We start from the raw sequence: 57,671 nt of genomic DNA on the forward strand, positions 1-57,671 counted from the left end.
TGGCCAGGTCGGCGGTGCTGTAGGTGGTGGCGGTCAGATTGGCGGTGGCATTGGTGGTGCCGTTGGTGGTCAGGTCGGTGGTGGCTTGGGTGTTGGTGGTCAGGCCGGCGGCGGTGTTGGCGGTGGCATTGGTGGTGCTGTTGGTGGTCAGGTTGGCGGTGCCGTGGGTGTTGGTGGCCAGGTCGGCGGTGCTGTAGGTGGTGGCGGTCAGATTGGCGGTGGCATTGGTGGTGCCGTTGGTGGTCAGGTCGGCGGCGGTATCGGTGGCCAGGTGGGTGGTGCCGTTGGTGCTGGTGGCCAGGTGGGTGGTGCCGTTGGTGCTGGTGGTCAGGTCGGTGGCGCCGTTGGTGGTGGCTTGGGTGTTGGTGGTCAGGTCGGCGCTGGTATTGGCGGTGGCATTGGTGGTGCCGTTGGTGGCCAGGTCGGTGGTGGCTTGGGTGTCGGTGGTCAGGTCGGCGGCGGTATCGGTGGCCAGGTGGGTGGTGCCGTTGGTGCTGGTGGTCAGGTCGGTGGTGGCTTGGGTGTTGGTGGTCAGGTCGGCGGCGGCATCGGTGGCCAGGTGGGTGGTGCCGTTGGTGCTGGTGGCCAGGTCGGTGGCGCTGTCGGTGTTGGTGGGCAGGCTGGTGGTGCCATCGGTGGGGGTCTTGGCGGTGGCATAGGTGCTGGTGCTCAGGCTGGTGGCGCGATTGGTGGGGGTCTTGGTGGTGCCGTTGGTGCTGGTGGCCAGATGGGTGGCGCTGTCGGTGTTGGTGGGCAGGCTGGTGGTGCCATCGGTGGGGGTCTTGGCGGTGGCATAGGTGCTGGTGCTCAGGCTGGTGGCGCTGTCGGTGGTGTTGTTGGTGGTCAGGCCGCTGCCGGTATCGGCGGCCAAGCTGCTGCCAGCGCCGCAGGGCACGCCGGTCTCGCCGGGCAAGCCGGCCTTGCCGGTCAAGCTGGTCTCGCCGGGCAAGCCGGCCTTGCCGGTCAAGCTGGTCTTGCCGGTCAAGCCGGCATCGCCAGCCAAGCCGGCATCGCCAGCCAAGCTGGTCTTGCCGGGCAAGCCGGCCTCGCCAGCCAAGCTGGTCTTGCCGGGCAAGCCGGCCTCGCCAGCCAGGCGGGCGTCGCTGGTCAAGCCGGTGTAGCCAGCCAGGCGGGCATCGCCGGCCAGGCCGGACTCGCCGGGCAGGCGGGCGTTACCAGCCAGGCGGCTCTCGCCGGTCAGGCCGCGGCAAGCCAACCCGCGTTGATCGCCAGCGAAGGCGCAGCGCTGAATGGTGCTGGTACTGCCCACGTCGGGGGACCGTTGGGCGGTGTCGGCGTCGGGGGTCAGGCCGGTGCTGCCGGTAGCGCCGGACTCGGTATCGGTGGTGGCGGAAATGCCCCCCTCAGTGGCCACTCGAACCCGCAACCGGCCGCTGCAACCGGTGCGGCCGGCGCAGGTGCCGGCGTCCAGGCGGGGCCTGGCGGTGCCGCAGCGACCGGAGCGGGCGGCGGCACAGTGGCCGGCGGTGCCACCGGACCCGGCGGCGTCGCGACGAACCCAGGCACCCACGGCGGGCCCGCGGCAGGCGGACACGGCGACATCCTCGGTCAGGAAGGAACCGTGCTCGGCGGCGGCGCCGGAGCCGCCGGTGGCGCAGGGTCAGGAGCTGGAGCTGGAGCTGGAGCTGGTGCCGGCGCTGGAGCTGGAGCGGGTGCCGGCGCTGCCGGTGGAGCCGGCGCAGGTGCGGGTGGCGTCGGCCCGAGTGAACACGGATCGACGGTCCCCGCAGGTCAGGGCCCGGTCATCCAAACCGGCGGTGCCGGCACCGGCGGTGCGGGCAGCACGACACCGGGCGGCCACGGCCCCGTCATCCAGACGCCAGGTGGGTCGACGGGTCACGAGACCACGCCGGGCGGTGCTCATCCGCCGGTGATCAACGCGCCGGCCCCGCACACCCCGACGCCGCAGACCGAGACGCCGACCCCGGCGCACCCGGCACCGGCCGAGCACGCTCCGACGCCCGCGCCGCAGCAGCACGAGCCGGTCCAGCAGCCGACCCACCACGAGCCGCAGAGCCCGTCGGTGTTCGGCCACGAGCCGGCCGGGCACACGCCGCCGGCGCACACCGAGCCGCAATCGCACGGTCCGGCTGAACACCACGGGTTCTGATTCGGCGACCTGACAGACAACCGGCGGGGACCTTCATGGTCCCCGCCGGTTTGTCCGCATAACGTGATCGGAAAGCACGCGATCAAGAAAGTGGGGCGGCGCGGTGACGCAAGCTGATGACCCGCGTCGGGTCAGCGTGATCGTCGAACTGATCGACCACACCGTCGCGATCGCCGAGCTGCACGGGCGCAGTGACATGGTGCAGCGCCTGCGACGGGCGCGCGAGCGGATCAGCGACCCGCGAATCCGTGTGGTGATCGCCGGTCAGCTCAAACAGGGCAAAAGCCAACTCCTCAATTCGTTGCTGAATCTGCCGGTGGCACGGGTCGGTGACGACGAGGCCACCGTCGTGATCACAAGCGTGAGTTTTGCGGCTCAACCATCAGCGCGACTCGTCGTCAAGGCCGGTCCCAACGGTGAAACCGCCGCCGTCGACATTCCGGTTGACGATGTCAACACCGATGTGCGCCAAGCGCCCCAGGTCGGCGGACGGGAAGTGATGCGGCTCGAGATCGGGGCACCCAGCCCGTTGCTGCAGGGCGGGTTGTCGTTCATCGACAGTCCCGGCGTCGGGGGCCACGGACAACCACACCTGTCGGCCACGCTCGGCTTGTTGCCCGATGCCGACGCGATCCTGATGGTCAGCGATACCAGCCAGGAGTTCACCGCACCCGAAATGTGGTTCCTGCGCAAAGCGTCGCAGATCTGTCCGGTCGGCGTGGTTGTGGCCACCAAGACCGACCTGTATCCGTACTGGCGGCAGGTCGTCAACACCAATGCCAACCACCTGCAGCGCGCGCGGGTCCCGATGCCGATCATCCCGGTGTCGTCGCTGCTGCGCAGTCACGCCGTGAGCCTCAACGACAAGGAACTCAACGACGAATCCAACTTCCCGGCGATCATCAAATTTCTGAGCGAGAAGGTGCTCACCCGCGAGACCGACCGGGTGCGCGACGAGGTGCTAGGTGAAATCCGCTCGGCGGCAGAGCAATTGACGATCACAGCCGGATCGGAACTGTCCTCGGTGAACGACCCGGCGCTGCGCGAACGCCTTGCCGACGACCTGGCCAGGCGAAAGAAGGAAGCCCAGGACGCACTCGAGCAGACCGCACTGTGGCAGCAGGTACTCAACGACGGGTTCACCGATCTGAGCAACGACGTGGATCACGACCTGCGCTCCAGGTTTCGCGCCGTCACCGACGACATCGAGCGTCAGATCGATGCGACGGACCCGACACTGCACTGGGCCGAGATCGGTGCCGACGCCGAGGATGCAATCGCCACCGCGGTCGGGGACAACTTCGTCTGGGCCTACCAGCGCGCCGAGGTGTTGGCGCTCGACGTCGCCCGATCGTTCTCCGACGCTGGCCTCAACTCGGTCATGTCGCCCGAGCTCACCTCGCGGTTGATGGGCGGACACTTCGGTGAACTCAAGGCGCTGGCGGAGCTGGAAGCCAAGCCGCAGGGCAAGGGTCAGAAGGCGCTGTCCGGACTGCGGGGCTCCTACGGTGGCGTGGTGATGATCGGCATGTTGTCCTCGGTGGCGGGTCTGGGGCTGTTCAATCCGGTGTCGGTGGGCGCAGGGCTGCTGCTGGGTCGAATGGCCTACAAAGAGGAGAAACAGAGTCGGTTGTTACGGGCCCGGGCCGAAGCCAAAGCCAATGTGCGCCGGTTCGTCGACGAGGTTTCTTTCGTGGTGGGCAAGGAGTCGCGTGACCGGCTCAAGACGATCCACCGCACGCTGCGCGATCACTACCGTGGCATCGCGATCGAGCTCACCCGCTCGCTCAACGAATCGCTGCAGGCCACGGTGACCGCGGCGCACCTTGAGGATGTCGAACGCGATACCCGGGTCCGCGAGCTGGAACGCCAGCTGAACATCCTCGACCAGATCACCGACAACTTGAACAAGTTACAAGCACCGGTGAGTCTCGGGAAACCGTGAGCACCAGCGACCGGGTCCGCGCGATTCTGGGCGGAACTATTCAGGCCTACCGGGGCGAACCGGCCTACCGCCAGCGTCCCGATGTCTTCTACGAACTGGAACGCATCGGGGCCCGCCTCAACGAGCCCATCCGAATTGCGCTGGCCGGCACGCTCAAAGCCGGCAAATCGACGTTGGTCAACGCCCTGGTGGGCGACGACATCGCGCCGACGGACGCGACGGAGGCCACCAGGATCGTGACGTGGTTCCGGCACGGCCCCACTCCGAAAGTCACCGCCAACCACCGCGGCGGACGGCGCAGCAACGTGCCGATCACGCACCGCGACGGGCTGAGCTTCGACCTGCGCCGGCTGGACCCCGTCGATGTGGTGGACCTGCACGTCGAGTGGCCCGCCGAGGAACTGACGCAGGCCACCATCATCGATACGCCGGGAACATCGTCGTTGACCCGGGAGGCCTCCGAGCGCACGCTGCGGCTGTTGGTCCCCGACGACGGTGTGCCCCGGGTGGATGCGGTGGTCTTCTTGCTGCGCACCCTCAACGCGGCCGACATCGCGCTGCTCAAGCAGATCGGCGGGCTGGTCGGGGGGTCGGCGGGCGCATTGGGCATCATCGGGGTGGCGTCGCGGGCCGACGAGATCGGTGCTGGTCGCATCGACGCGATGCTGTCGGCAAACGACGTGGCCAAACGATTCACCAGCGAGATGACTCAGACCGGCATCTGCCAGGCGGTGGTCCCGGTGTCCGGGTTGCTGGCGATGACGGCGCGCACCTTGCGGCAGGGCGAGTTCGTCGCGTTGTCGAAACTGGCCGGGTCCGATGCCACCGAACTCAACAGGGCGCTGCTCAGCGTCGACCGATTCGTGCGACCGGACAGTCCGTTGCCGATCGACGCCGCCATCCGTGCGCAACTGCTGGAACGGTTCGGGATGTTCGGCATCCGGATCTCGATCGCGGTGCTGGCCGCCGGAGTCACCAGCGCGGCCGCACTGGCCGCTGAACTGCTGGAGCGCAGCGGGCTGGTGGCGCTGCGCAGGGTGATCGATCAGCAGTTCGCGCAGCGTTCGGACATGCTCAAGGCGCATACCGCTCTGGTGTCGCTGCGCAGGTTCGTCGAGACGCATCCGGTCATGGCCACGCCGTACGTCATCGCCGACATCGATCCGCTGCTGGCCGACACCCACGCGTTCGAAGAACTTCGGTTGTTGAGTCTATTGCCCTCGCGCACAACGACTTTGAAAGAAGATGACATCGCTGCGCTGCGCCGGATGATCGGCGGCTCTGGCACCGACCCGGCGAGCCGACTGGGGGTGGACCCGCAGGAGTACGCGGCCAACCCGCACGTGGCTCAGCGGGAGGCGTTCGCCGCGGCGCAATACTGGCGCCGGCGCGCCGAGCATCCGCTCAACGATCCGTTCACCACCAGGGCGTGCCGTGCGGCGGTGCGCAGCGCCGAGGCGATGCTCGCGGAATTCTCCGCACGCCGCTGACCGCTCAGCCGCCGGGCGCCGCGCTGGTCGGCGGGACCGGTGCCGCGGTGGTCGGAGGGACCGGTGCCGCGCTGCTGGTGGGGGCCTGCGTGGTGGGCTGGGGTGCCGAGGTGGTCGGCGGGTTGCTGGTGGTGGGCCGCGTCGTGGTCGGCGCGGTGGTCGTGCTGGTGGACGGCGATGTCGTCGTGGTGGTCGTCGATGTCGTGGTCGTCGTCGACGTGCTGGACGAGGTGGTGGTGGGCGCCGTGGTGGTCGTGGTCTCCGTAGCCGTGGTCACCACGGTCGGGGGCGGCGTCACCACCGTCTCAGTGGGCAGGCCGTCCGAACCGGTGGTGCTGGTGGTGAACGGCGGCGGCTGCGAGGTGATGGTGACGACCGGCTTGGTGCCCGTGTCGCCGACGGTGAGCGCCAGCACGACGGCGAGCAGTATCGCCGCGGCCGCACCGAACAGGCTCAACAAGATTGCCGGACGCCGGTACCAGGGCGGGAGCTCGGCTTCGTCGACGTCGGGCTCCTGCGGGGGACCGGTGTACCCGGGTGCAAGCACCGGCTCACCAGGACTGGTGTAGTCGGTGGGACCGGAGTAGGGGACCGGTTCCATCCCGGTGCCACTGTCTTCCGACCACGCCAGGGCGCGGTCGGTCTCGTTGCGGGCGTCCTCGGGAAACGCCTCGGTGGGCACCGCTCCGGTGGGTTCGGTCGTGGGCGCGGTAGGCGACGCCATGGTGGCGGCACCGGCGGCGCCAGCGGCCGCAGCGGCACCGACGATGCCGGTCGGCATGTCCACGGCGGGACCGATGCCCGTGGCCGCTCCCGCTGAGGTGCCCAGAGTGGCTGCCCCGACCGCCGCACTGAACAGCGGCTGCGGCGGGGTGAGGACAGGTACTCGCAGTCCTTGGGACAGACGTGTCGCGATCAGCGGGATGTTGGCGCCGCCGCCGACCGCCGCCACCGCAGAGAGCTGACCAATTCCGTTGCGTTGCAGTACTTCTCGAACCGTGCCGACGAAGCGGTCCAGCGGTGCGGTGAGGAGTTGTTCCAGATCGCTGCGGGAAAGGTGCTGAGCCCCTCCGGGGTTGCCGGTCGCGATGCTGGCCACTGTTGTCGCGGAGAGTTGTTCCTTGGCGGTCCGGCAGCTGCCGAGCATCCGCGTCACCGACCCCATCGAGGTCGCCGTGACGGAGAGGTTGGTGGTGTCGGCTCCGGGTGCGACGGTCAGCAGGTGGTTCAGGATGAGCTGGTCGATCTCGTCACCGGAAAGTTCGCTGTACCGGACCGTACTGCCGATCTGGTCGAAGTTTCCCCCGGCGTTGGCCAACGTGATGCTGGTGCCGCCGGCGCCGAAATCGCACACGGCTATGACGCCGCCGGTGGGGAACCCGGGCTGAGTGGCCAGCGCCGCCAGCGCCGCGGTGGCATCAGAGACCAGCGTCGGCGTCCCGCCTTTGGCGGCGAGGTCCGGTTGGGCGAACAGTTCCTGACGCAGCGCGGCGACCTGGTTTTGCGACCAGTACGCAGGGACGGCGACGGTGATCGGGGTCCCGTAGCCGACGGTGCGGGCCATCGCCTCGAGCGCCTCGATGGTCAGTGCCTGGCCGAGGTATTTGGTGCCGTCGGCAGCGACCAGCGGCGACGGGTCACCGACCCGCTCGACAAAACCCCGCAGTACCAGGCCGGACTCGGTGAGGTTCGGGTTCTCGTCGGGCAGGCCGACTTCGGATTGCCGGTTGTCGAACAGCGTCAGTACCGGTGTGCGGGCGACCGGGGCGCTACCCGAGCGTGCCGCGACCAGGTTGGCCACCCCGATCGACAAGCCGAGCGGCTCGCTCATGTCCCCACCCCTGTGTCCGTTGTTTCGCTGACGGTCGACGGCCGTTCCCCACCATAGCCGCCCCGGATCCGACGGAGACGGGTCACAGGCCCGGCGGCAAATTGATGACGGTGGGTATCGACGGCAGCGTGATCTGCGACGGCAACCGCGGCAGGACACCGGATCTCGGGGATTCGGCCGGCGTCGTGGTAGGCGAGGCGGACGTGGTGGTCGGCGTCGTGGAAGTGGTCGTCTCGGTCGTCGTCGTCGTCGTGGTGGTGGTCGTGGTCGTGGTTGTCGTCGTGGTGGTGGTCGTCGTGGGGGACGTTGACGTAGCCGTCGTGCTCGTCGTCGTCGGAGTGGTGGTTGTGGTGGTGGTGACCGAAGCCGGACTCGGGCGGCCCTGGGCCAGCAACACGATGCCGTAGATGATGAGCCCCAGCAGCACCGCGATCAGCACACCCCAGCCCACCAGGGCGAGAGGCTTACGCCAGCCGGGAGTGGGCTCGGGTTCCGGACCCTGGCCGTACGCCGGGACGCCGGTGGCGCCATAGCCGTAATTGCCGTGAACGGTCGGGTCGTTGGCGCCGTAATCCGGCGGGTCGTACCTGGTCACGGCTGCCGATGCTAGTTGTCAGAGCCTTGCCCAGAGCACAGCCACGCGGGCCCGTTGCCGATCGGTGACCTGACTCAGGGCAGCTTCGGCACCGTGATCGTGGGTCCGCCCGGAATCGTGATTGTCGGCGGCAGCGGCGGCAGTTGCGGCAGATGCGGGCCGCGACGGGTCGGTTGCTGTGTCGGCTGTTGGGGCGGCTGACTGCGAGGCGGGTTGTTCGGGGGTGCGGGTGCCGGGCTGCTCGGCTCGCTCGGCTCTTCGCTGGACGACTCGGTAGTGGTGGTCGTCGTGCTACTGGACTCACTGGTGGTGGTTGTCGTGGTGCTGGTCGTCGAGGAGGTGCTCGGTGCGGGAGCTGGGCTGGTGCCGCTGCCGAACAGTTGGCTGACGCCGTAGGCGATCAGGGCGAGCAGGATCAGCACCAACGCCGCCCACAGGGCGAGCGTCACGGGTTTGCGGTACCAGGGCCGTGCGTCGGCATCGGGGTCGTCGGAGTCCAGCGGTGCGAACTGGTCGGGCGGGGACCCCTCCACCGTCGGCTGGTACATCAGCGACGGGTCGCCGGGTGGATATTGCGACTCGGGGCCCAGTGGCGGTCTGCCCTCCACGGTCGGCTGGTGCATCAGCGACGGATCACCCGGCGGGTACTGGGCGCCGCCGGGCGGCGGGCCCTGGACGGTCGGCTGATACTGCGGACCGGAGGGCGGCGGACCTTGAACCGTGGGCTGATTCTGCGACGGGTTGCCGGGCGGCGGGCCCTGGACGGTGGGCTGGTGCTGTTGCGGCACCCCGGGAGGTGGGCCCTGCTGAGTCGGACCTTGATAGGGCCCGCCCTGCGGCGGCCTGCCGGCGGGCGGGCCCTGCGGCGGATGGCCGCCGAACCCCCCGTACTGGGTCGGCTGTTCGTTGAAGTCGTCAGGTGGGCCGTTGTTTGCCACGAGTCGATGGTATAGGTCGGCGGCCGGTCAGAACGTGCTGACCTTGTCGATGCTGACGAACATTCCGTGCCGGGTGCCGTTGTTCTCGAAACGCGTGCCGTCCTTGGTGGCGACGATCGTCCAGCCCTGCGCGTCGTAGGTCTTGTAGTCGATGGTGACGGTGGGGATGGCGCCGAGATTGCCCAGGATCCACTGCACGTTGCCGGCGGCGGTGATGTGCACCCCGTTCGCGTGCTCACCTTCCTGGATCGGCGAATTGGTGAACGGCGCCTCGCAGCCGACGCTCTCCTTATTGATCTGGCAGCGGGTGATGCCCGATTTTGTCTCGATGAAGACATAGCCGTTGTCGTCGGCCTTGAGCGGGATGGCGCCCGGCGCGGGGCTACTGGTGGTCCCGGGGTTGGTGGGTGGGAGCGCGACGGGGGAGGAGGTCGGCGCCAGCGGCGGGGGAACCGAGGGCCGGGGCGTGGGAAAGGTCGGTTCGGCCGGCCCATGACCGCCCGGGGCGGCGATCGGCCTGCCGTCAATCGTGGTGCTGCATCCGGCGACGAGCACGGCAACGGCCAGCAGGCCTAACCGTGCCTTCGGCAATAACCGCACGCGCTACTCCCTGCAATCTCAGATATCAGGAAGTCAGAGTAAGGGCGTGCGTACGCAAGTTGCTGCGGCGACGCGCGGTTGGAACGACGCCGTAGGCAAAGCGTTACCGCTACATGGTGCTCAGGCCGGGGGTGGCTCGTGCGCCGAGCGGGCATCGGCGGCGGCCCGCACCCGGTTTCGCACCAGGAACCAGCCGCCGACCAGCGCGGGAATGCCGAGCAGCATGGCCGCGATCATCCACTTGCCGTATTCCTTGTCGAACATCATCAGCACCAGCACACCCGCCAGGAACGCCAGGGTGACCCACCCGGTGTACGGCGAGAGCGGCATGCGGAACTTCGGCCGTTCGTGCTCACCGGCCTGCGTCAGCGTGTGAAAGCGCAGCTGGCAGGCCACGATCGTCGCCCACGCCACGATCACGCCGGTGGCGGCGATGTGCAGCACGATCTCGAACGCGTGCTTCGGTGTGACCGCGTTCAGTCCGATTCCGAACAACCCGATTCCGGCGGTCAACAGAATGCCGCCGAACGGCACCCCGTTCTTCGACATCACACCGGTGAACTTGGGACCGCTGCCGTTGATCGCCATCGACCGCAGGATCCGGCCGGTGGAGTAGAGACCGGCATTCAGGCTGGACAGCGCAGCGGTGAGCACCACCAGGTTCATCAGGTCGTCGCCCCAGGAGATACCGAGCTTGTTGAAGAACGTCACGAAGGGGCTTTCGCCGTCCTTGTATTCGGTGTAGGGCAGCAGCAGCGCCAGCAGGACGGTCGATCCGATGTAGAAGACAGCGATCCGGAACACCACCGAGTTGATCGCGCGCGGCATGATCTTCTCCGGATCCTCGGTCTCCCCGGCCGCGATGCCGACCAGTTCGATTGCGGCATAGGCGAATACCACTCCCGAGGTGACCAGTACCAGCGGCAGCAGGCCGGTCGGCAGCAGCCCGCCGTGGTCACTCCACAGCGACCAGCCGGTGTCGTGGCCGTCGACCTTGAACCGGCCGGCAAGGAAGACCGTGCCGACGATGAGAAACGTCACCAGCGCCAGCACCTTGATCAGCGCGGCCCAGAATTCCAGCTCCCCGAAGAGCTTGACCGAGATCAGGTTCATCGACAGCACCGCGATCAGCGCGATCAACGCCAACAGCCATTGCGGGATGACCTGGAACATGTGCCAGTAGCGGCAGTATTGCGCGATCGCGGTGGTGTCCACGATGCCGGTCATCGCCCAGTTCAGGAAGTACATCCAGCCGGCGGCGTACGCCACCTTCTCACCGAAGAACTCGCGCGCGTAGGACACGAACGAACCCGACGACGGCCGGTAGAGCACCAGTTCCCCGAGAGCGCGCAGGATGAGGAAGACGAAAACACCGCAGATTCCGAAGACGATGAACAGGCCCGGGCCTGCAGAGGCGAGTCGGCCGCCGGCGCCGAGGAACAGTCCCGTCCCGATTGCGCCGCCCAGGGCGATCATCTGAATCTGACGCTTCTTGAGCGCCTTGTGATACCCCTCGTCTTCGCGCTCCAGCGCATTAGCGGACGGTGTCATCCGGTTCCTTATCGCCGTAGCTACCGCGAAGTCTTGCGAGAATTGGAAGTCAGGCTATCTCACCAGCACGACGTGAGCGTGCCGTGTCAACCCGGCTGCCGCAATTCACCCGACCGGACTCGGGAGAGATTCAGACGGCGACCGCTTCAGCCGCCGGGACCTCGCGTGGCGCACGGCTCACTGCGACGTTCACGACACCCATGGTCAGGCAGATCACTGCGGGAACCGCCAGTGCGTAGCCGTCGAACTTCGCGCCCGCGAACAGGCCGGCGACCGCGCCGCTGATGAACATCAGCAGCGTGGTGGCAAGAATCGCCGCCTTCCACTTGTCGAATCCGTGCTCGCGGCTGCGGCCCAGCATTAACCCGAGGTCGGTGACGGTGCCGGTGAAGTGGGTGGTGCGGACCGCCATCCCGCGGAAGCTGGACGTCAGCCCGTTTTGCATGCCGAGCGCCGCCGCAGCGAAGAGCCCCTGCACCGCGGTCTCTTCGATGCCGAGCAGCGCGATCTCGTTCTTGTCCGCGGTGACGCCGGCGGCGGCTGCCAGCAGCAGGATGGCCTCGATGGTCAATACCGCCGCGTGCCGACGGGCCAGCGGCTGCCGATTCGATGACAGCAGCGTGCCGGCGACGGCCGCTCCCAGCAGAAAGCCCAGCAGAATCGCGCCGAGCACGTGGCTTTCGTAACGCCACGGGTGGGCGGTGTCCATGCCGATCTGGGTGGTGACACCGGTGAGGTTGCCGACCGGAACGGCCAAGGTCAGGATCGCCACCGCGTTCACCCAGCCGGCGATCAGCGCCAGCACCGCGCTGTAGGCCAGCATCCTGCCCTGCGCCGACAGGCCGCTCCTACGTACTTGCTCACTCGGCGCCATGCTGCTAGACACCCACTCCCCGTTCTGTACTTGCCCCGCCACAAATATAAGAGCCGACACGTAATTTATTTCGCGAATTCTGCGTTTTCATAGCGACTGCATACGGCGTATCCGGCGCCGCCCCGGGAACAAAGTTCGGCAGTCTGCCGTTAGCATGATCGACAAGTTGAGTGAACTAGACTCAAGTCCGAGTTGACAGCAAGGTGTCGGACGGAGCAGTCTTGAGCGGGGTTCACTCAGCATAGTGCAACAACGAAGCTCTACACATTCAGGAGGAAATCACTATGGCTCGTGCGGTCGGCATCGACCTCGGGACCACCAACTCCGTCGTCGCAGTTCTGGAGGGTGGCGACCCCGTCGTCGTCGCAAACTCCGAGGGCTCGCGGACGACGCCGTCCGTCGTCGCGTTCGCGCGCAACGGCGAAGTGTTGGTCGGCCAGCCCGCCAAGAATCAGGCGGTCACTAACGTCGACCGCACCATCCGATCAGTGAAGCGCCACATGGGCACGGACTGGTCGGTCGACATCGATGGCAAGCAGTACACCGCGCCGGAGATCAGCGCCCGGGTGCTGCAGAAGTTGAAGAGGGACGCTGAGGCCTACCTCGGTGAGGACATCGCCGACGCGGTGATCACCGTTCCCGCCTACTTCAACGACGCCCAGCGTCAGGCGACCAAGGACGCCGGCCAGATCGCCGGCCTCAACGTGCTGCGCATCGTCAACGAGCCGACCGCGGCCGCGCTGGCCTACGGCCTGGACAAAGGCGAGAAAGAACAGACCATCCTGGTCTTCGACCTCGGCGGCGGCACCTTCGACGTGTCATTGCTCGAGATCGGCGAGGGCGTTGTCGAGGTGCGTGCCACCAGCGGTGACAACCACCTCGGCGGCGACGACTGGGACCAGCGCGTCGTCGACTGGCTGGTGGAGAAGTTCAAGGGCACCAGCGGCATCGACCTGACCAAGGACAAGATGGCCATGCAACGGCTGCGTGAAGCCGCCGAGAAGGCCAAGATCGAACTCAGCTCGAGCCAGAGCACCTCGATCAACCTGCCCTACATCACCGTCGACGCGGACAAGAACCCGCTGTTCCTCGACGAGCAGCTCACCCGGGCCGAGTTCCAGCGCATCACTCAGGATCTGCTGGACCGCACCCGCAAGCCGTTCCAGTCGGTCATCGCCGACGCCGGCATCTCGGTGGGCGACATCGACCACGTGGTTTTGGTCGGTGGCTCGACCCGTATGCCCGCGGTCACCGACCTGGTCAAGGAGATGACCGGCGGCAAGGAGCCGAACAAGGGCGTCAACCCCGACGAGGTTGTCGCCGTGGGCGCCGCTTTGCAGGCGGGCGTCCTCCGGGGCGAGGTCAAAGACGTTCTGCTGCTTGACGTCACACCGCTGAGCTTGGGTATCGAGACCAAGGGCGGCGTGATGACCAGGCTGATCGAACGCAACACCACGATCCCGACGAAGCGCTCGGAAACCTTCACCACGGCCGACGACAACCAGCCGTCGGTGCAGATCCAGGTCTTCCAGGGGGAGCGGGAGATCGCGTCGCACAACAAGCTGCTCGGCAGCTTCGAGCTGACCGGGATCGCACCCGCCCCGCGTGGTGTCCCGCAGATCGAGGTCACCTTCGACATCGACGCCAACGGCATCGTGCACGTCACGGCCAAGGACAAGGGCACCGGCAAGGAGAACACCATCCGCATCCAGGAGGGGTCCGGCATCTCGAAGGAAGAGATCGACCGGATGATCAAGGACGCTGAGGCGCATGCGGACGAAGACCGCAAGCGTCGCGAGGAAGCCGACGTGCGCAACCAGGCCGAGACGCTGGTCTACCAGACGGAGAAGTTCGTCAAAGAACAACGCGAGGCCGAAGGTGGCTCGAAGGTGCCCCAGGACACGCTGAGCAAGGTGGAAGCCGCGGTCGGCGACGCGAAGTCGGCGCTGGCCGGCGACGACATCTCCGCGATCAAGTCGGCGATGGAGAAACTGGGCCAGGAGTCCCAGGCGCTGGGTCAGGCCATCTACGAGGCCGCCCAGGCGGAGGGCGGCGCGGCCGGCGGCGGGCAACCCGGCGGCGGCTTCGATCAGGCCGGCGGGCCCGACGACGTGGTGGACGCGGAGGTGGTCGACGACGACCGGGAGTCCAAGTGACCGGAACTCACGACAACCAGCCGGAGCCGGTGACCGTCACCGACAAGCGCCGGATCGATCCCGAGACGGGCGAGGTACGCGACGTTCCTCCTGGCGCTTCGGCGCCAGGAGGGTCCGGCCCGGCCGAGTCCTCCACCAAGGTGGCCGAGCTGACCGCTGACCTGCAGCGCGTGCAGGCCGATTTCGCCAACTACCGCAAGCGGGCACTGCGCGACCAGCAGGCCGCGGCCGATCGGGCCAAGGCCAACGTCGTCAGTCAACTGCTGGGCGTGCTCGACGACCTGGACCGGGCGCGCAAGCACGGCGACCTGGAATCGGGGCCGATGAAGTCGGTCGCGGACAAGCTGACGAATGTGCTGACCGGGCTCGGGCTCACCGAATTCGGCGCCGAGGGCGAGGATTTCGACCCTGCCCTGCACGAAGCGGTGCAGCACGAGGGCGACGGTGGGCCGAATTCCAAGCCGGTGATCGGCACCGTGATGCGGCAGGGCTACCAGCTCGGCGATCAGGTGCTGCGGCACGCGATGGTCGGTGTGGTCGACACCGTCGTCGACGAGACCGCCGCGGCGGAGTCGGATCCATTTGCCAGCATTCTGGAATCCGAGCCGGCCGACACGGCGGATAACCCCGGCACTCAGGCGCAGTAGGGCACAGAATCAGGAACATCGGAAATGAAGACAAGGTAAGGAGGTGACGCGAAGTGGCTCAGCGTGAATGGGTCGAGAAGGACTTCTACAAGGAGTTGGGCGTTGCCTCCGATGCCGACGCCAAAGAGATCAAGACCGCATACCGCAAGTTGGCCTCGGACCTGCATCCGGACAAGAACCCGGCCGGAGCCGAACGGTTCAAGGCGGTTTCGGAGGCCTACAGCGTCCTGTCCGACGAGGCCAAGCGCAAGGAATACGACGAGACCCGCCGGCTGTTCGCCGGCGGCGGCGGCTTCGGCGGCCGTCGCTTCGACACGGGCGGGTTCGGCGGGTTCGGCGGCGGTGACGGTGCCGAGTTCAACCTGAACGACCTGTTCGACGCCGCCGGCCGGTCCGGCGGCGCCAACATCGGCGACCTGTTCGGTGGCCTGTTCGGCCGCGGCGGCAGCTCGCCGCGGCCCAGCCGGCCCCGGCGCGGGAACGACCTGGAAACCGAGACGGAACTGGATTTCGTCGAGGCCGCCCAGGGCGTCGCGATGCCGTTGCGGCTGACCAGCCCGGCACCGTGCACCAACTGCCACGGCAGTGGCGCACGGCCCGGCACCAGCCCCAAGGTGTGTCCGAACTGCAACGGCGCCGGCGTGATCAACCGCAATCAGGGCGCGTTCGGCTTCTCCGAACCCTGCACCGAGTGCCGGGGTAGCGGCTCGATCATCGAGCACCCCTGTGAGGAGTGCAAAGGCACCGGCGTCACCACCCGCACCCGCACCATCAATGTGCGGATCCCGCCGGGCGTCGAGGACGGTCAGCGGATCAGGCTGGCCGGCCAGGGCGAGGCCGGGCTGCGCGGCGCGCCGTCCGGGGACCTCTACGTCACCGTGCACGTGCGGCCCGACAAAGTCTTCGGCCGCGACGGTGACGACCTCACCGTGACAGTGCCGGTCAGCTTCACCGAGTTGGCTTTGGGCTCGACGCTTTCGGTGCCGACGCTGGACGGCAAGGTCGGTGTCCGGGTGCCCAAGGGCACCGCCGACGGACGCATCTTGCGGGTGCGCGGACGCGGCGTGCCCAAGCGCAGTGGCGGTAGCGGCGACCTGCTCGTCACCGTCAAGGTGGCGGTGCCGCCGAACCTGGAAGGCGCCGCCCAAGAGGCGCTGGAAGCCTACGCGGCCGCCGAGCGGGCCAGCGGATTCGATCCGAGGGCAGGTTGGGCAGGTAATCGCTGATGGCGGCCAAGAAGGGCGAGGAAGCGCGGACGTTTCTGATCTCGGTGGCCGCCGAGCTGGCCGGTATGCATGCGCAGACGCTGCGCACCTACGACCGGCTCGGGCTGGTCAGCCCGCAGCGCACTCCCGGCGGCGGGCGCCGCTATTCCGAGCACGACGTGGACCTGCTGCGCGAGGTGCAGCGACTGTCCCAGGACGAAGGCGTCAACCTCGCCGGCATCAAACGCATCATCGAGCTGACCAACCAGGTCGATGCCCTGCAGTCCCGGCTGAAGGAATTGGCCGAAGAGGTGGCGGCGTTACGTGCCAACCAGCGCCGCGAGGTCGCGGTGGTGCCCAAGAGCACGGCGCTGGTGGTCTGGCAGCCGCGCTCGCGCCGCTGACGCATCAGGCTCGGGGTCTAGCGCGACAACGGATCGTGCTGAATGCGGTCGGGCGGCGCGCCTTTGGCGATCAGCGCCGCCCGGGTGGCGGCAACCATGCCGGGTCCGCCGCAGATCAGGATCTGCCGGTCACCCCAGCTGCCGTACCTGGCGACGACGTCGGGCAGTCGTCCGGTCTGACGGACGTGCAGTCCGCGTGGCGGCGACGGGTCCGGGTAGTCGGCCGCCCACGGCGGGTCCCGGTTGTATTCCGACACCGGCGATACCGACAACCACGGGTTGTGTGCGGCCACCTGCCACAACGTCCGTAGGTCGTAGAGCTCGCACGGGTAGCGGGCGCCGAAGAACAGGTGCACCCGCGGATTCTCGGCGAACCGGCACAGGTCCATGATCAGTGCGCGCAGCGGGGCCAGCCCGGTGGAGCCGGCGACCATCAGCACGTCGTCGCCGCCGCGGTCGACGTGCAGGCCGCCGTGCGGGCTTGACAACCGCCACCGGTCGCCGGCCCGGGTTTCGGTGACGACGGCGTTGCTGACCAGGCCGCCCGGCACCACGCGGACGTGGAACTCGACCCCACCGTCGGGATCGGCGGGTATGGCGGGGGACAGGTATCGCCAGCGGCGCGGGCACTGCGGTATCTGCACGTTGACGTACTGCCCGGGGTGGTGCTGCAGCGGTCGGTCCAGGCGCAGCCGCACGACCGCGAGATCGCGCGACACCCGGGTGTGTTCGATGACTGTTCCGTCCCACCAGGCAGGAGCGTCCTCGGAGTCCGCGGCCCCACTCATCACTCCGGCAAACAGGTTGAGCGACTGATCGGCGGCCTCGGCGATCGCGTCGGTCCATCCGCCGTCCAGGTGGCTGCGCAAGGTCGCATGCAGCGCGCGTCGCAGCGTCGCGTAGTGGGCCGGCAGCACCCCGTACTTGCGATGGTCGCGGCCCAATTGGGCCAGGAAGGCCACCGGCTCGTCGGCGCGCTGGGCGATCAGTTCGCCGTAGAGCCAGTGCATCGCGTGCGCGAAAGCAGCGCGCTGGCTCGCCATATCGGGGGGAAACAGGTCGCGGACGCCGGGGTCCAGGGCGAACCAGTGGGTGTAGAAGCGGTGGACGACATCGGTGTCGCCGGGCTTGAACGCGTCCCGCAACACCTGTAACGATTCCCGGTCGTCAAGGCCCACGGGACCCGATTCTAGGTACCTAGCGGTCCACTCTGTCGCCGAGCGCGCTCACCAGTCGCGGGAGGTCTGGCGCCGCGTCGACCCGATATCACCGGGTGCTATGCCGGCCCACCTACGCCTCCGGCCCCACCGGTCCCACCGCCAACCCCGGTCGGAATCGTTCCGGACTGGCCCTCGCCACCCTTCCCGCCCTGGCCGGGGCCGCCGTTGCCACCGTCGCCCCCCTCGCCTCCGAAGGTGTTATAGAACGCGCTGCCTTCACCTCCGAATCCACCGGTGCCACCGTTACCGCCGGCTCCGCCGGGGCCGGCACCGGCTCCGCCGTTGCCCCCGTCGCCCCCGTCACCGCCATCGCTGTCGGCGCCGGAGAACCAGCCGAAACCGCCGCGGCCACCGTCGCCACCCCGGCCCTTGACGGCGTTGCCGCCGGTTCCGCCGTTGCCGCCGTTACCGCCGGGGGACTGACCGGGGATCGGCATGCCGCTGAACGGAACACTCGCGACGCCGGCGGAGTTACCCGATCCGCCGGTGCCACCGGCACCTCCGGCGACGATGCCGTCGCCGCCGGCTCCGCCGTTGCCGCCGTTCCCGCCGGCTGCGCGGGTGTGGCTCGACCCGCCGGTCCCACCTTGGCCGCCGTTCCCCCCGGCGCCACCGATGTAACCGTCTCCACCCCGGCCGCCGTTGCCACCGGTACCACCGGACGCATCCGCTTTGCTGATGTTGAGGTTGATGGTGGAATTGCCACCCGTTCCGCCGGCGCCGCCTTTGCCGCCGGTGACGGTCGTGCTGCCCTGGCCACCGGCGCCGCCGGTGCCGCCCGTGCCGCCCGGACCGTAGTTGCTGTCGCCTCCGGTTCCACCGGCGCCGCCGGTTCCGGCAGTGCCGGCAGCACCCCCGCCCACGTCTGGGGTGCCGGCTTTGCCGCCCGTGCCACCGGTGCCACCGGTGCCCGGACCCTGGGTGCTGGTTGCTGCGGCGCCGGTGCCACCATTTCCGCCTGTTCCACCGGTGCCGGCAGTGCCGCCGACGCCGTTGTGGCCCGCTGCGCCGGCACCGGTCCCGGTTTTGCCGCCGGTACCGCCCTGCCCGCCGTCGCCACCCGTACCGCCCTGGCCGGCTGCGATGGGTGTGGTGCCCTGCGCACCGGGACCGCCCTGCCCGCCCGGGCCGCCCTGACCGCCTTGGCCGCCCTGGCCGCCGTCGCCGTTGGTGCCGCCGACACCCGCGGTGCCGCCGTTGCCACCCTTGCCGCCCATGCCGCCGGTGCTGCCCTTGCCGCCAGTGCCGCCGGGCTGGGTGGCATCGATGCCGGCGGCACCGGTGCCACCCTGACCACCCTGGCCCCCGGTACCTCCCGCGCCGGCGTTGCCCCCGGCCGCGGCGGTGCCGGCCGCCCCGCCGTTGCCGCCCGTTCCTCCGGTACCGGGCAGCAGGCCGCTGCTGCCGGATGCACCCTGGCCGCCGATGCCACCGGTGCCGCCAGTGCCCGCAGTGCCGCCGGTACCGTTGCTGCCCGCTGCTCCGGCACCGGTGCCGGCCTGACCGCCGGAATTGCCCTGGCCACCATTGCCGGCCTGGCCACCTTGGCCGCCCTGACCGCTGTCGCCGCCGCCGACCGGAGTGGCGCCTTGCGTCCCTAGGCCGCCTGCGCCGCCGGTGCCGCCGGTGCCGCCCTGGGCGCCCTGGCCACCGTCGCCGTTGGTCCCGCCGATGCCCGCGTTGCCGCCGTTTCCGGCGAGGCCGGCGTTACCGCCGTGGCCACCGGTCCCCCCGGTGCCGGGCCCGTTGGTCCCATCACCGGCCGCGCCTCGGCCGCCCGTGCCGCCGGTGCCGCCCTGTCCGCCGGCGCCTCCGTCACCGCCGTCGCCGACGGTGCCGGCACCGACACCGGCCAGGCCGCCGGTGCCACCCTGGCCCCCGTTGCCGCCTCGGCCGCCCATTCCGCCCTGACCATTGGTGCCGCCGATCGGTGCAGCGCCTTGCACGCCAGCACCACCGGTGCCGCCTTGGCCGCCCTGACCACCGGTGCCGCCCAGGCCGCCGTCGCCGTTGGAACCGCCGATTTCTGCCTTGCCACCGGTACCAGCCAATCCGGCGTTGCCTCCGGTGCCTCCGTCACCGCCGGTGCCGGCGCCCTGGGTGGCCGTGCCGGCGGCACCCGTGCCACCGAGACCGCCTGCGCCGCCGGTGCCCGCCGTGCCACCGGTGCCGCCGCCGCCCACTCCGCCGGCGCCGGCGCCGGCGATGCCGCCTTCGCTGCCCGTGCCACCGGCACCACCCCGGCCGCCGGTGCCGCCCTGAGCAACGGTTCCGCCGGCGGGTGCGGCGCCCTGGGCGCCGTTGCCACCTTGGCCGCCCTGGCCGCCGGTGCCACCCTGGCCGCCGTGGCCACCGTCGCCGTTGGCGCCGCCGATGGTCGCCGCGCCGCCCGCGCCGGCCTGTCCAGCGTTGCCACCGACGCCGCCGGTGCCGCCGGTGCCGGGGCCCTGGGTGGCGGTGCCGTTGGCACCCCGTCCGCCGAGCCCACCGGTGCCGCCGGTGCCCCCGGTGCCGCCGTCGCCGCCATCACCCACGGAACCAGCGCCGGTACCGGCCACGCCACCCTGGCTGCCTTGGCCGCCGGTGCCACCCGCTCCGCCGACTCCGCCTTGGGCGTCGGTACCTCCAACGGGGCTGCTGCCTTGCAAGCCGGTGCCGCCCAGGCCGCCGGTGCCACCTTGCCCGCCCTGGCCGCCGTGGCCGCCGTCGCCGTTGGCGCCGCCGATGGTCGCCGTGCCGCCCGCGCCGGCCTGTCCAGCGTTGCCACCGACGCCGCCGGTGCCGCCGGTGCCGGGTCCCTCGGTCAGCGTGGCGGTGGCGCCGTTGCCGCCGTTGCCGCCCTGGCCGCCGCTGCCGCCGGTGCCGCCGGTGCCGCCGTTGCCAACTGTGCCGGCACCGGTACCCGCCTCGCCGCCCTGGCTGCCCTGGCCGCCGGTACCACCTGCGCCGCCCTGGCCACCCTGACCGTTGAGTCCGCCACCGGTAGGCTTGGTCCCTTGCGTACCGGTGCCGCCGTTCCCGCCTCTGCCGCCGGTACCGCCCTGGCCGCCGTGGCCGCCGTGGCCGTTGGATCCGCCCGCGACTGCCTCTCCGCCGTCGCCGGCCTTGCCCGCGGCACCACCGGTTCCACCAGTTCCGCCGGTACCGGGGCCCTCAGCACCGGTGACGTTGGCGCCTCGGCCACCGAGGCCTCCGGTGCCACCGGTGCCGGCGGTACCGCCGACACCCCCATCGCCCGCTGCGCCGGCGCCGGAACCGGCCTTGCCGCCCACGCCGCCCGCACCGCCGGTGCCACCGTCACCGCCTTGGCCCCCCTGGCCACTGGTGCCGCCGCCGACCGGTTCAATTCCTTGTGCGCCAGCACCGCCAGTGCCACCGTCACCGCCTTGACCACCCTGGCCGCCTTGACCGCCGTCGCCGTTGGCGCCGCCGACACCGGCCGCGCCACCCCGGCCGCCCTGGCCGCCATCGCCGCCACCGGTGCCGGTGCCACCGGTGGCGCCGGGGCCGGTGGCGTTGACGCCTTTGGCGCCATCGCCGCCCTGACCACCCATGCCTCCGGTGCCGCCGGCCCCCGCGCTGTCCGCGCCGGCATTGGTGCCCGCGGCGCCGGCTTTGCCGCCGGTTCCGCCGGTGCCGCCCTTACCGGCACTCGTGGTGCTGGTGGCTGCTGCGCCTTCGCCGCCAGTTCCGCCGGTTCCGCCGGTTCCTGCCGTGCCGCCGTTGCCGGAATTGCCCGCTGTCCCGGCACCAGAACCCGCGTTGCCGCCTTGCCCGCCGGTGCCGCCGGTGCCACCTTCACCACCGAGGCCGCCCTGGCCGCTGTTGCCGCCGCCGGCCGGTATGGTGCCGTGCGCGCCGTCGCCGCCGGTACCGCCGGAACCGCCGGTGCCGCCTTGACCGCCCCGGCCGCCATCGCCGTTCGTCCCGCCGGTGCCGGCCGCGCCTCCGGTACCGCCTTTGCCACCCATTCCACCCTCGTCGCCGGAACCACCTGTGGAACCGGCCGCTATGCCGTTGTTGCCCTTGTGGCCGGTGCCACCTTGGCCGCCCTGACCGCCGGTTCCCCCGGTGCCGGCGTTGCCCGTGCTCGAACCAGCTCCGGCGGTGCCGGCGTTGCCTCCACTACCACCGGTGCCACCGGTGCCAGGGCCATCGATGCTGGTAGCAGCGGCGCCTTGGCCGCCGTGACCGCCGGTGCCGCCGGTGCCGGCGGTGCCACCGACACCGGTGTTGCCTGATGCGCCGGCACCCGCTCCGGCGCTGCCACCCTGTCCGCCGTTGCCGCCCTGACCACCGCTGCCGCCCAGCCCGCCTTGGCCGAGGGAGCCACCACCGGTCGGGCTGATCCCCTGGGCGCCGTCGCCGCCGGTACCGCCGGTGCCGCCGGAGCCGCCTCGGCCTCCGTTGCCCCCGTTGCCGTTGGTGCCACCGATGCCCGCGGCGCCCCCGGTGCCGCCATTACCACCCGCCCCGCCGGTGGACCCGGAGCCACCGGCGCCCCCGGGGTCGGTTGCGTTCGCGCCGGAGTGTCCGGTGCCGCCGGTGCCTCCTGTCCCGCCGTTGCCGCCGGTGCCGGCGTTACCGCTAACGCCTGCGCTGCCGACCCCTTGCCCGGCGAGGCCGCCGCCGCCGGCCGCCCCGCCGGTGCCGCCGCTGCCGCCGTCGCCTGCGGCGGCGCTGCTGGTGCCGGTGATTCCGGTGCCACCCTGACCGCCCTCGCCGCCCTTGCCGCCCTGGCCGCCGTTGCCGTTAGTGCCGCCGGTGCCGGCCGCTCCGCCATCGCCGCCCTGGCCACCCTGGCCACCCTGGAAGCCGGTGGCGTCGCTGCCGTTGGCGAGTGTGGCGTGGTGTCCGACGTCGCCCTTGCCGCCGGTGCCACCCACACCCCCGGCGCCTCCGGTGCCCGCCGCGCCTTGGACGCCGGCCGAACCGGCGCCGGTGCCGGCCAGACCACCGTCACCGGCCTGCCCACCGGTGCCGCCGGTGCCGCCGGTGCCACCGGCGCTGTTGTTGCCGGTGATTCCGATGCCGCCCTGGCCGCCCTGTCCACCGTTGCCACCGCGTCCGCCGTTGCCGTTGGTAGCACCGGCGCCGGCCGCTCCGCCCTGGCCGCCCTGGCCACCCTGGCCGCCCTGGTAGCCGGTGGCGTCGCTGCCGTCAGCCTTCGTCGCGGCCGGACCGGTGCCGCCCTGGGCGCCGTCGCCACCGACGCCGCCGGTGCCGCCGTTGCCGTGATTACCGCCGGCACCGCCGCGGCCGCCGGCTGCGCCGGACGCTCCGGCGACGGTGGCATCGGCACCCTTGCCGCCGGTTCCACCATTGCCGGTGCTGGTGGGAGACTGCCCGCTGAGGCCCTGTGCACCGGTGGCGGACCCGTTGCCGCCCAAGCCGCCGGCTCCGCCGTCCCCGGTGTCGCCGCCCTGTCCACCGGTGCCGCCGACGCCGGCGTTGGTCGTCCAGCTGCCGTCACCGCCCTTGCCGCCGTCGCCGGCGGTACCGCCCTGTCCGCCGACGCCGCCACCGCCGCCTTTGCCCGCCACGGCGACGTTGCCGTGCGCGTCGCTGCCGCCGTCGCCGCCGTCGCCACCTTGACCGCCAAAGCCGCCACTTCCGCCATTGCCACCGGTCTTGCCGGTCTCACCTGCACCGGTGGCGTTCGCGCCAGTCATGCCCGCGCCCCCGGTACCACCGGTGCCGCCGGTGCCGCCGTCACCACCCTTGCCGCCGCTGCCGCCCAGGGCACCGCCATCACCGCCTTGTCCACCGCGGCCACCGAGACCGCCGGTAGCGCCAGTGGTACCGGACTGACCCGGAGCAGACCCGTCGGCGCCCGGACCGCCCTGCGCACCGGCGCCGCCGGTGCCGCCGGTGCCGCCGGTGCCGTAGTTGCCCCCGTTGCCGCCCCGCCCGCCTGCGGCTCCCGTCCCGCCTATCGCGGTGGCATCGGCACCCTTGCCGCCGGTGCCACCGCTGCCGCTGTCGGTGGGAATCTGCCCGTTGAGGCCTTGCGCGCCGGGCTGGGACCCTGCGCCGCCCGCGCCGCCCGTGCCGGCCGTGCCGGTATTGCCACCCTGTCCACCGGCGCCCCCGACGCCGTTGTTATACGCCCATGTGCCCTCGCCGCCCGTGCCACCGCGACCGGCCGTGCCGGCATCACCGCCATTACCGCCCCGGCCGCCGGCTCCCTGGATCCCGTCGCCACCGATCAGCCCGCCGGCACCGCCGGCACCGCCGTCGCCACCTTTCCCGCCGGAGGCACCGTTGCCGCTGTCGCCGCCGGTGCCACCGTCGAGGCCAGGGGTGAGCTGGTTGGCACCGGCCGCACCGTCGCCACCGGCGCCGCCGACGCCGCCGGCGCCTCCTGCCCCGCCGGCCCCGCCGGACCCGACCAACATGCCGCCGGCGCCGCCTGCGCCGCCGTTGCCACCCGTCCCGCCCGCCGTGCCCGAGCCGGCAGTTGACCCGGAGATACCCGGGGTACCGGCCTGGCCCTCGCCGCCGGCCCCGCCGACGCCGCCGGGTCCGATGAACCAGGCGCGACCGCCCGCCCCGCCGGCGCCGGCGGCCACCCCGCCCGCCCCGATGCCGCCGGCTCCACCGGCCCCGCCGCCGCCGTACAGCCAGCCGCCGCTACCGCCCTGCCCACCGGATGCGCCCGCGCCGCCGGCGCCACCGCTACCGCCGTTGCCGATCAGGCCCGCGGCACCGCCGGCGCCCCCGGGCAGACCCGCGGTGGTCTGCGAGTAACCGTTGCCGCCGTTGCCCCACAACAACCCTCCCGGGCCGCCGTCGGGGCTGGTCGCAGTACCCCAGGCGCCGTTGCCGATCAAGGGCCGGTTCAGTAACTGCTGGGCAGGCGCGTTGATCGCATTCAGGGCTGCCTGCAGCGGCGACACATTTGCGGCCTCGGCCCCCATATAAGCGCCGGCCGCGGTGGTCAGCGTGTGGCAGAACTGGCTGTGGAACAACGACGCCTGCGCGCTCAACTCCTGATATTCGCGCCCGAGGGTGCCGAACAGCGCGGCGACCGCAGCCGACACCTCATCCAGTCCGGCCGCCGCCACCGCGGTTGTCGGCGCCGCCGCCAATCCGGTGGCCGCGCGCAGCGAACTTTCGATGCCGGCGAGATCCGTCGCCGCCCAGGACAAAACGCCCGCATTGACCATGATTGACATCGTGAAAAACCCTCCAACACCAGGTACTTCCGCGGACAGGTAGGCAGGAATCGACGGACACGTTACGCAGCGAACCGTTTTTGGGAAGGGCATTTCGCAAACTCATTTTTGGAGCATCGGCTCCCCAAGACGGGTCCCGTGACGGCCCGGCAGACATTAAGTTAGAGTTGAGCGGAACAGACTCAACCTTGACGGCGTTGGACTACGCGACGAGATTTTGAACTACGTATCAGAAACGGAGGTGTCGTGGACTCTTTCAACCCGACCACCAAGACGCAGGCGGCTCTGACGTCGGCACTGCAGGCGGCATCGTCCGCGGGCAACCCCGAAATCAGGCCGGCCCATCTGTTGATGGCGCTGCTTACCCAGAACGACGGGATCGCCGTCCCCCTGTTGGAGGCTGTCGGTGTCGAGCCCGCCGCCATCCGCACTGAGACCCAGCGACTGCTGGACCGGTTGCCGCAGAGCAGCGGAGCCAGCTCGCAACCCCAGCTGTCCCGCGAGTCGCTGGCGGCGATCACCACCGCCCAGCACCTGGCCACCGAGATGGACGACGAGTTCGTCTCCACCGAGCACCTTCTGGTCGGCCTGGCCACCGGTGACTCCGACGTCGCCAAGGTGCTTACCGGCCACGGCGCGTCGCCGCAGGCGTTGAGTGACGCGTTCGTCAAAGTGCGCGGCAGCGCGCGGGTGACCAGCGCCGACCCCGAAGCCACCTATCAGGCGCTGGAGAAGTACTCCACCGACCTCACCGAACGCGCCCGCGACGGCAAACTCGACCCGGTCATCGGGCGCGACAACGAGATTCGTCGGGTGGTGCAGGTGCTGAGCCGCCGTACCAAGAACAACCCGGTGCTCATCGGTGAGCCCGGCGTCGGCAAGACCGCGATCGTGGAGGGTCTCGCCCAGCGCATCGTCGCCGGCGACGTGCCGGAAAGCCTGCGCGACAAGACCGTCGTCTCCCTGGATCTCGGATCGATGGTGGCCGGCGCCAAGTACCGCGGTGAGTTCGAGGAACGACTCAAAGCCGTCCTCGACGACATCAAGAACTCCGCCGGGCAGATCATCACGTTCATCGACGAGCTGCACACCATCGTCGGCGCCGGTGCCACCGGCGAATCGGCGATGGACGCCGGCAACATGATCAAGCCGATGCTGGCCCGCGGCGAACTGCGACTGGTCGGCGCGACCACGCTCGACGAGTACCGCAAGTACATCGAGAAGGACGCCGCGCTGGAGCGCCGTTTCCAGCAGGTGTTCGTCGGCGAGCCGTCGGTGGAGGACACCGTGGGCATCCTGCGCGGCCTCAAGGACCGCTACGAGGTGCACCACGGCGTGCGGATCACCGACTCCGCGCTGGTGGCCGCGGCCACGCTGTCCGACCGCTACATCACTGCGCGTTTCCTGCCGGACAAGGCGATCGACCTGGTCGACGAGTCCGCGTCGCGGCTGCGGATGGAGATCGACTCCCGTCCGGTGGAGATCGACGAGGTAGAGCGGCTGGTCCGTCGGCTCGAGATCGAAGAGATGGCGCTGGCCAAGGAAGAGGATGCCGCCTCACGCGAGCGACTGGAGAAGCTGCGCGCCGAACTGGCCGACTACAAAGAGAAGCTGGCCGAGCTGACCACCAGATGGCAGAACGAGAAGAACGCTATCGACGTCGTCCGCGAACTCAAGGAACAGCTGGAAACGCTGCGTGGCGAAGCCGAGCGTGCCGAGCGGGACGGCAACTACGAAAAGACCGCCGAACTGCGCTACGGCCGCATCCCCGAGCTCGAAAAGAAGCTCGACGCGGCGATCCCGCAGGCCGAGGCCCGCGAGAACGTGATGCTCAAGGAGGAGGTCGGCCCCGACGACATCGCCGACGTGGTGTCGGCGTGGACCGGCATCCCAGCTGGGCGGCTGCTGGAAGGTGAGACCGCCAAGCTGTTGCGCATGGAAGACGAGCTGGGCAAGCGCGTCGTCGGGCAGAAGAAGGCCGTGCAGGCCGTGTCCGACGCGGTGCGCCGCAGCCGGGCCGGGGTGGCCGACCCGAACCGGCCCACCGGCTCGTTCCTGTTCCTCGGACCGACCGGTGTCGGTAAAACCGAGCTGGCAAAAGCGTTGGCGGACTTCCTGTTCGACGACGAACGCGCCATGGTGCGCATCGACATGAGTGAGTACGGCGAGAAGCACTCGGTGGCTCGGCTGGTCGGTGCGCCGCCCGGCTACATCGGTTACGACCAGGGTGGTCAGCTGACCGAGTCGGTGCGCCGCCGGCCTTACACCGTGGTGCTGTTCGACGAGGTGGAGAAGGCGCATCCGGATGTGTTCGACGTGCTACTGCAGGTGCTCGACGAGGGCAGGTTGACCGACGGCCAGGGCCGCACGGTGGACTTCCGCAACACCATCCTGATCCTGACCTCCAACCTCGGCTCCGGTGGCACCGAGGAGATGGTGATGGCGGCGGTGCGTTCGGCGTTCAAGCCGGAATTCATCAACCGCCTGGACGATGTGCTGATCTTCGACGGCCTCAACCCCGAGGAGCTGGTGCAGATCGTCGACATCCAGCTGGTCCAACTGGCCAAACGACTCGCCCAGCGGCGGTTGCAGCTGGAGGTGTCGCTACCGGCCAAGCAGTGGCTGGCGCACCGCGGATTCGACCCGGTGTACGGGGCGCGACCGTTGCGCCGGCTGGTGCAGCAGGCGATCGGCGATCAGCTGGCCAAGATGCTGCTGGCGGGCGACGTGCACGACGGCGACGTGGTGCCGGTCAACGTCAGCGCGGACGGGGACTCGCTGGTCCTCGGTTGATCCGCCCGGTGTCCGTCGCCGCCTGCAGCAGCTGGCGGGCCACCGGGGTGGCGACGGTTTGGCGCAACAGTTGGTCTTCGATGCGCAGGCCGGTCGGCAGGTCCGCGGACGCGGCGTCCACCGCGAGTTTGGCTGCCGCGATCGCGGTCCCCGGGGCGGCCGCGATCCGGCGGGCCAGCCGGTCGACGAACCGGCGCAACTCGTCGGCCGGCAGCGCCCGATTGAGGTAACCCCAGGCCTGGGCGGTCTCGGCATCGACGTCCAGACCGCCCAGGATCACTTCGAGAGCCCGCGACCGGCCCACCAGCCGCGGCAGCCGCTGGGTGCCGCCACCGCCGGGAACGATGCCCACCGACACCTCCGGATGGCCCAAAACCGTTGTGCCGGTTGCCCCGTAACGCATGTCGAAAGCCATGACCAGTTCGCAGCCGCCGCCGCGGCACACCCCTTCGATGACGGCGATGGTCGCTTTCGGCAGGGTTCGCACCCGCTCGGTGAGGGCGTGGAAGAGCGACAACTCCTCATGCAGCCCGACGTCATCGGGTGGCAGGTGCGCGATCAGCGCCACGTCCGCGTGCGCGATGAAGGTCTGCGGGTCCGCCGAGTCCAGTACCAGCACCCGCACCCCGTCATCGGCGGCCACCTCGATGAGCAGCCGGTCGAGTTCGGTGAGCAGTGCGACATCGAGCAGGTTGATCGGCGGATTGTCGATAGACGCCCGGCAGATCCCATCCCCGGCGGCCACACGCAGCAGCCGATAGTCCCGGTAGTGCATGGACACCTCGCCTATGTTTGTCCGCCGCCGCTTCCGCCGGTACCCGCGGTACCGCCGCTGCCGCCGATGGTGCCGTTCGGGGGCTGACCCGGCCCGCCGGGTCCACCCCCGAGTCCGAGCTCGAGCATTCCGGGTCCGCCGGCGCCGCCGCTGCCGCCGTCCCCACCGGGCCCGCCGCTGCCGGAGTCGGAGTCGCCGCCGTCGCCTCCGGTACCGCCGCTACCACCGTCGCCACCCGGTTCGAGCGGCGTCCCGCGGCCACCGTCGCCACCGTTGCCACCCGTGCCGCCGTTTCCGCCGCTGCCGGCACCGATTCCCTGGCCGCCGTCGCCGCCGTCGCCGCCGCCACCCCCGGGCGCGTTGCCCTGGCCTACGGTGCCGCCGTAGCCGCCTTGTCCGCCAGTGCCGCCGGCCCCGCCGGGATCACCGGCACCACCCGTGCCGCCGTCTCCGCCGTCACCACCGGACAGCACGGCGGCGTTACCGCCGATACCGCCGTCCCCGCCCTTACCGCCGGTGCCGTTGGTGGCGTTGCCGCCCTCACCGCCCGTGCCGCCGTCACCGGCGGCCGCGTTTGCGGTCCGGCCCTCTCCGCCGGTTCCGCCGTTCCCGCCCTGACCGGCGGTGCCGTTGGCGGCGTCGCCACCTTTGCCGCCGCTGCCACCGTTACCGGCGCTGGTTCCGGTCGACGTACCGCCGTCGCCACCCGCGCCGCCATGACCACCCGCGCCTGCCGTGCCGCGTCCACCGTCTCCGCCGTCCCCGCCGAGGCCGCCGTTGACTGCTCCACCCCCAAGCACGCTCGAGCCGCCACCTGCGCCGCCCTTTCCGCCGTTTCCGCCGGTTACGCCGTCGCCGCCAGCACCGCCTTCGCCTCCTGCGCCGCCCGACCCGCTGGCTGAGAAGAATATGGCGCGACCGCCGTCACCGCCGTCACCGCCGGTTCCGCCCGCTGCCTGGGTGCCGCCCTGGCCGCCGGCGCCGCCGCTCCCGCCGTCACCCCCGCTGCCGTTGCTGGTCGTCAGCGTGCCACCGTTACCGCCTCTGCCACCGTCGCCCGCGGCGAAGGTAACGCCGTCACTGCCCTGGTCGCCTGCCGAAGAGCCCAGCCCGCCGTGCCCTCCGGTTCCCGCCGTCCCGGAGTTGCCCCCGTCGCCGCCGTCGCCACCGAGGCCGCCGATCGGGGTGGCGAAGGTTGCCGAGGTTCCGATGGCACCGTTTCCGCCCTTGCCGGCAACGCCGGCATCTGCGCCGTCACCGCCGTCACCGCCGGCACCGCTGAGCGCCTGCCCACCCACTCCGGTCCCACCCGTCCCGCCGTCGCCACCGCGGCCGCCGTCACCGCCGGCACCCGCGTCGCCGCCGTCGCCGCCGTCTTGTCCGGCGAGGACGGCGGTGGCTCCTTCAACGCCATTGCCGCCGGTGCCGCCGTGGCCGGCATTTCCGCCGGTCCCGCCCATACCCCCGACGCCGCCTGCGGTGCCACCGTTTCCACCGTCGCCCCCACTGCCGCCATCGCCACCTCTGCCGCCATCGGTGCCGTCTCCGGTCACGGCGGTGTAACCGGCCGACCCGTCGGCCCCCTCGCCGCCGATACCCCCGACCCCACCGTTGCCGTACTTGCCCCCGTCGCCGCCGTCGCCGCCGTCCGCGCCGTTGGCGCCCGGGATGGTGCCGTCGGCGCCGGTGCCGCCGGCTCCGCCGTCACCTCCGGTGGTCGGGGAGGACCCGGCAGCTCCGTCTGCACCCCGGGTGGAACCCGCGCCACCGGCACCGCCGCCACCGCCGAGCCCCGGGTCGCCGCCCTTGCCGCCGGCACCGCCGACGCCGGCATTGACGGTCCAGGTGCCGGTGGCGCCCGCCCCGCCGTCACCGGGTGCGTTGCCGGCCCCGCCGGTGCCACCTGCGCCACCGACCCCCTGGGCGGCGGTCTGGCCCAGGGCGTTGGTGCCGCCCGCGCCACCCGCGCCACCGTTGCCGCCCTGACCGCCGGATCCGCCGTTGCCGCCGTCGGTGCCGTCGGCGCCGCGAACGGGACCGACGGCGCCGTCGTGCCCCAAACCGCCTGCACCACCCGCGCCGCCCGCCGCACCTGCGCCGCCGATACCGCCGCTGCCGAGCAGGCCGCCGCCTCCGCCGGCACCGCCGTTGCCCCCGCTGCCACCCTGGCCGCCAGTGGCGCCGTCCGGAGCGCCGGCTATGCCGTCCGCGCCGCTCGCCCCGGTCGCGCCGGCCCCACCGTTGCCGCCGACGCCGCCCGTACCGATCAGTCGGGCCGCCCCGCCGGCTCCGCCGTCGCCCCCGGCGCCACCGGGTATCGCGGCGGCACCACCCGCCCCGCCGGCCCCGCCGTTGCCCAGCAGCCAGCCACCGCTGCCGCCGGCACCGCCCGCGGCGCCGGCCCCACCGGTGCCACCGTTGCCGCCGTTGCCGATCAAACCGGCGGCACCACCGGCGCCGCCGGCAACGCCCGGTGTGCTGGGCGAGTAGCCGTTGCCGCCGTTGCCCCACAGCAGACCCCCGGCGCCGCCGTTGGGGCTGGCCGCCGTGCCGCCGGCGCCGTTGCCGATCAGTGGGCGTCCCAGCAGGGTTTGCGTAGGTGCGTTGATGAGCTGTTCGACCAGCTGAAGGGGAGCGGTGTTCGCGGCTTCAGCTGCGGCGTATGCCCGTCCCGCCCCGCCAAGCACCGCGGCGAACTGGTCGTGATACGCCGCCGCCCGGGCCACCAGGAGCTGGTAGTCGCGGCCATAGTTGCCGAACAGGGCGGCGATCGCCGCGGAGATCTCGTCCCCGGCGGCGGCAAGCACGCCGGTGGTCGGTATCGCGGCGACCGTGCTGGCCTGCGTGACTGTCGAGCGAATGCCGACCAATTCGTCGGCCGCTTGTTGCAGAGCTTGCGGGGTGACCAATAGTGCCATGGTGAATCCATTCAAGAGCGGGGAATTTGTTCGCTGACGGCAGGTGAGCTGCAACGACGTTACTCAGCCCGCCACTGGTTCGTCGGGCTTTTGCCGAATCGGTAGGCCTGACGCATTTCGGCTGATGGCCAAATGAAATTCATGAAATACAGATCAATGAAAATGGCCGTGCAATTCGCCTGCTGCCTGCCCGCCGCACCGTTCCGCCCCGCCGGTCACCGCACCTGTGACGCGGTTGTGACCTGCTCGGATTCTGTGTTCCACCCGCACAACAGATAAGCTGTGCTGCGATGGTCCCGCTCTGGTTCACACTGTCCGCACTGTGCTTCGTCGGTGCGGCGGTGTTGTTGTACGTCGATATCGATCGACGTCGCGGACGCAGCAGACGCCGCAGGTCGTGGGCCAGATCGCACGGGTTCGACTACGAACGCGAATCGACCGACATCCTGCACCGGTGGAAGCGCGGCGTGATGTCGACGGTCGGCGATGTCCCGGCCCAGAACGTCGTGCTGGGCCAGATCCGCGGCGAAGCGGTGTACATCTTCGACCTCGAAGAGGTCGCCACCGTGATCGCGCTGCACCGCAAGGTCGGCACCAACGTGGTGGTGGACCTGCGGCTCAAGGGACTCAAGGAGCCACGGGAAAGCGACATCTGGCTGCTCGGTGCGATCGGGCCGCGGATGGTTTACTCCACCAACCTCGATGCGGCCCGGCGGGCCTGCGACCGGCGGATGGTCACTTTCGCCCACACTGCCCCCGATTGCGCCGAGATCATGTGGAACGAGCAGCACTGGACGCTGGTCGCGATGCCGATCGCCAGCACCCGTGCCCAGTGGGACGAGGGCCTGCGCACCGTCCGTCAGTTCAACGACCTGCTGCGGGTGTTGCCGCCGCTGCCCGCCGACGCAGCCGAGGAGCCCGGCGAACCCGAGAATCTGCGTGCTCCGGGCCGTCCGTTGGCTTCGGCCGCCCGCGCGGAGTTGCCGTCGCGGCGTACGCAAGCCGACCCGGCCGCCGGGATCATGTCTGATCTGGGACGTCGGGCGGCGGAGCCCGTCCGCCGCGAGGAGAGCCGTCCCGAAGGCGCTCCGCGTCCGCCGCGAGCGGGACGCAACGGCCAGCAGGCCAGCAACTACCAGCACTGAGAGTTCATGCCTCGACCTGTTGCGTTGATCACTGGGCCCACGTCCGGAATCGGTGCGGGCTACGCGCGCCGGTACGCCCACGACGGCTACGACCTGGTCCTGGTTGCCCGCGACGCGGTGCGCCTTGAGCAACTCGCCGACGAATTGGCCGCGCAGCCGGGCGCGGTCGAGATCCTGCAAGCAGACTTGGCCGATGCCGACGACCGTGCCAAGGTCGCCGAACGGCTGGCCGCCGGGGTGCGGGTGCTGGTGAACAACGCCGGTTTCGCCACGTCTGACGAATTCTGCGACGCCGACCCCGCAGTCCTGCAACAGCAGCTCGACGTCAACGTCACCGCGGTGATGCACCTGACCCGTGCCGCGTTGCCGGCCATGCTCGACGCCGGCGCCGGCACCGTGATCAACATCGCCAGCGTGGCCGGGCTGCTGCCCGGCCGGGGATCGATGTACGCCGCGTCCAAAGCCTGGGTGGTTTCGTTCACCGAGGGCCTGGCCGACGCGTTGCGTGGTACCGGCGTCGGGGTGCATGCGGTGTGCCCGGGCTACGTGCACACCGAATTCCACACTCGGGCCGGGGCGGACGTGACAAAGGTCCCCGCGCTGCTATGGCTCGAGGTCGACGACGTGGTACGCGAAAGTCTCGCCGACATCGCTCGCGGCAAGGCGGTCAGTGTTCCCAGCCTCCGATACAAGGCTCTGATCGGTGCCAGCGGCGTGGTGCCACGTGGGGTGTTGCGCGCGGCCACCGGACGGTATTCACCCCGCAACGTGATTGCGGCGGTCAATCGACGGATCGGCGGTGGCCGTGGCCGCACCTGAGCGCGCCGAACTCGCCGACCTGGTGCGCCGGCTGTCGGTGGTGCACGGTCGGGTCACGCTGTCGTCGGGCAAGGAGGCCGACTACTACGTCGATTTGCGCCGCGCCACCCTGCACCACCGCGCGTCCGCGCTGATCGGCCGGCTGATGCGCGAGCTCACCCACGACTGGGACTACGCGGTGGTCGGCGGCCTGACGCTGGGGGCCGATCCGGTGGCCACCGCCGTCATGCACGCGCCGGGCCGCCCGATCGACGCATTCGTGGTCCGCAAGTCGGCGAAAGCCCATGGCCTGCAACGGCTTATCGAAGGTTCCGAGGTGTCCGGTCAACGCGTGCTGGTGGTAGAAGACACCAGCACCACCGGCGGTTCGGCGCTGACGGCGGTGCGCGCCGTCCAGGATGCCGGCGGTGAGGTGGTCGGCGTGGCCACCGTGGTGGACCGGGCAACCGGTGCCGCGGAAGCCATCCGGGCCGAGGGGTTGCCGTACCGCAGTGTGCTGGGCCTAGCTGACCTGGGGCTGGGCTAGGGTCGCTGCGTGCGCGTCCCGGTGGTGTTGGCCTTCGTGCTGACCACTGTGCTGGCCACGGTGCTCGGCTGTTCGGGCTCGGATCATTCCGGTCGCATCTACGGCGCGTTCCGCGCCCACGTCGGAGAATCGCAGGCGGTGCTGGGCTGGAACGTGTCGGTCACCAACCTGCGCTGGTCCGACGACTATGTGCTGTTCGACGTCGACGCGTCGCCGACCGATCCGCACCAGCCGCACGCCAGGGCCGAAGAACTGCGTTTCGGCCTCTACGGCGCGCTGTCGCATCCGATGGAGTCGACCGGGTTGGGCAGCTGCGACGAAGCGGTCACCAAGGTGTCCGACATCGTCTCGCCGTTGAGAGCGCCACCGGACCGGCTCACCGGCACCGCGTGCCTGGGACCCACGAAGGACCGCAGCGCCGTGCGCGGGGTGTACCTGTATTCGCCGCACGACCGCATCGCCGGCACCGCGGCCGCCTACCCGGCGGCGTTCCCGGTGGGCCTGCTGCCGACCAAGGAGAGCGACACCGGCCTGGTGGTGAAGACCACCAGCGTGTCGGCCTGGCGCGCCGACGGCGTACCGGTGAATCAGGCCCAATTGAGCAACCCCGCGGCGTTCAACGGCAACGGCTACATGTTGTTGGGCCTGCAGGCCGACGCCGAAGGGGCGCGGTATCGCGACGACTCCGCAACGCGGGGCGGGCCGCTGATGCTGACGGCCGCGCCGACGCTACCCGGCAAGGGGCTGAACCCGGGGTGCACGGCCTACGGGTCCTCGGTGCTGCTGCTGCCGGACGCCTCACGGGATGCGGTGCAGGTCAACGCATCCCTGTGCACGCAGGGCGAGATCAACCAGGCGTTGCTGTACGCGACGGTCGCGATCGTCGGCACCCACGCCGCGGTGTGGACCACCAAGTGACCGAGCCGGGGCCCACCGAATGGGGTGTGCCGGCCGCCGGAGTCGGACCGTGGTCCGGGGACCTGCCCGACGACCCCAGATACGACCCGGAGCTGCTGCGCGACGGCGACACCCGCAATGTCGTCGATGCCTACCGGTACTGGACCCGGGCGGCGATCGTCGCCGATATCGACCGCCGGCGGCATCCCCTGCACATCGCGATCGAGAACTTCGGCCATGACGCCAACATCGGGTCGGTGGTGCGCACCGCGAACGCGTTCGCCGTCGACACCGTGCACATTGTCGGCCGTCGGCGCTGGAACCGGCGCGGCGCCATGGTGACCGACCGCTACCAGCGGTTGCGCCACCACGACAGCACCGCCGAGTTGATGGAGTTCGCGGCGGGCGCCGGGCTGACCGTCGTCGCGGTGGACAACGTCCCCGGTGCCGCCCGGCTGGAAGGGACCACCCTGCCGCGCCGCTGTCTGCTGGTTTTCGGCCAGGAAGGGCCGGGCATCACCGACGACACCCGCGGCGGCGCGGCGCTCACGGTGTCGATCGCCCAGTTCGGCTCGACCCGCAGCATCAACGCCGGGGTGGCTGCGGGCATCGCGATGCACACCTGGATCCGCCAGCACGGTGATCTCTCCCAGGCTTGGTAGGGCAGGATCGACAGGTATGGACCAGGTATGGGCGAACCGCGCCGCCAGCTCCGAAGCCGCCGTCACGCAACGGAATCTGACCCGGCTGTGGGGTCTGCCCGTCACCCAGCTCGGGGTGGTGGCCTGGCCGTCGAATCGGCACGACCGGCTGTTCGGCACCTGGCACTACTGGTGGCAGGCCCACCTGCTGGACTGCCTGATCGACGCGCAGTTGCGGGACCCGCAGCCGGAGCGGCACACCCGGATCAACCGGCAGGTCCGCTCGCACCGGTTGCGCAACAACTTGCGCTGGACCAACAGCTACTACGACGACATGGCCTGGCTGGCGCTGGCGCTGGAACGTGCGGCCCGCCTGGTCGGGGTGGAGCGCAGCCGCGCGCTGCCCAAGCTGGCCAGGCAGTTCGTCAACGCCTGGATGCCCGAGCATGGCGGCGGCATCCCGTGGCGTAAACAGGACCGGTTCTTCAACGCACCCGCCAACGGTCCGGCGGGCATCTTCCTGGCCCGCTACGAAGGGCACCTGCGGCGGGCGCAGCAGCTGGCCGACTGGATCGACGAGACCCTGATCGACCCTGACAACCACCTGGTGTTCGACGGCATCAAAGAAGGTTCACTGGTCCGCGCGCAATACACCTATTGCCAGGGTGTGGTGCTGGGGCTGGAGACCGAACTGGCCAAACGCACCCACGACGACCGGCACCGGCCGCGGGTGCACCGCCTGGTTGCCGCGGTTGACAGCGAGATGGCGCCCGCCGGTGTGCTGCGGGGGGCCGGGGGCGGCGACGGCGGCCTGTTCGCCGGGATCACCGCGCGCTATCTGGCGCTGGTCGCCACCGACCTGCCGGGGGACGCCGCCGAGGACGTGGCGGCCCGGGACACCGCTGCCAAGATCGTGTTGTCCTCGGCGAAGTCGGCGTGGGAGAACCGCCAGACGGTGGACGGGCTACCGGTGTTCGGCGCGTTCTGGGACCGCGACGCCGAGATACCCGTCGCCGCCGGCAAAGAGGCGCAGTTCGTGGCGGGCGCGGTGAACAGCTCGGAGATCCCGGAGCGAGACCTGTCGGTGCAACTGTCGGGCTGGATGCTGATGGAAGCCGCCCACAGCGTCGCGTCAGTCGGGAAGCACTAGCGGATCGGCCTCGTCTTCGGGCGCCGCCGCAGCGGCCCGGCGTCGGCCGCGAAAGCCTTTCCACGCCGCGATGAACGCCGGGATCATCGACACGAACAGGATGCCCAGGATGATCTTTTCCAGATTCTGGTGCACGAACGGCACGTTGCCCAGGAAATAACCGGCGATGGTGACGCCGCCGCCCCACAGCACGCCGCCGACGATGTCGAAGGCCAGATACACCGGGTAGCGCATGTAGGACACGCCCGCCACCACCGGGGTGAACGTCCGGACGAACGGCATGAACCGGGCCAGGATGATGGCCCACGGTCCGTACTTCTCGAAGAACGCGTGCGACTCGGTCACGTAGTGCTGCTTGAAGAAGCGGGAGTCCTCCCGTTTGAACAGCGCGGGGCCGATGCGCCGACCGATGAAATATCCCGTCTGGTCACCGAGGATCGCGACCACGGCGACGGCCGGTGCCAGCACCCAGATGTCCAGCGTCCCTTTGGCGGCCAGTAATCCGCCGGTGAACAGCAGCGACTCGCCGGGTAGCAGCGGGAACAGCAGACCCGTCTCGACGAAGACGATGACCAGGATGGTCGGCAGTACCGCGGAGGCGAACAGACCCTCCGGGCCGATCCAGAACATCGGGTCCAGGATGCTGCCGGAGGCTACGACGGTAGTGCTCATGATGCTTCAACATACCGGCGTTGTAATACTGAGTAGGCCCAGTCTCTAGGTCTTGAGAAGAGTCTCTGTAGGAGGAGCCGTTCCATGCCCATCGCAACCCCTGAGATTTACGCCGAGATGCTGGGCCGCGCCAAGAAGAACGCCTACGCGTTCCCGGCCATCAACTGCACCTCGTCGGAGACCGTCAACGCCGCCATCAAAGGGTTCGCCGACGCCGGCAGCGACGGCATCATCCAGTTCTCGACGGGCGGTGCGGAGTTCGCGTCCGGCCTCGGGGTCAAGGACATGGTGACCGGCGCGGTGGCGCTCGCCGAGTTCACCCACGTCATCGCGGCGAAGTACCCGATCAACGTGGCCCTGCACACCGACCACTGTCCCAAGGACAAACTCGACACCTACGTGCGGCCGCTGCTGGCGATCTCCGCGGAACGGGTGCGCGCGGGGAACAATCCGTTGTTCCAGTCGCACATGTGGGACGGCTCGGCGGTCCCGATCGACGAAAACCTGGAAATCGCCCGCGAGCTGCTCAAGCACGCGGCCGAGGCCAAGATCATCCTCGAGATCGAGATCGGGGTGGTCGGTGGCGAGGAGGACGGCGTCGCCAACGAGATCAACGACAAGCTGTACACCACGCCGGAGGACTTCGAGAAGACCATCGACGCGCTGGGGCACGGCGAACATGGTCATTACCTGCTGGCGGCGACGTTCGGCAACGTGCACGGCGTCTACAAGCCGGGCAACGTGAAGCTGCGCCCCGACATCCTGGCGCAGGGGCAGAAGGTGGCGGCCGCCAAGCTCGGGTTGTCCGACGACGCCCAACCCTTCGACTTCGTCTTCCATGGCGGGTCCGGCTCGGAGAAGTCCGAGATCGAGGAGGCCCTGCGGTACGGCGTGGTGAAGATGAACGTCGACACCGACACCCAGTACGCGTTCACCCGCCCGCTGGCGGGCCACATGTTCACCAACTACGACGGCGTGCTCAAGGTCGACGGCGACGTGGGCTCGAAGAAGGTCTACGACCCGCGCAGCTATCTGAAGAAGGCCGAAGCCGCAATGGCCGAGCGGGTGGTGGAGGCCTGCAACGACCTGCACTGCGCGGGCAAGTCCCTCGCGGGCTAACTGGACTGGCAGATCTTCCACTGGTCGTCGCGGAACTGCAGGTCCAGGCTGCGCGTCGAGCGGGTCTGCGGGTCATAGGCCATGAACGTGGTGATGTTGGCCTCAGCGTGCTGGCCGTTGACCACCACCTGGTCGATGTTGGCGATCACCGGAAACTGCTTGGCCGCCGAGACCCGCCGGTAGGTTTCTGACCAGGCTTTCTCGTCGTACTCCACGTAACCGTCGCGGGTGGTCCCGCAGGTGATGCTGCGCAGCGCGGTCAGGTCGCCCCGCTGGATCGCGATGTCGAAATTCTGGATGGTCTGCTTGACCTGGTCTTCCTGCGAAGCTTTCGGATGGTCCTTGCGGGTCAGCAGGACGGTGCCGAAGATGGCGATCGCCGCCAGTGCCAGCACGATCACCACGATGGCCAGCACCCAGCCCCAGTTGCGGTTCTTGAACGACGCCTTGCCCCCGGTCCGCCCGGGGATCGACTGGGGCACGGCCGCTTTGGCGGGTGGCGTCGGCTGGGCGGCGGGCGGCTGGGTCTGGAACGCCTCGGTGGCCGCCTCCGGCGCCGTGGCGATCACCTGGGTTTCCTTCTCGTCGAAGCCGGGTGCGGTGAAGCGCCGTTCCGGTTCTTCGGCCTCGGCCGGTTCGCTGGCCGCCACCGGTTGCTGCTTGGCGAGTTTCAGCGTCTCGGTTTCGGCCTCACCGGATGCCGGCGGTGGGTTCTGGGTTTCGCCGGGGTCGCGCTGGCTGCCCGGTTTGCCGCGGAAACCGGTGCGGTCGCGGCCTGGCTCGGGTGCGTTGGGCATAGAAGGAGCTTAGCGACCCAACCGCGGCTGGTGTGCTCACCGCGGCAGCCGAATTGGCAGAATGGGCCGCATGACACCGATGGGTGACCTTCTGGGACCTGATCCGATCCTGCTGCCCGGCGACAGCGAAGCCGAAGCCGAGTTGCTGGCCGGCGAGAAGCCGGGCATCGTCGCCGCGACGCACCCGTCGGCGTCGGTGGCCTGGGCTGCACTCGCCGAAGAGGCGCTGGCCGAGGACAGGGCGATCACCGCCTACGCCTACGCGCGCACCGGCTATCACCGGGGCCTGGACCAGCTGCGCCGCAACGGCTGGAAAGGGTTCGGGCCGGTGCCTTACCAGCACCCGCCGAACCGGGGTTTCCTGCGCTGCGTGGCCGCGTTGGCGCGCGCCGCCGACGCCATCGGGGAGACCGACGAGTTCCGGCGCTGCCTGGATCTGCTCGACGACTGCGACCCCGGCGCGCGGCCCGCCCTGGGGCTGTAGTCAGAACGTCTCTTCGCAGTGGCCGTCCGGGCAGTCGATCTGGACGGTGGCGTGCTCCAACCCGCGCGCCGACAGCACCGCGCGTGCCTCGTGCAGCACCCGGGCCGAGTCGCTTGCGCTGGTCAGGTGTGCGGTGACCATGTCCTTGCCGGGGGAGAGCGTCCACACGTGCAGGTCGTGCACCTCGGTGACCCCGTCCACCGCACCGAGGGCCGACCGCAACTCGTCGACGTCGATGTGCGCGGGAGACGATTCGGACAGGATGCGCAGTGCCGCCCGGGCCAGCGCGATCGCCCGCGGCAGCACCCACAGCGCGACCAGCACCGCGACCACCACGTCGGCGTAGGGCCAGTGCGTCGTGACGGTGACGATCCCGGCGATCAGCACCCCGATGCTGCCGACGGTGTCGGCCACCACCTCCATGTAGGCGCCCTTGACGGCCAGGCTGTCCTCGGAGTGCGAGCGCAGCAGCATGGCCACGGCGAAATTGGCGGCCACTCCGGCCAGCGCCACCACGATCATCGGCAGGCCTGGCACGGTCGGTGCGCCGCCGAGCCGGTCGATCGCCTCGTAGAGGATGAACGCCGCCACCCCGACCAGCAGCGCGGCGTTGGCCACCGCGGTGAACACCTCGGCGCGATGCCAGCCGTAGGTGCGGTTCGGCGACGAGCTGCCTTTGCGAGCGAGGACGACGGCGGCCAGTCCCATGAAGACGGCCACCACATCGGTGAGCATGTGGCCGGCGTCGGCCAGCAGCGCGATGGAGTTGATCAGCAACGACGTGGTCAGCTCGATGACGAAGAACGTCGCCAGGATCGCGGCGGCGCCGATCATCTTGGGGATCATCCGCGAGGCGTCCGCCTCGGCGGGGGTGTGACTGTGTCCGGCGCCCATGGCGAGTAATATATGCGCAATCACGCATATATCGCAACAGTGCCAGCGCCGCGACACTGAATCCACGCACCCGACACGCCGGACGGGGTGGGCGTGCTTACCGGCTCGGTGGCCAGCACGCCGGCACGCCTAGAACAACGAACCCCAGAACCGGGTCAGCCCGGCGCCCATCCCCGACAGCCGCGGCGACACCCCCGACAAGCTGAAGAGTTCGTAGACGAGCCCGAAGAACCACTGACTCGTCACCGGCGACAACAGCACGAACAGCAGAAAGAAGACGCCCCACTGCTTGGCGGGGGCCACCGCGCGCTGGGTCTGCGGGCTCAGGTGCGGCTCCAGCGCGTCGTAGCCGTCCAGGCCCGGGATGGGCAGCAGGTTCAACAGCACCGCGGTGATCTGTAGGAACCCCAGAAACGCAACTCCGGCCCACAGCACCCGGTGCGACGGCTGGTAGCACCACCGGACCGTCGTCAACAGCAACACGGCCAGCAGGAGATTCATCACCGGCCCGGCCAGGCTCACCATGGTGCGCCGCGCCGGAGACATGGACCCGGTCCGCACATAGACCGCGGCCCCCGGCAGCCCGATACCGCCCAGGGCGATGAACACCATCGGCAACACCAGTGACAGGCCGAGATGGCTGTAGCGGCGGGGATCCAGCGTGAGGTAACCGCGCACCGCGACATCGTGGTCACCGAATCGCCAGGCGGTGTAGGCATGCCCGAACTCGTGCAGGCACAGCGACACCAGCCACCCCGCGATGACGAAGACGAACACGCCGGCGTAAGCCAGCGGCCGCACCGTGGATCCGGCCGCCCAGGCCAGTGCGGCGCCGACTGCGGTCAACCCGACCAGGCCGAGAAAGATCGGGCTGGGCCGCACCGATTCGTGCACCCGCCGATCGCTCACCGGTCGAAGCTACCGGACCAGCAACCAGCCCTCGACGTTGCGGTAGAACGTCGATCGACGCACCGGACGCTTGGCCGGCACACCGTCACGCAGCACGCGGGCGCCGGGGGTGCCCAGCTGGGCGGCACGCCCGCTCACCCAGCGCGGCCAGCGGCCCGCCAACCCCGCCCGCAGACCCGGGATCGCCGCCGTGGGCTCGATCCACACCTCGGCGGCGTCCCCGTCGAACAGCACGGTGTCGTCGACGATCGCCTCGCCACGGATCGCCGGCGACCCCTCGGCCGGCACCCAGCTGGCCCGTCCCACCAGCACCGTCCCGGTCTCGTCGCGGATCAGCGGGACCCGGCGCGCGGTGCCACCGACGGCCCGTCGCGCCGCCCGGGATCCCGTCGGCAACCGGTAGGCCCGGCTGGCGCGGGTGCGCCGGCGCGGGACGTACGCCACTTCGACGTCCAGCCGGTCGACGCGCAACAGCCGGGTCAGTACGGCGGCCAGGTCGGCGTCGGCGCCGACGACAACGAGCCGCCGATAGCGGCCCGGGAGGGCAATGATGTCGGTTCCGCCGACATCCAGACCTCGCAACGCGGGCGGCAGCGGTCCCTCGTCGAACGGCAGAACCGCCACGCTGACCGCGGTTTCCGCCCGGTTAATAGGCGCGTTCATGACACTCCTTGCGCACCGCAGGATAGGGTAGGTCACCGGCTGGACCACAATAAGCGGGCATAACCCGCCAGACGAGGTGGGAGCACGTCATGCCGGCAATCGTGCTGATCGGCGCCCAATGGGGCGACGAAGGCAAAGGCAAGGCCACAGATCTGCTCGGCGGACGCGTGCAGTGGGTGGTGCGCTACCAAGGCGGCAACAACGCCGGGCACACCGTCGTGTTGCCGACCGGTGAGAACTTCGCGCTGCACCTGATCCCGTCCGGCGTGCTGACCCCGGGGGTCACCAACGTCATCGGCAACGGCGTGGTGATCGACCCGGGCGTCCTGCTCGACGAGCTCAAAGGCCTGGAAGACCGCGGTGTCGACACCTCCCGGCTGCTGATCTCCGCCGACGCCCACCTGCTGATGCCCTATCACGTGGCCATCGACAAAGTCACCGAGCGCTACATGGGCAGCAAGAAGATCGGCACCACCGGCCGCGGCATCGGACCCTGCTACCAGGACAAGATCGCCCGGATCGGAATCCGGGTCGCCGATGTGCTGGACCCCGACCAGCTGACCCACAAGGTGGAGGCGGCACTGGAGTTCAAGAACCAGGTGCTGGTCAAGATCTACAACCGCAAAGCGCTCGAACCCGGCCAGGTGGTCGAGGCACTGCTGGAGCAGGCCGAAGGTTTCCGGCACCGCATCGCCGACGCCCGGCTGCTGCTCAACAACGCACTGGACGCGGGCGAGACGGTGCTGCTGGAAGGCTCGCAGGGCACCCTGCTCGACGTCGATCACGGCACCTACCCCTACGTCACCTCGTCGAATCCGACGGCCGGTGGCGCGGCGGTGGGTTCGGGCATCGGCCCGACCCGCATCGGCACGGTGCTGGGGATCCTGAAGGCCTACACCACCCGGGTGGGCTCGGGCCCGTTCCCGACCGAACTGTTCGACGAGAACGGCGAATACCTGTCCAAGACGGGCGGCGAGTTCGGTGTCACCACCGGCCGGCGTCGCCGTTGCGGCTGGTTCGATGCCGTCATCGCGCGATACGCGACCCGGGTCAACGGGATCACCGACTACTTCCTGACCAAGCTCGATGTGCTGTCCAGCCTGGAGACGGTGCCGGTGTGTGTCGGCTACGAGGTCGGCGGCAAACGCACCGACGAGATGCCGATGACCCAGAGCGACCTGTGTCACGCCACCCCGGTGTACGAGGAGCTGCCCGGCTGGTGGGAGGACATCTCGACCGCCCGCGAGTTCGACGACCTGCCCGCTAAGGCCCGCGACTATGTGCTGCGGCTGGAAGGGCTTGCCGGAGCGCATGTTTCGTGCATCGGCGTGGGTCCCGGGCGCGACCAGACCATCGTGCGCCGGGACGTCCTGGCGGCGCGTCCGTGACCGACCCGGACCCCAAGGACCTCGACCCCGAATACGAGCACCACGGCGGCTTCCCGGAATTCGGGCCGGCCGATCCCGGTGCGGGTTTCCGGCGCTTCGTCACCGCCATGCGCCGGGTCCAGGATCTTGCGGTGTCCGCTGCGCCCGACGACGACGTGTGGGACAGGGCCGCCGAGCATGCCGCCGCGCTGGTCGAGTTGCTGGGACCGTTTCAGGCCGCCGAAGGTATCTCACCTGCCGGCCGGACGCCGGATCTGCCCGGCATGGGCAGTTTGCTGCTGCCGCCGTGGGACCTGACCCGTTACGGTCCCGACGGCGTGGAAATGACCGGTCATTTCAGCCGTTTCCACGTCGGCGGCAACATGGCGGTGCACGGGGGAGTGCTGCCGTTGCTGTTCGACCACACGTTCGGCATGATCTCGCACGCAGCCGGCCGGCCGATCAGCCGGACCGCCTTCCTGCACGTCGACTACCGCAAGGTCACCCCGATCGATGAGCCGCTGTCCATCCGCGGGCGGGTCACCCGCACCGAGGGGCGCAAAGCGTTCGTGTCCGCGGAGCTGGTGGATGCCGACGAGAACCTGCTCGCGGAGGGCAACGGGCTGATGGTGCGGCTGCTGCCCGGTCAGCCCTGATCGCTACTGCTGCTGGGGATCCGGCGGCACCACGATGATGGTCGCCCCGGGGATGGCGGCCAGCGTCGCCGCCAGATTGGCCACCACGCCGGGCGGCAGCCCGGACGGCAACCCCGGAAACTGCACGCCCGCGGCGGCGGCCGGGATCGCGGGCGTGTTGGCCGCGGGCCGGGTGGCGGCCGCACCGGCGGCCGGGGCCGCCTGGGTCGGCGTCGACGACGCACCGGCCCGCGCTGCCAGCCCGGCCAGACCGGTGCCGGCCAGACCGGCCGCGGCCAAGCCCACATAGCCGCCACCTTCGCCGCCGGTGAACAGCGGTGTGGTGCCGGGGAACATCGCGGCGACTTGACGCACCGCCGGGGGCAGGAACCAGCTCTGCGGCACCGAGAGCCCGTTGAGGCTGGCCGAATTGCCGGAGATCGCGGCGGCCCCCGCTGCGATCGGTCGCGGCGCCAATGCGGCCCGCCCGAGGTACGGCTCCTCGGCAAACCCCGCCTGGCCGGCCTGGAGCTCGTTCTGTTCGAGCTCGTTGCCGGCCTGCAGCTCCTGCTCCTCGACCTCGTCGCTGCGAACCTCTTCGCTGAACTGCCCCAGCGCGACGACCAGGCTGGCAGCCGAGAGGCCCAGCGTGCCGAGCACCAGCAGGTCGAGGTCCTCGAACGGGTTCGGTAGGCCGGCGATCAGGTCGCCGATCACGTCACCCACCGTGGCTGCCGGCGCGGCCGCGGCGGCAGCGGCGTCGGTGGTGGCCGGGGGCGAGGTGAACGGATCCAACTGCGAGGCGGCCTCGGAGTTGCCGGCGTAACCGTCCATCGCGACGATGTCCTGCGCCCACATCTCGCCGTAGTTGGCCTCGGTGGTCGCGATGGCGGGGGTGTTCTGCCCGAAAATATTGGTCCGGGCCAGCGACATCGCCGTGCTGCGATTGGCCGCAACCGCCGCGGGCGGCACCGTGGCCGCATAGGCCGCCTCGTAGGCGTTCGCAGCGGCCAGCGCCTGGGCGCGGGCCTGTTCGGCTTGGACGGCAGTGCCGCGCATCCACGTCAGGTACGGCGTGACCGCGGCCGCCATCGACAGTGACGACGGCCCCAACCACTCCTGGCTGGTAAGGCCGGAGATCACCGCGGCGTACGACTCCGCGGCCGCGTTGAGTTCGCCGGCCAGCCGCTCCCAGGCAGCCGCGGCCTGCATCAATGGCCCCGATCCGGGTCCGGCGTAGATACGGGCCGAATTGATCTCGGGGGGCAGCTCGCCGAAGTCCAGGCCCTGCATCGCGTTACACCCCGGCCGAACCGGTCGCGGCGGCGTTGCCGGTCTCGGTGGCCGCATACGAGCCACCGCCGGATGCCAGCGCAGCGACGAACTGCTCGTGCACGGCCGCGGCCTGCGCACTGACCAGCTGATACATGTTCGCGTGGTAGGCGAACCGCAGTGCCGTCGTTGCCGACACCGCGTCTGCGGCCGCGGGCGGCAGCGCGGTGGTGAGGGCGGCCGATGCATCGTTGAGAGCACGCATGGCCGCCCCGATACACGCCAGGTCGTGCGCGGCTGCGCCCAGCGCGTCCGGCTGGGTCGTCACGAACGACATGCACCCTCCCTCGGCCCTAGGCCAGAACTCACAGCGACTCAGCAGAGTTTCACAAGAGTTTCACGAAAATTCAAAATATGAGGCGAGAAGCGTGGTTGCGGCGGCCGCCCCTATCCTTGACCCGTGACCACAGAGCAGGCCGAGGAGGCTGGGCCGCCGCGAGTTCTGCTGCTGGGTGCCGACGAAGCGGCTCAGGAGCTGACCGTCGCGTTGCAGCGGCTGGGTGCCGAAGTGTTCACCGCCGATGCCGAGACGTGGACCGACGCCGAGGAGCTCACCGCGACCACGCAGGCCTTGGCGCCGGATTTCGTGGTGACGCTCACCGGGGCGGCCGTGACCGGTCTGGCAGATCCGGACATCGAGTTGGTGCCCGGGGCGCAGGCCGTGCAGCTGACCTCCGACCGGGAGGGTCTGCGCCGGCTGGCCGCGGACGAACTCGGCCTGCCCACCGCGCCGTTCTGGTTCGTCGAAACGCCCGCCGAACTCGAAGCGGTCGGCGCCCACGCCGGGTTCCCGATCCTGGTCAAGTCCGCCGCCGGCACCGGGCGGTCCCTGGTTCGTGCCGGCGACGAGATCGCAGCTGCGTGGGCACGCGCCACCGAGGGTGGTGTCGGCCGGGTCTGGGCCGAGACGGTGGTCGACGTCGAATTCCTGGTCACCCTGATCGTGGTCCGGACCGAAGGCCCGAACGGCCCGGTCATCGAGTTCTGCTCACCGATCGGGCACCGCAAGCAGGCCGGGGAACTGGAATCCTGGCAACCCCAGCAGCTGACCACCGCCGCCCTGGACGCGGCCAAGTCGATCGCCGCGCGGATCGTCAAGGCGCTGGGCGGGCGCGGCGTGTTCAGCGTCGAACTGATGATCAACGGGGACGAGGTGTACTTCGCCGAGGTCACGACCGGTCCGCCGGACAGCGCCTGGGTCACCCTGCGCAGTCAGCGACTCTCGGTGTTCGAGTTGCAGGCCCGCGCGATTCTGGGGGTGGCGGTCGACACCATGATGGTCTCGCCGGGAGCTGCCGTTCTGCTCGACCGGGGGCCCGCGGCCCCCGGTGCCGACGTGCTCGCCGCCGCGCTCAGTGTCCCGGAAAGCGACCTGCGGATATTCGATCCGGCCGCCGCCGACGCACCCGGCATTGCCACGCCGAATCGGGTGTTGGCGCTGGCCACCGCGCCCGAGGTGGCCGCCGCCCGCGACCGCGCCCGGCAGGTCGCGACCCGGTTGAATATGCGAGACTCTCGCGGGTGAGTTACGCAGGAGACATCACGCCCCGCCAGGCCTGGGACATGATCGTGCAGAACCCCGAGACCGTGCTGGTGGACGTGCGCACCGACGCCGAGTGGAGTTTCGTCGGCGTCCCCGATCTGTCCAGTCTGGGCCGCGAGGTGCTGTTCATCGAGTGGAACAAATCCAACGGGCAGCACAACGAGAACTTCCTGACCGAGCTGCGCGACCAGCTCCCGTCCGCCGGGGCGCCAGATCGCCCGGTGGTCTTCCTGTGCCGGTCGGGCAACCGGTCCATCGGCGCCGCGGAGGTCGCCACCGAGGCCGGCATCACGCCGTCCTACAACGTGCTGGACGGTTTCGAAGGCCAGCTCGACGCCCAGGGCCACCGGGGTGCGACGGGCTGGCGCGCGGTCGGGCTGCCCTGGAGACAGGGTTAGATGGCTGAGCTGCCCGACGGTGTCGGCCCGGCAACCCTGGGGGTGCGCGGCGGCCTGACGCGCACCGGCTTCGAGGAGACCTCCGAGGCACTGTTCCTGTCGTCCGGCTATGTCTACCCGTCGGCAGCGGTTGCCGAGCAGTCGTTCACCGGCGAGGTCGAGCACTACGTCTACTCCCGCTACGGCAACCCGACCGTGAGCATGTTCCAGGAGCGGCTGCGCCTGATCGAGGGCGCCCCGGCGGCGTTCGCGACGGCCAGCGGCATGGCCGCGGTGTTCGTCTCACTCGGTGCGCTGCTGGGCGCGGGCGACCGGCTGGTCGCCGCCCGCAGCCTGTTCGGTTCCTGCTTCGTGGTGTGCAACGAGATCCTGCCGCGCTGGGGGGTGGAGACCGTCTTCGTCGACGGTGACGACCTGTCCCAGTGGGAGGAGGCGCTGTCGGTGCCCACCCAGGCGGTGTTCTTCGAGACCCCGTCGAACCCGATGCAGTCGCTGGTGGACATCGCCGCGGTCACCGAACTGGCCCACGCGGCGGGGGCAAAAGTGGTGCTGGACAACGTCTTTGCGACCCCACTGCTGCAGCAGGGTTTCCCGTTGGGCGTCGACGTGGTGGTGTATTCGGGCACCAAGCACATCGACGGCCAGGGCCGGGTGCTCGGTGGGGCGATCCTGGGCGATAAGGAGTACATCGACGGCCCGGTGCAGAAGCTGATGCGGCACACCGGCCCGGCGCTCAGTGCATTCAATTCCTGGGTCATGCTGAAAGGCCTTGAGACACTTGCGGTCCGGGTCCAGTACAGCAATTCCTCGGCGCAGCGCATCGCCGAGTTCCTGGAGGGTCATCCCGCGGTCAGCTGGGTGCGCTACCCGTTCCTGCCGTCGCACCCGCAGCACGATCTGGCCAAGCGCCAGATGACCGGCGGCGGAACGGTTGTCACGTTCGCACTGGACGCCGCAGCGGATGCCGCCAAACAGCGGGCCTTCGAGGTGCTGGACAAGCTGCGGCTGATCGACATCTCCAACAACCTGGGCGACACGAAATCCCTGGTGACACACCCGGCGACCACGACGCACCGGGCGATGGGACCGGAGGGCCGCGCCGCGATCGGTCTCGGCGACGGCGTGGTGCGGATCTCGGTCGGACTGGAAGGCACCGACGATCTGATCGCCGATATCGACCAGGCCCTGAGCTAACCGGCTTTCTGCTCGGCTTTCTCCGCTTGTTCGGCGGCGGCCAGTGCGCCCTGGCTCTCGGCGGCGGAGAGCCCCTGGCTCTCCTCCATCCACTTGGTCACCACTCGGGCGTAGATCATCTGGCTGGTGATGGCCATCTGCCCGCGGGTGCGGCCCAGGAACGAGATCACCCAGGAGAACAGCGCGGCGATCCGGTTGCGGTGGCCGACCAGATACGCCAGGTGCAGCACCAGCCACGCCAGCCAGGCGATGAAACCGCCGAATTCCAGCTTGCCGACCTGCGCCACCGCGCTGTACCGCGAGATGGTGGCCATGCTGCCCTTGTTGAAGTACTTGAACGGTTCGCGGGTGGCCGGGTCGTCCTTGCCCTTGACCATGTGCTTGATCACCGTGGTCGCGTACTTCGCGCCCTGGATCGCGCCCTGGGCCATGCCGGGCACACCTTCGACCGACGCCAGGTCGCCGATGACGAAGACGTTGGGGTGTCCCTTGACGGTCAGATCGGGCTCCACGACCACCCGGCCGGCTTTGTCGGTCTCGGTGCCGTCGGACTGCTCGGCGACCATCTTGCCCAGCGAACTGGCCTGCACGCCGGCCGCCCACACCTTGACCGCACATTCGATGCGGCGCTCGCCGGCGTCCTTCTCCTTGATGGTGATGCCCTTGTAGTCGACGGCGGTCACCATCGCATTGAGCTGCACCTCGACGTCCATCTTCTCCAGCCGGCGTTGCGCTTTGCCGCCCAGCTTCTCGCCCATCGGGGGCAGCACCAGCGGCGCCGCGTCGACCAGGACCACCCGGCACTCGCTGGGCGTGATGGTCCGGAATGCCCCGGCCAGCGTGCGTTCGGCGAGTTCGACGATCTGCCCGGCCACCTCGACGCCGGTGGGCCCGGCACCCACCACCACGAAGGTCAGCCGGCGTTCCCGCTCGTCGTGGTCGGTGCTGACTTCGGCGGCTTCGAACGCGCCGAGGATGCGGCCGCGCAATTCCAGCGCGTCGTCGATGGTCTTCATACCGGGCGCGAAGGTGGCGAACTCGTCGTTGCCGAAGTAGGACTGCTGGGAGCCGGACGCGACGATGAGGCTGTCGTACCCGGTCACCGTCTCCATGTCCATCAATTTCGACGTGACCGTCTGGGCCTTCAGGTCGATGGCGTTGACCTCGCCCAGCAGGACCCGCACGTTCTTCTGCCGGCGCAGGATCAACCGGGTGGTCGGGGCGATGTCGCCTTCGGAGAGGATGCCGGTGGCCACCTGGTACAGCAACGGCTGGAACAGGTGGGTGGTGGTCTTGGAGATCAGGGTGATGTCGACGTCGGCCCGCTTGAGCTTCCTGGCCGCGTTCAGGCCGCCGAACCCGCTTCCGATGATGACGACGTGGTGGCGCTTGTCGGCAGTCGAGGCCTCGCTGGATGGCGTCATGGTCCTCCTATACCGTACGACTCCATCCGGTAAACGTTATCGGTGCGATCAGAACGCCCGCAACAGTGCCGCCCTGCCTCTGACGTGCATTCGCTGGATCTTGGAGTTGCGGAGCTGGCGCATCCGTTCGGACATGTCGCGGCCCAGCCGATCGAGTTCTTCGTCGCTCAGATCCACCGGTGCCGGCGGCGGGACCAGGTCCCTTTCCTCCTCGTCGGCGTGCGCCTCCAGCACGGTCAAGAAGGAGTTCCATTCCGCTTCGTAGTCCGGCGATTTGGGCGAGGTGCGCAGCGCCACGGCCAGCTGGTCGTAGATCTGCCGGTGCTCGGCGTGCGCGATCGCGATCAGGGTGGTCGCGGCCGCCATCGCGGGGTAGTACAGGTCGTCCTCGATGCGCATGTGGATGTCGAACTCGAGCAGCAGATCGTCGATGCACTTCTGCCGCTCGGGCGTGCCCACCGGGGCCTCGCGCAGTCGGGAGCCCAACGAGCGGAGCAGGTTGTGGTGGTCTTTGAGTACGTCGTAGGCGTTCATCGGATTTCGACCTTGCCCTCGTTCAGCCGAGCCTGGTAGCAGGGCAGCGACGCGGCCGCGGGCCCGCGCACCACGTGTCCGGACTCGACGTCGAATTGTGAACCGTGCCAAGGGCAGACGATCCGGCCGCGGTCCAGCCAGCCGTCGGACATCGGCGCGGCCAGGTGCGGGCAGAACTCGCCGACTGCGGACACCTCGTCATCACCGGTGCGGCAGACGATCACGCCGACACCGTCCACCTCGACGCGCTGCAGCGCTCCCTGCGGCAATTCCGTCTCGGCCAGCACCGGTGTCCAGTCGGGCAGGTCCAGTCGTGGGCCGGACTGGTCGATGCCGATGCCGGAGCCGAACACCAGTGACCCGCCGAGGTAGCCGCTGCCGGATGCGATGCCGTAGCCGACCGCGCTGACCACCATGCCGCGCAGATTCCGGCCCTGCTGCCGGTCGCGCCACGATGCAATGTACAGCGAGGTGGCGAGCAGGTTCAGCACGCCGTGCACCAGTCCGACCCGGCGGTCTTCTTCATGGGTGTGTTGCCAGTCGGTGACGCCGGTGACGGCGGAGCCGAGGTTGGCCAGGATGCCGATGCCGAGCGCGCGCTGGGCGAATCGTGCCGAGTCGCGCCGTTCGGTGGCGGGCCGGCGCGGCAGCGCATGCAGGACGTCGAGGGCCACGGTCGTGCCGATCGCGCCGCTGGCCAGCGACGCCAGCGGCGGATGGGCGGGATGCCCGAGCCAGACGCCGTTGAGCAGGTTTGTGACCCGATTGCGCGCCGCGCCAAAGGAATTGAACACGAAGCTGAGCACGTTCTCGAGACGGTAGCTGGGTCTGTCCAGCCACTCCTGGCGTCCGATGAACGTAAGAACTCGTTTCCCGATCCCCTCGTGGGGCCGCACCAGTTGATCCACCATTGGCAGCTTTCCTCTCATCGTGAAATTAAATCTAGCATCGTTTGTCATAGGACAAAATCACGCTGTTGATCACCGGTCGGCCGGTACATTGACTGCCGTGCCGCCGATATCCGGGTCGACCGCCAGTGCCATCGCCGACAGCGTGCGTGACCTGGTGTCGCGCGGCGACCTGGCTCCCGGTGCGCTGCTGCCCCCGATCCGCACGCTGGCGACCGAGTTGCAGGTCAACCGCAACACCGTGGCCGCGGCGTACCGGCAGTTGGTCTCCGCGGGGGTGGCGCAGGCCGGCGGCCGGCGGGGCACCGCGATCGCCGAGATCCCCGATCTCGGCGCCGAGCAGACCCCTGGTTCCGGGCTGGTCGACCTGGCCAGTGGAAATCCCGACCCCCGGTTGCTGCCGGACCCGCTCGCGGCGATTCGCCGGGCCCGCTACCACCCGACGATGTACGGGGCGCCGGCCGTCGAAGACCGGTTGATGACGGTGGCCGAGCGGTTGCTCACGCCGGATGTCGGCGCTTGCGGAACCGGCGCGGTGCAGATCGTGGTGACACACGGCGCGGTCGACGCCGTCGAGCGCGTGCTGAGTACCTGTCTGGCCCGCGGGGACGCGGTCGCTGTCGAGGATCCGTGTTTCCTGGCCAGCATCGGCACCGTGCGGCTCAACGGTTACCAGCGGGTCCCGGTCCCGGTCGACGAAAGCGGCATGACGGTGGCCGGGCTGCGCAACGCGATCGCCAACCGGGGTGCCCGTGCCGTGATCGTCACCCCCCGGGCGCACAACCCGACCGGAGTGAGCATCGACCACCGCCGCGCCGCCGCGTTGCGCGCGGTATTGGCCGACTATCCCGAGGTGCTGGTGATCGAGGACGACTACTTCTCGCTGGTGTCGTCGGCGCCGTATTGCCGGGTGACTCCGCCGTCGACAAACAACTGGGCGCTGGTACGTTCCGTCGCCAAATTCCTGGGTCCGGACCTGCGGGTAGCCATGGTGGCCGCGAATCCGCAGACCGCTCAACTGATCGGTGCCCGGCTGCGCGCGGGCAAGACCTGGGTCAGTCATCTGCTGCAGGCCGCCGCGGCGCACCTGCTCACCGATCCGGGGACGGCCGCGCAACTCGGCCGGGCCCGGCGCAGTTACGCCAGGCGCAGTCATATTCTGGCGGAAGCTCTGGTGGCCAAAGGTATTTCGCCGCTGGGCAGTCCGGACGGTCTGAACCTCTGGGTCGACCTTGCCGATGCGCAGGCGGTGGATGCGACGGTGGGCCGGTTGACGCGGGCCGGGTGGGCGGTGCAGCCGGGTGACATCTTCGCCGTCGACCCGTACCGGCCCCGGTACGGCATCCGGATCACCTCGTCGACCGTCACCAGCAGGATGGCGACGCGATTCGCGACCGACTTGGCCAGCGCGGTAACTTAGGCCTGCCTAACCGAAAGGGTGTGACGCGTTGACCGCTGCGGAAGAGCCGCTGTACCGGCCGGTCGAGCCGCAGGAGGGCGATGCCGGGAAGTTGGCGTCCGGTCGGCTCAGCGCGGTCGGCGCGCTGCGCGAAGACCCCCTCTGGCCCACCCGGCTCTCGGTGCCCACCTTGCTCGGCGCGGCCCGCGGCTACGGCCGCCCCCTGCCGCTGCCGCCGGGGCCCAGGGGGTTGCCCGTCGTCGGCTCCTTCTTCGAGCTGCGCCGGGACCCGTTCGAGCTGATCAGTCGCGGCGCGGCCGGCTACGGCGACATGTTCCGGATCCCGATGCCGCTGCTCGACATGGTCGCGGTGACCCACCCGGACCTGCTGCGCGAGTTCATGGACGACCAGGACGGCCGGTACAGCCGCTACGACCTGCTCGGTCCGCTGCTCAAGGTCATCGGGGCCAACAGCATCATGCTGGAAGGCCCGAAGCTGCGGGAACGACGCAAGATGCTGATGCCGATGTTCACCCGTCGGCACATGACGACCATGGCGGACATCTTCTGCAGCGAGTTCGACGAGCGCCTGGCCGGCTGGTCGTCGTTCGTCGGCGCCGGGCGTCCGGTGGACCTGCAGTACGAGATCACTCTGCTGACGTTGAAGGTGTACCTCAAGACGCTGTTCTCCGCTTCGATCGGGGAGCAGGAACTGCGCCGGCTGGACGCCGACATGCGAGCGATCACCGGCCTGCTCGGCCTGACCACGCTGATGGTGCCGTTCCCCAATGTGCTTCCGCGCAAAGGTAAGTCGAGCTTGTTCCCGGCGCTGGCGCGGATCTACCGGCTGGTCGGGCGGCTGATCAAGGACCGCAGGAAGAACCCCCTGGAGACGCCGGACTTCCTGGACACCCTGCTGGACGCGCGTTACGAGGACGGGTCGCCGATCAACCGGGCCGACCTGGCAGCCGAGATCGTCGGTCTGCTCGGGGGTGCATACGACCCCACCGGTGCGGCGCTGACCTGGACGGTGGCGCTGCTGCTGAAGAACCCCGACAGCCTGGCCAGGCTCTACGCGGAGGTCGACGCGTTGGGTGGCGCCCTGCCCACGTTCGACGACCTGTCCCGCCTGACCTGGGCCAAGGCGTGCTTCGACGAGGGCCAGCGGATGCAGGGCCACCCGTTCTTCCCGCGGTTCTGCATGACCGACAACGAGCTCGGCGGCTACCGGCTGCCCAAGTTCACCCTGGTGGGCGCGTCGATGTCGGTGGTGCACCGCGACCCGCGGTGGTGGCCGGAACCGGACCGCTTCGACCCGATGCGGTTCATCGATGCCGACCAGGTGCGGGAGCGGCCGCGGCTGGCGTTCATGCCGTTCAGCTCCGGGCAGCACTTCTGCCTGGGCACCAGCATGGCCTACCTGGCCGCGCAGTTCTTCCTGACGATCCTGTTCCAGCGCTACCGGCTGAGCGTGCCCGACGGCTGGCACCCCGAGCCGCAGTTCACCTTCTCGGTGATGGTCAAGGGCGGTCTGCCGGCCACGGTTTCGCGAGTGTGAATCACCCGACGCGCCGCAGGCCCGCCTCGTACAGCTTGCCGCGCACCACGGCGCGCAGTACTTCGCGGAACGACGCACCGCCGGCCTGGCGCCCCTCCTTCGTCCACGCCACGAAGAACCCGGCGACCTGGCGCCAGTGCTTGCGGCCGGCCTGCACCGGGGCGTCGTTGAGCACACAGCGGGCGTCGATCAGGTACGGCCGGGGTGCGCCGATGGCCTCGGTGAACGCGGCCCGGAACTCACCCAGGGTGTGCACGCGCCGCGACGCGACGCCGACGGACGCGGCGTAGTCCGCGAAGTTGATGTCCGGGATCGCCGAACCGCGGTCCGGCCAGCCCATGATTTCGCTTTCGTACTTGATCGCCGCCAGCGCCAGATTGTTGACGACGACGAACACCACCGGCTTGGTGAGCCCCACTGCCGACCGGATCTGGCTGAGCGTCACCGAGGTGCCGCCGTCACCGGCCACCGCCACCGCCAGCTGGGTTTCGGTGTTGCGCGCCACCGTGATCGCCGCAGGCACCGCAAATCCCATGGTGCCGAAGGACGCTGACCAGATGCTGCGCGTCATCGCGGTGATGTAGCGGTACACCCACAGCGTATTGACGCCGACATCCGCGCACACCGTGGCCGAGCCACCGAAGCGGGCCAGTTCCTCGTTGATCGCCTTGGTCAGTGCGGACGCCCGCAGTGGAGCACGCTCGGCGCGCCGACGACGCCGACGGATGCGCGGCTTGCGTTGTGGCCGTTGGTGGTTGGTAGCCTCCCCGCGTAGCGCACCGACCAGTGCCTCCAACGTGGCCATGGCGTCACCGAGGACGCAGACGTCCTGCTCGCCGAGGCGCAGCATCGCGTTCGGATCGACATTCACCACCACGGTTCGACCGGTAGCGCCCAGATCGAAAGCCGAACCCCGATTCGAAACCCCGACCAGCAGCAGCACATCGGCCTGGGCGACGTCGCGGAATGCCCGCAGGTCGCCGGATCCGCCGACCCGTCCCGGCGTGCGCAGTGCCGGGTCGTCGACCACCGAATCGCCACCCATCGTCAGGTGCACCGAGCAGCCCAGCGCCCCGGACAGCGCGGTCAGTAACTCCGCACAGCCCGCCGCGCCGCGACCCGCGACGATGGCCACCCGCTGTGCGTCGCGCAGTGCAGCAATCGCCGCGGCGAGCGCGGATTCGTCGGGCGCGGTGGGCCGCAACGGCACTGATTCGACTGGGGCAGCGCCGGTTTCGTGCCATTCCGCAGCGAGCGCGGCGGCCCGCACCTGCAGGTGCACCACGCCGGTGCCGGAGTCCGCTGTAGTAGCACATGCCCGCCGCACTATGGCTGCGGCCGTCGCCGGATTGTCGATGACGTAGCGCGCGACACTGACCTCGTCGAGCACCCGGCCCGCATCGACCAGCCACTCCTCGGTTTCCACCGTGGTGACCAGGATTCGGGCGTGGTCGAGCGCCGCGTCATAGATGCCGTTGAGCTGCAACAGCAGCGCCGGACCGGTGGCCGCGACGGTCCCGGCTGACGGGCTGCCGGCCTTGCGCAGGGCGGACGCGCTCATCGACGGCGCCTGGGCGTTGGCGCTGCGCTGTGCGCTGCCGAACGCGGGCAGCAGCGGCGCGCAAAATTCGCTGATCTGCACCGGTGCAGCCAGATTCGCCGCCAGACTGGCGGCCAGTGACCGCTCGCCGGGGCGCGGCGGCCGATCCGGCGGGCGGGTCTCCCGAACTGCCGCAGTGATGCCGCCGGGCAATGAGAACGCCTGGCCTAGCAGCGATATCCCGGCCAGATTCGCAGGGGCGTCGGTGCAGACCACGTCGAGATCGGCACCGGCCAGGCTGGACAGATCCGGGGCGAACTGGCTCAGTTGCGCACGGTCGGTGACCACCTTGCACCGCGACCGGCCGGCCAGCGCCGCGCCGATACCCAGGGGTAGGGCGGCACCGGGAATGCCTGCCAGGCTGGATGATCCAGCCACGTCGGCCAGGTCGGTGAACACTGATTCGGGGGCGGTGGCGGCGTCGTCGTCCGGTGCAGGTTCCGATTCCAGGAGGGTATTCAGGGTGGCTGCGACGTCGCAGACGATCTGACGGGTGTAGGGCATCTGCTTGGCCGTGAAACGCCGGTCGGTCAGTTCCAACAGGTTCGCGTGCGCTTGCACGCGCCGGCGCAGCAACGGACTCGATCGCCCCAGCACCAGCACGTCTCCGGACGGGATCACACCGGCATCCCGCACGTCATGTAACGGACAGCCCAGTCGTACCGAAAGCTGTTGGGCCAGTTCGTCATAGGTGGCGTCCGGGCAGGACCGCAGGATGGCCAGGTCGTCGGATTCCAGGAACTCGGCGATCGAGCTGAACTCCTCCTTGCTCGGCAGGGCCGGTGCCGGCGGCCGCGGAACGAAAAGGCTCGTGTTGTCGGCGGCGATCGGCGCGTAGAGCACGTCCCCGGGGATCGCGACGTGACAGGCGGTGGACTCGTGTACGGCCAGCACCGCGGAGCGGGCGAATCGCTCGAATTGACTGGCCGCATGGATCTGCACCGAGGACGAGGTGCAGCACCTGAACAGCGCCTCGGAGTCGATCTCCTGGAACGAGTCCCGGCCGATGCTGGCCACCGGAACCTGACCGGTGATGGCCAGCAACGGAACCCGGCTCACGAAGGCCTCGTAGGCTCCGGCCACCAGGTTGGTCGCGCCGGGCCCGGCGGTGCCGAAGCACACGCCCAGCCGGCCGGATGCCTTGGCGTACCCCACCGCCATCAGTGCCGCGGCGGTCTCGTGGCGGGTGGTGACGACCCGGATCTCGGTGCGCTTGCTCGCCGCATGGACCAGCGAGTTCACCGACTCCGCCGGCATGCCGAAGAGGTATTCCACGCCGAGGGCGATCAGATAGTCCACCAGCTCGTCGGCGAAGCGTTGCCGCCCGAGCGCATTGGAGAACAGGTGCCGGTTATGCATGGATCCGGCTGTGTTCGGTCAGACAATGGATCACGGCGTCCACGGATGCGCCGGATTGAACGGTGATCCGCACCCCCAGCCCGGGATACTCGCGCACCAGGATGCCGTCGCTGAGTGCCCGCTGAAACAGGGCGTGCGCATCCGGCGCAGGTACCCATACGAAGTTGCCCTGCGACCGCGTCCCGCAGTGCAGGTTGTGACGAATCAGGAACTCTTCCAACCTGTTCCGGTCCTCGATGACGCCGGCCACCCGGCGCTGCAGCTGGTGTTGATGTCGCAGCGACTCTGCGGCCGCGGTGATGCCGATCGAGTTCACCGAGTATGTCGGGACGGCGTTCCGGGCGCGCGCGGCCAGGGCGGCGCTGCTGAACACGCCGTATCCGATCCGCAGCCCGGCCAGTCCGTAGGCCTTGGAGAAGCTGCGCAGCACCACCACGTCGTCCGGACCGCTCA

General features: G+C 69.9%; 45 protein-coding genes and 1 pseudogene (1 of these 46 cut by a window edge). 23 read left to right on the plus strand and 23 right to left on the minus strand.

From position 1 onward, the window contains the following. Window positions 1-1,375 (minus strand): annotated as a pseudogene (locus ACZYZ9_RS06870) (hypothetical protein); the annotation flags it as partial. A gap of 102 nt (window positions 1,376-1,477) precedes the next feature. On the opposite strand from ACZYZ9_RS06870, the gene ACZYZ9_RS06875 reads away from it, so the two are divergent. The 3 genes from ACZYZ9_RS06875 (at window position 1,478) to iniC (ending at window position 5,566) form a co-directional block, all read left to right on the plus strand. Beyond that, window positions 1,478-2,131: a hypothetical protein gene (locus ACZYZ9_RS06875; protein WP_463825492.1), complete on the plus strand. Its 654-nt coding sequence runs from the start codon at window positions 1,478-1,480 to the stop codon at window positions 2,129-2,131. Between the two features lie 103 nt (window positions 2,132-2,234). Next, window positions 2,235-4,076 carry a dynamin family protein gene (locus tag ACZYZ9_RS06880; RefSeq protein WP_463825493.1) on the plus strand — a complete coding sequence of 614 codons (1,842 nt, stop codon included), beginning with the start codon at window positions 2,235-2,237 and terminating at the stop codon, window positions 4,074-4,076. Next, window positions 4,073-5,566: an isoniazid-induced dynamin-like GTPase IniC gene (iniC, locus tag ACZYZ9_RS06885; RefSeq protein ID WP_463825494.1), complete on the plus strand. Its 1,494-nt coding sequence runs from the start codon at window positions 4,073-4,075 to the stop codon at window positions 5,564-5,566. Before ACZYZ9_RS06880 ends, iniC begins: the two co-directional genes overlap by 4 nt. Window positions 5,567-5,570: 4 nt before the next feature. Here iniC and ACZYZ9_RS06890 read toward each other — a convergent pair whose 3' ends face one another. The 6 genes from ACZYZ9_RS06890 to ACZYZ9_RS06915 all read right to left on the minus strand — a co-directional run bounded on the left by ACZYZ9_RS06890 (window position 5,571) and on the right by ACZYZ9_RS06915 (window position 11,904). Further along, entirely contained in the window at window positions 5,571-7,397 is a 1,827-nt protein-coding gene (locus ACZYZ9_RS06890) for an Hsp70 family protein (RefSeq protein WP_463825495.1), read from the minus strand. A gap of 82 nt (window positions 7,398-7,479) precedes the next feature. Beyond that, a complete protein-coding gene (locus ACZYZ9_RS06895) occupies window positions 7,480-7,992 on the minus strand; it encodes an oligopeptide transporter substrate-binding protein (protein WP_463825496.1) in 513 nt (170 codons plus the stop codon). A gap of 74 nt (window positions 7,993-8,066) precedes the next feature. Continuing rightward, complete coding sequence (locus ACZYZ9_RS06900; RefSeq protein WP_463825497.1) at window positions 8,067-8,930, minus strand: hypothetical protein; 864 nt, start codon at window positions 8,928-8,930, stop codon at window positions 8,067-8,069. A 27-nt stretch (window positions 8,931-8,957) separates the two neighbouring features. Continuing rightward, window positions 8,958-9,530, minus strand: a complete 573-nt coding sequence (locus tag ACZYZ9_RS06905; protein WP_463825498.1) for a hypothetical protein — start codon at window positions 9,528-9,530, stop codon at window positions 8,958-8,960. Window positions 9,531-9,650: 120 nt separating this feature from the next. After that, a complete protein-coding gene (locus ACZYZ9_RS06910) occupies window positions 9,651-11,081 on the minus strand; it encodes an amino acid permease (protein WP_463825499.1) in 1,431 nt (476 codons plus the stop codon). Window positions 11,082-11,211: 130 nt separating this feature from the next. After that, window positions 11,212-11,904, minus strand: a complete 693-nt coding sequence (locus tag ACZYZ9_RS06915; protein ID WP_463825500.1) for a YoaK family protein — start codon at window positions 11,902-11,904, stop codon at window positions 11,212-11,214. 335 nt (window positions 11,905-12,239) lie between these two features. On the opposite strand from ACZYZ9_RS06915, the gene dnaK reads away from it, so the two are divergent. From dnaK to ACZYZ9_RS06935, 4 genes are read left to right on the plus strand one after another with little or no spacing between them, the layout of a single operon-like run. Beyond that, window positions 12,240-14,111, plus strand: a complete 1,872-nt coding sequence (gene dnaK, locus ACZYZ9_RS06920) for a molecular chaperone DnaK (protein WP_463825501.1) — start codon at window positions 12,240-12,242, stop codon at window positions 14,109-14,111. Then, window positions 14,108-14,758 (plus strand): nucleotide exchange factor GrpE, encoded by a 651-nt coding sequence (grpE, locus tag ACZYZ9_RS06925; protein ID WP_463825502.1) that lies wholly within the window; start codon window positions 14,108-14,110, stop codon window positions 14,756-14,758. The genes dnaK and grpE overlap by 4 nt, the downstream gene beginning before the upstream one ends. 53 nt (window positions 14,759-14,811) lie before the next feature. Continuing rightward, window positions 14,812-15,984, plus strand: coding sequence for a molecular chaperone DnaJ (gene dnaJ / locus ACZYZ9_RS06930; protein WP_463825503.1), 1,173 nt, complete (start codon window positions 14,812-14,814; stop codon window positions 15,982-15,984). Continuing rightward, window positions 15,984-16,367, plus strand: a complete 384-nt coding sequence (locus ACZYZ9_RS06935; protein ID WP_463825504.1) for a heat shock protein transcriptional repressor HspR — start codon at window positions 15,984-15,986, stop codon at window positions 16,365-16,367. The genes dnaJ and ACZYZ9_RS06935 overlap by 1 nt, the downstream gene beginning before the upstream one ends. A gap of 17 nt (window positions 16,368-16,384) precedes the next feature. Here the strand turns inward: ACZYZ9_RS06935 and ACZYZ9_RS06940 are convergent, their stop codons facing one another. Together ACZYZ9_RS06940 and ACZYZ9_RS06945 are read right to left on the minus strand one after the other, a co-directional pair. Continuing rightward, on the minus strand, window positions 16,385-17,545 hold the full coding sequence (locus tag ACZYZ9_RS06940; protein ID WP_463825505.1) for an FAD-binding oxidoreductase: 1,161 nt from the start codon (window positions 17,543-17,545) through the stop codon (window positions 16,385-16,387). A 98-nt stretch (window positions 17,546-17,643) separates the two neighbouring features. Next, the gene (locus ACZYZ9_RS06945) at window positions 17,644-24,765 is read right to left on the minus strand and encodes a PE family protein (protein WP_463825506.1); all 7,122 of its coding nucleotides are present in this window, start codon (window positions 24,763-24,765) and stop codon (window positions 17,644-17,646) included. Between the two features lie 246 nt (window positions 24,766-25,011). Here ACZYZ9_RS06945 and clpB point away from each other — a divergent pair, with 246 nt between their 5' ends. Then, window positions 25,012-27,558 (plus strand): ATP-dependent chaperone ClpB, encoded by a 2,547-nt coding sequence (gene clpB / locus ACZYZ9_RS06950; RefSeq protein ID WP_463825507.1) that lies wholly within the window; start codon window positions 25,012-25,014, stop codon window positions 27,556-27,558. On the opposite strand, the gene ACZYZ9_RS06955 is transcribed toward clpB, so the two are convergent. Together ACZYZ9_RS06955 and ACZYZ9_RS06960 are read right to left on the minus strand one after the other, a co-directional pair. Further along, window positions 27,524-28,333: an enoyl-CoA hydratase/isomerase family protein gene (locus ACZYZ9_RS06955; RefSeq protein ID WP_463825508.1), complete on the minus strand. Its 810-nt coding sequence runs from the start codon at window positions 28,331-28,333 to the stop codon at window positions 27,524-27,526. The genes clpB and ACZYZ9_RS06955 overlap by 35 nt on opposite strands. Window positions 28,334-28,344: 11 nt before the next feature. Continuing rightward, window positions 28,345-31,251, minus strand: coding sequence for a PE family protein (locus ACZYZ9_RS06960; protein WP_463825509.1), 2,907 nt, complete (start codon window positions 31,249-31,251; stop codon window positions 28,345-28,347). A 290-nt stretch (window positions 31,252-31,541) separates the two neighbouring features. On the opposite strand from ACZYZ9_RS06960, the gene ttfA reads away from it, so the two are divergent. Genes ttfA through ACZYZ9_RS06990 form a run of 6 tightly spaced genes read left to right on the plus strand, consistent with a single transcriptional unit; the run spans window position 31,542 to window position 36,429 of the window. Then, window positions 31,542-32,396, plus strand: a complete 855-nt coding sequence (gene ttfA, locus ACZYZ9_RS06965) for a trehalose monomycolate transport factor TtfA (protein ID WP_463825510.1) — start codon at window positions 31,542-31,544, stop codon at window positions 32,394-32,396. 6 nt (window positions 32,397-32,402) lie between these two features. Next, entirely contained in the window at window positions 32,403-33,215 is an 813-nt protein-coding gene (locus ACZYZ9_RS06970; RefSeq protein ID WP_463825511.1) for an SDR family NAD(P)-dependent oxidoreductase, read from the plus strand. Next, entirely contained in the window at window positions 33,202-33,741 is a 540-nt protein-coding gene (gene pyrE, locus ACZYZ9_RS06975) for an orotate phosphoribosyltransferase (RefSeq protein WP_463825512.1), read from the plus strand. The genes ACZYZ9_RS06970 and pyrE overlap by 14 nt, the downstream gene beginning before the upstream one ends. A gap of 9 nt (window positions 33,742-33,750) precedes the next feature. After that, window positions 33,751-34,659, plus strand: a complete 909-nt coding sequence (locus ACZYZ9_RS06980; RefSeq protein ID WP_463825513.1) for a hypothetical protein — start codon at window positions 33,751-33,753, stop codon at window positions 34,657-34,659. After that, window positions 34,656-35,300, plus strand: a complete 645-nt coding sequence (locus ACZYZ9_RS06985) for a TrmH family RNA methyltransferase (RefSeq protein ID WP_463825514.1) — start codon at window positions 34,656-34,658, stop codon at window positions 35,298-35,300. The genes ACZYZ9_RS06980 and ACZYZ9_RS06985 overlap by 4 nt, the downstream gene beginning before the upstream one ends. A 16-nt stretch (window positions 35,301-35,316) precedes the next feature. Beyond that, window positions 35,317-36,429 carry a glycoside hydrolase family 76 protein gene (locus ACZYZ9_RS06990; RefSeq protein ID WP_463825515.1) on the plus strand — a complete coding sequence of 371 codons (1,113 nt, stop codon included), beginning with the start codon at window positions 35,317-35,319 and terminating at the stop codon, window positions 36,427-36,429. Here ACZYZ9_RS06990 and ACZYZ9_RS06995 read toward each other — a convergent pair. Then, complete coding sequence (locus ACZYZ9_RS06995) at window positions 36,412-37,101, minus strand: VTT domain-containing protein (protein WP_463825516.1); 690 nt, start codon at window positions 37,099-37,101, stop codon at window positions 36,412-36,414. The two genes, ACZYZ9_RS06990 and ACZYZ9_RS06995, sit on opposite strands and share 18 nt — an antisense overlap. A gap of 84 nt (window positions 37,102-37,185) precedes the next feature. Between ACZYZ9_RS06995 and fbaA the strand changes: the two genes are divergently transcribed. After that, window positions 37,186-38,220 (plus strand): class II fructose-bisphosphate aldolase, encoded by a 1,035-nt coding sequence (fbaA, locus tag ACZYZ9_RS07000; RefSeq protein WP_463825517.1) that lies wholly within the window; start codon window positions 37,186-37,188, stop codon window positions 38,218-38,220. Here the strand turns inward: fbaA and ACZYZ9_RS07005 are convergent. Next, entirely contained in the window at window positions 38,217-39,017 is an 801-nt protein-coding gene (locus ACZYZ9_RS07005) for an Rv0361 family membrane protein (protein ID WP_463825518.1), read from the minus strand. The genes fbaA and ACZYZ9_RS07005 overlap by 4 nt on opposite strands. Before the next feature lie 70 nt (window positions 39,018-39,087). On the opposite strand from ACZYZ9_RS07005, the gene ACZYZ9_RS07010 reads away from it, so the two are divergent. Then, window positions 39,088-39,501 (plus strand): DUF3151 domain-containing protein, encoded by a 414-nt coding sequence (locus tag ACZYZ9_RS07010; protein WP_463825519.1) that lies wholly within the window; start codon window positions 39,088-39,090, stop codon window positions 39,499-39,501. Here ACZYZ9_RS07010 and ACZYZ9_RS07015 read toward each other — a convergent pair whose 3' ends face one another. From ACZYZ9_RS07015 to ACZYZ9_RS07025, 3 genes are all read right to left on the minus strand, one after another. Further along, window positions 39,502-40,395: a cation diffusion facilitator family transporter gene (locus ACZYZ9_RS07015; RefSeq protein WP_463825520.1), complete on the minus strand. Its 894-nt coding sequence runs from the start codon at window positions 40,393-40,395 to the stop codon at window positions 39,502-39,504. 129 nt (window positions 40,396-40,524) lie between these two features. Continuing rightward, the gene (locus ACZYZ9_RS07020) at window positions 40,525-41,304 is read right to left on the minus strand and encodes a site-2 protease family protein (protein ID WP_463825521.1); all 780 of its coding nucleotides are present in this window, start codon (window positions 41,302-41,304) and stop codon (window positions 40,525-40,527) included. A 9-nt stretch (window positions 41,305-41,313) separates the two neighbouring features. Further along, the gene (locus ACZYZ9_RS07025; protein ID WP_463825522.1) at window positions 41,314-41,967 is read right to left on the minus strand and encodes a peptidase M50; all 654 of its coding nucleotides are present in this window, start codon (window positions 41,965-41,967) and stop codon (window positions 41,314-41,316) included. Window positions 41,968-42,056: 89 nt separating this feature from the next. On the opposite strand from ACZYZ9_RS07025, the gene ACZYZ9_RS07030 reads away from it, so the two are divergent. Beyond that, on the plus strand, window positions 42,057-43,355 hold the full coding sequence (locus ACZYZ9_RS07030; protein WP_463825523.1) for an adenylosuccinate synthase: 1,299 nt from the start codon (window positions 42,057-42,059) through the stop codon (window positions 43,353-43,355). After that, window positions 43,352-43,990, plus strand: coding sequence for a PaaI family thioesterase (locus ACZYZ9_RS07035; protein ID WP_463825524.1), 639 nt, complete (start codon window positions 43,352-43,354; stop codon window positions 43,988-43,990). The genes ACZYZ9_RS07030 and ACZYZ9_RS07035 overlap by 4 nt, the downstream gene beginning before the upstream one ends. Window positions 43,991-43,993: 3 nt before the next feature. Here ACZYZ9_RS07035 and ACZYZ9_RS07040 read toward each other — a convergent pair whose 3' ends face one another. Continuing rightward, complete coding sequence (locus ACZYZ9_RS07040) at window positions 43,994-45,253, minus strand: PPE family protein (RefSeq protein WP_463825963.1); 1,260 nt, start codon at window positions 45,251-45,253, stop codon at window positions 43,994-43,996. 13 nt (window positions 45,254-45,266) lie between these two features. After that, window positions 45,267-45,578 carry a PE family protein gene (locus ACZYZ9_RS07045; protein WP_463825525.1) on the minus strand — a complete coding sequence of 104 codons (312 nt, stop codon included), beginning with the start codon at window positions 45,576-45,578 and terminating at the stop codon, window positions 45,267-45,269. A 123-nt stretch (window positions 45,579-45,701) separates the two neighbouring features. Here ACZYZ9_RS07045 and ACZYZ9_RS07050 point away from each other — a divergent pair, with 123 nt between their 5' ends. From ACZYZ9_RS07050 to ACZYZ9_RS07060, 3 genes are read left to right on the plus strand one after another with little or no spacing between them, the layout of a single operon-like run. Next, window positions 45,702-46,826 (plus strand): ATP-grasp domain-containing protein, encoded by a 1,125-nt coding sequence (locus ACZYZ9_RS07050; RefSeq protein WP_463825526.1) that lies wholly within the window; start codon window positions 45,702-45,704, stop codon window positions 46,824-46,826. After that, window positions 46,823-47,242 carry a rhodanese-like domain-containing protein gene (locus ACZYZ9_RS07055; RefSeq protein WP_463825527.1) on the plus strand — a complete coding sequence of 140 codons (420 nt, stop codon included), beginning with the start codon at window positions 46,823-46,825 and terminating at the stop codon, window positions 47,240-47,242. The genes ACZYZ9_RS07050 and ACZYZ9_RS07055 overlap by 4 nt, the downstream gene beginning before the upstream one ends. Then, window positions 47,243-48,436 carry an O-succinylhomoserine sulfhydrylase gene (locus ACZYZ9_RS07060; protein WP_463825528.1) on the plus strand — a complete coding sequence of 398 codons (1,194 nt, stop codon included), beginning with the start codon at window positions 47,243-47,245 and terminating at the stop codon, window positions 48,434-48,436. Here ACZYZ9_RS07060 and ACZYZ9_RS07065 read toward each other — a convergent pair. Genes ACZYZ9_RS07065 through ACZYZ9_RS07075 form a run of 3 tightly spaced genes read right to left on the minus strand, consistent with a single transcriptional unit; the run spans window position 48,433 to window position 51,305 of the window. Continuing rightward, the gene (locus tag ACZYZ9_RS07065; protein WP_463825529.1) at window positions 48,433-49,860 is read right to left on the minus strand and encodes an NAD(P)/FAD-dependent oxidoreductase; all 1,428 of its coding nucleotides are present in this window, start codon (window positions 49,858-49,860) and stop codon (window positions 48,433-48,435) included. The two genes, ACZYZ9_RS07060 and ACZYZ9_RS07065, sit on opposite strands and share 4 nt — an antisense overlap. A gap of 48 nt (window positions 49,861-49,908) precedes the next feature. After that, window positions 49,909-50,394, minus strand: coding sequence for a hemerythrin domain-containing protein (locus tag ACZYZ9_RS07070; protein WP_463825530.1), 486 nt, complete (start codon window positions 50,392-50,394; stop codon window positions 49,909-49,911). After that, entirely contained in the window at window positions 50,391-51,305 is a 915-nt protein-coding gene (locus tag ACZYZ9_RS07075) for a Rieske (2Fe-2S) protein (RefSeq protein WP_463825531.1), read from the minus strand. The genes ACZYZ9_RS07070 and ACZYZ9_RS07075 overlap by 4 nt, the downstream gene beginning before the upstream one ends. Before the next feature lie 97 nt (window positions 51,306-51,402). On the opposite strand from ACZYZ9_RS07075, the gene ACZYZ9_RS07080 reads away from it, so the two are divergent. Next, on the plus strand, window positions 51,403-52,722 hold the full coding sequence (locus tag ACZYZ9_RS07080) for an aminotransferase class I/II-fold pyridoxal phosphate-dependent enzyme (protein ID WP_463825532.1): 1,320 nt from the start codon (window positions 51,403-51,405) through the stop codon (window positions 52,720-52,722). 28 nt (window positions 52,723-52,750) lie between these two features. Beyond that, window positions 52,751-54,259 (plus strand): cytochrome P450, encoded by a 1,509-nt coding sequence (locus ACZYZ9_RS07085; RefSeq protein WP_463825533.1) that lies wholly within the window; start codon window positions 52,751-52,753, stop codon window positions 54,257-54,259. 1 nt (window position 54,260) lies between these two features. On the opposite strand, the gene ACZYZ9_RS07090 is transcribed toward ACZYZ9_RS07085, so the two are convergent. Continuing rightward, a complete protein-coding gene (locus ACZYZ9_RS07090; RefSeq protein ID WP_463825534.1) occupies window positions 54,261-57,218 on the minus strand; it encodes a thiamine pyrophosphate-binding protein in 2,958 nt (985 codons plus the stop codon). Further along, a protein-coding gene (locus tag ACZYZ9_RS07095) for a pyridoxal phosphate-dependent aminotransferase (RefSeq protein WP_463825535.1) crosses the window boundary here: on the minus strand, window positions 57,211-57,671 show its final stretch. 589 nt of this gene lie beyond the right edge of the window; only the last 461 of its 1,050 coding nucleotides appear in the window; the start codon falls outside the window, past its right edge; the stop codon is at window positions 57,211-57,213. Before ACZYZ9_RS07095 ends, ACZYZ9_RS07090 begins: the two co-directional genes overlap by 8 nt.

The organism is Mycobacterium sp. IDUB_28 (genome assembly GCF_055419285.1).

Coding starts and splice junctions, on each gene's coding strand:
- ACZYZ9_RS06890 (WP_463825495.1), bottom strand. CDS start 7,397: ATGAGCGAGCCGCTCGGCTTGTCGATCGGGGTGGCCAACCTGGTCGCG.
- ACZYZ9_RS06910 (WP_463825499.1), bottom strand. CDS start 11,081: ATGACACCGTCCGCTAATGCGCTGGAGCGCGAAGACGAGGGGTATCAC.
- ACZYZ9_RS06915 (WP_463825500.1), bottom strand. CDS start 11,904: ATGCTGGCCTACAGCGCGGTGCTGGCGCTGATCGCCGGCTGGGTGAAC.
- dnaK (WP_463825501.1), top strand. CDS start 12,240: ATGGCTCGTGCGGTCGGCATCGACCTCGGGACCACCAACTCCGTCGTC.
- ACZYZ9_RS06935 (WP_463825504.1), top strand. CDS start 15,984: ATGGCGGCCAAGAAGGGCGAGGAAGCGCGGACGTTTCTGATCTCGGTG.
- ACZYZ9_RS06945 (WP_463825506.1), bottom strand. CDS start 24,765: ATGTCAATCATGGTCAATGCGGGCGTTTTGTCCTGGGCGGCGACGGAT.
- ACZYZ9_RS06955 (WP_463825508.1), bottom strand. CDS start 28,333: ATGCACTACCGGGACTATCGGCTGCTGCGTGTGGCCGCCGGGGATGGG.
- ACZYZ9_RS06960 (WP_463825509.1), bottom strand. CDS start 31,251: ATGGCACTATTGGTCACCCCGCAAGCTCTGCAACAAGCGGCCGACGAA.
- ttfA (WP_463825510.1), top strand. CDS start 31,542: ATGGTCCCGCTCTGGTTCACACTGTCCGCACTGTGCTTCGTCGGTGCG.
- ACZYZ9_RS06970 (WP_463825511.1), top strand. CDS start 32,403: ATGCCTCGACCTGTTGCGTTGATCACTGGGCCCACGTCCGGAATCGGT.
- ACZYZ9_RS06990 (WP_463825515.1), top strand. CDS start 35,317: ATGGACCAGGTATGGGCGAACCGCGCCGCCAGCTCCGAAGCCGCCGTC.
- ACZYZ9_RS06995 (WP_463825516.1), bottom strand. CDS start 37,101: ATGAGCACTACCGTCGTAGCCTCCGGCAGCATCCTGGACCCGATGTTC.
- fbaA (WP_463825517.1), top strand. CDS start 37,186: ATGCCCATCGCAACCCCTGAGATTTACGCCGAGATGCTGGGCCGCGCC.
- ACZYZ9_RS07005 (WP_463825518.1), bottom strand. CDS start 39,017: ATGCCCAACGCACCCGAGCCAGGCCGCGACCGCACCGGTTTCCGCGGC.
- ACZYZ9_RS07010 (WP_463825519.1), top strand. CDS start 39,088: ATGACACCGATGGGTGACCTTCTGGGACCTGATCCGATCCTGCTGCCC.
- ACZYZ9_RS07015 (WP_463825520.1), bottom strand. CDS start 40,395: ATGGGCGCCGGACACAGTCACACCCCCGCCGAGGCGGACGCCTCGCGG.
- ACZYZ9_RS07025 (WP_463825522.1), bottom strand. CDS start 41,967: ATGAACGCGCCTATTAACCGGGCGGAAACCGCGGTCAGCGTGGCGGTT.
- ACZYZ9_RS07030 (WP_463825523.1), top strand. CDS start 42,057: ATGCCGGCAATCGTGCTGATCGGCGCCCAATGGGGCGACGAAGGCAAA.
- ACZYZ9_RS07045 (WP_463825525.1), bottom strand. CDS start 45,578: ATGTCGTTCGTGACGACCCAGCCGGACGCGCTGGGCGCAGCCGCGCAC.
- ACZYZ9_RS07060 (WP_463825528.1), top strand. CDS start 47,243: ATGGCTGAGCTGCCCGACGGTGTCGGCCCGGCAACCCTGGGGGTGCGC.
- ACZYZ9_RS07065 (WP_463825529.1), bottom strand. CDS start 49,860: ATGACGCCATCCAGCGAGGCCTCGACTGCCGACAAGCGCCACCACGTC.
- ACZYZ9_RS07070 (WP_463825530.1), bottom strand. CDS start 50,394: ATGAACGCCTACGACGTACTCAAAGACCACCACAACCTGCTCCGCTCG.
- ACZYZ9_RS07075 (WP_463825531.1), bottom strand. CDS start 51,305: ATGGTGGATCAACTGGTGCGGCCCCACGAGGGGATCGGGAAACGAGTT.
- ACZYZ9_RS07090 (WP_463825534.1), bottom strand. CDS start 57,218: ATGCATAACCGGCACCTGTTCTCCAATGCGCTCGGGCGGCAACGCTTC.